Below are 41,160 nucleotides of genomic sequence, written 5' to 3'. Positions count from 1 at the left end.
CGCCCGCCGCCTCGTATCGATGGCATGCGCCCAATCCCAATGCCAGGCCACCGATCATCAACAGCTTCAACGCGTGCTTCATGATTTTTCCAAGGTATGGCCGGCAAGGGCGGCCTTCTCGGATATATACACGCGAGCTGCCATATTCTTCATTTTCCGTCGGCGAATGTTTTTCCATGTCGAAAAAGGCTGGCCCTGGATGGCCGCAAGATGGCATGGTTCGTCCTTATGACTGATCAAGCTCCAGCCTACGTACGCCGCCTGGGCATCTGGGATGCCGCCGCCATCGTGATCGGTGGCGTCATCGGTGCCGGCATTTTCCGCTCCGCCTCCACCGTGGCCGAGCGCACCGGCTCGGGTTGGCAGCTATTGCTGCTATGGGCCATCGGTGGCCTGCTGACCCTGACCGGCGTGCTGTGTTACGCCGAGCTGGGCGCACGGCGCCCCCAGGCTGGCGGTGTCTATATCTACCTGCGCGAGGCATTTGGGCAGCTGCCTGCCTTCCTGTTCGGCTGGACGATGGCGCTGATCAACTACCCCGGCAGTGTCGCGGCGGTCGCGACCACGTTCGCCGATTACTTCTGCGTGGCGCTGGGCGTGTCGCATGACTGGGTCAAGCCGATCGCAGGCGGTGCTATCGCGTTCATCGTCGGTGTGAACATCTTCGGCATCCGTGCCGGTGCACGTATGCAGAACCTGTTCACGGTGCTGAAACTCGGAGCCATCGTGCTGGTGGTCGTAGCCGGGCTCGCACTGGCACGCACGCATCTGGGTACAGCGCTGGGCGACGACATCGCGCATCCGGTAAGCCCATGGAGCTTCCTGGGCGCGCTGTTGCCGGTGCTGTTCACCTACGGCGGCTTTCACTATCTCAACGACCTGGCCGGCGAAGTGCGCGAACCGCAACGCACCTTGCCGCGTGCACTGGCCTTGGGCATGGGAACGGTGGTGATCTGCTATGTGCTGGTCAACCTGGCTTACCTGACCGGGCTTGGTCATGCCGGGTTGGCAGCCAGCCACGCGCCGGCGGCCGACCTGGTCAGGCAGTGGCTGGGTGATCGCGGTGCCACGCTGATCGCCATCGGCATTGCCTGCTCGACGTTCGGGTATTGCAGTATCGCCATCGCCGGTGGCGCGCGTGTGTTGCAGACGATGGGCGCCGACGGCATGTTCTTTCGTGGCGTTGGTCGCATCGATCCGCGCACGCGTGCACCGCAGGTGGCGCTGCTGGTGCTGGGAACGTGGGCAATCCTGCTTGCCGCATCCGGCCGGTTTGACCAGTTGCTCAACTACACCACGGTCGGCGAGTGGTTGTCGCACGCCTTCGGTATTGCCACGCTGTTCTGGTATCGCCGTCGTTTCGCGCAGGAACCGTCACCGTATCGCGTGCCGCTCTATCCATTTACGCCGCTGTTGTTCGTCAGCATGGTGTTGGGTGTGATCATTGCCACCACGGTGAGCTCGTTCCGGGACGCAGGCTTGAGCCTGCTGCTGATCATCGTGGGCGTGCCGGTTTACTACACGTGGCGTGCCATGGCCAACCCCGCCCGTTAAACGGGAAGCGCCGGCAAGCGGGGCTTCATGCAGGCTGGGCATACTCGTGGTTTTCATAGTGGCGCGGCCTCGATGAAGACTTTCGCAACATGGGGTCTGTTTCTCGTTTTGACGGCCTGCCAGGCCGCGCCAGAGACTGCGGGTCGGTTGCCCGACCTGTCAGCCGATAAACTCGATGGCAATGTCACGCTGCAGCAGGTGCAGCGTGGCGATGCGGCCGAGACCAATGCTCAGGGCGGCAGGCAACGTCGGTATACCTTCGCGCCTTCCCCCCAGCCGCAGATCATCGTCACGGCACCCTCGCGAGGCTGGGATTGGTCCACGAGGGGTGAGTTGCGTGTCGCGGTGCAAAACGCCATGGCCTGGGATGTCACGCTGGTAGTCGACATCGATGGCGTGAACGCCGGGCAGCATCTGCATGCAGTGCTGGCCCTGCCCGCGGGGCCGGCACAGACCGTGGTGGTGCCCCTGAAGGCCTGGACACCGCGAGCGGAAGGCATGCAGGCCGGACCGCCCATGCCGATGGAGATCGACGGTCGCCGCGTGCTGCTGGCTACCACGGTAGAAGGGCAGCTCGATACGCATGCCGTGCGCGCCGTGCGCCTGAGCATGCCTGCGCCGCAGGCAGCGCAGACCTTGTTGCTAGGTGAAATGAGTGTCCGGCCGGGCGACGCCGTAGCCCAGGCCGCTTACACAGGCATCGTGGACCGCTGGGGGCAGTACACGCGCGGCCAGTGGCCGGAGAAGATCGATTCCGACCAGGCTCTGCGTGTAGCGCAAGCCAAGGCGAAACGTGCCCTGGATGTGGCAAACGGGCAGGCGGCGCAGGTCGATATCTATGGTGGCCGTACCGATATGGCTTCATTCAAGGCCACCGGCTGGTTTCGCAGCGAGAAGCGCGATGGCCGCTGGTGGCTGGTGACGCCTGAGGGCCATGCCTTCTTCTCGCTGGGCATGAATGCAGTGGTGAACGACGGCGGTCGCAGCTATGTGCAAGGGCGCGAGTTCATGTTTCGTGACCTGCCACCGGCAAGCGGCGACTGGGCGGCGTTTCATGGCAGCAGCGATACACGGCAGGCCGATGCGACATCGCGCAAGGGGCTGGGTTTCGATCATGGTGGCTGGTTCGATTTCTATGCCGCCAACCTCTATCGCCTGGATGGTGCGTCCTGGCGTAGTGCGTGGCAGGCGCGCACGCTCGATCGACTCAAGAGGTGGGGATTCAACACGATCGGCAACTGGAGCGACGATGCCCTGACCAAGGCGCATCGGATGGCGTATACGCGTTCGATCAACATCGACGGTGTCTTCGGTAATGTATCGAGTGGCTACGATTACTGGGGGCGGATGCCCGATCCGTATGACCCGCGCTTTGCCGCCGCCGCCGAGAAAGCCGCCGCCAGGGCGACCCAGGATGTGGCCAACGACCCCTGGTTGCTTGGCTATTTTGCCGACAATGAACTTGCCTGGGCCGGGCAGGGGGGCGAGGGCCGCTGGGGCCTGGCCATCGGCACGCTCAAAGGCGAGGCACGCAGTCCGGCCAAGCAGGCCTTCATCGCGAAACTCAAAGCGCAGTATGGCGATGCCATCAAGCTCGCCAACGCCTGGGGTATCCAACTCACCTCATGGGATGTCATGGCTGCCGATGGCTTCGAGCCGCCCTTGCCCAGCGAGCGCTATCCGGCGATCGCCGCCGACTACAGTGCCTGGCTGCGCGACTATGCGCAGACGTATTTCCGTGTGGTGAGCGAGGCCCTGCATCGGCACGATTCGCACCACCTTTTCCTCGGTGGCCGTTTTGCCGTACATACGCCGGAAGCCGTCGATGCCTGCGCGCGTTACTGCGACGTGGTCAGTTTCAACACGTACACCGATGTGCCACAGCATGGCTTCGACGAAAACCTGCTGACAACGGACAAACCCATACTGATTACCGAATTCCACTTCGGCTCGAAGGATCGTGGCCCATTCGGCAACGGTGTCGCATCGGTCTACACCGAGCAACAGCGTGGCGAGGCCTATGCGCGCTTTGTCGCCGCGGCAGCCAGCGACCCGCACATCGTCGGTGCGCACTGGTTCCAGTACGCCGACGAGCCGGTAACCGGTCGCCTGCTCGATGGCGAAAACATGCATATCGGCCTGGTAGGTATCACCGACATTCCCTTTGCGGGTTTTGTGGAGGCAGTGCGGGAGGCCAATGCCAAGGCCTCGCGCTGAAGCGGGAGCTGAGAGGCGCGTCGCGGGGCGCACAGGGGGATCGCAAGCCTTGTGCGCACGAGGTGCTATCGCAGTTTTGAAGTTGGGACCAGGCACGCGGACTTGCGCCCCCCGTCTCGCATCCCCAGGGGCGGCGCGCCACTCACCCCGTCAACGAGGTTGCGATGCCAAACGCCACGGCCGTCACCACCGCCACGGCCATGCAGGCACTGGTGGGGCGGATGCGGTGGGCGTCGGTACGAGGAATCAGCCGCCACAGCAGCAGCGCACCGATGAACATGTTCGCCACGAGTACAAAGCGCAGGGCGTTGGAGGCCAGCAGGGCGCCATAGGGTGGGCGCAGATGGCCTTCGTGCATCGCGACACCTGCGATCAGCAATATGCCGGCGAGGTTCCATAGCAGGCAGGCCAGGTAGGTGCGGTTGAACACTACCGGGCAGCGTTCGGTCCAGCGCAGTACCAGCCAGGCAATGATGGCCGGCACGATGGCACCGATGCTGCTATAGAGCACCCACCAGAACAGCATGCTCAGCAGGGTGAGGAACTGGGGCATCAGGACATCCCTAGGCGTCGCAACAGGCCGTCGAGCAGCCAGGCAGGACCGATGAAGAATGTGGCCAGCATGCTGCGCAGGCTGGGGCGTGGATATTCGAGCAGGCGCCCGGCGAACAGGCCCGCCCAGGCCAGCACCAAAACCACCAGCCCGGTTTGGCGCAGCATCGGGGGTTCCATCGCCAGCGCCATGAAATGTGTTGCGACGGAAAGCCCGATCAGCACGCCGAGCATGCCGATGCCAAGTCGCTGCGAGTGTTTCCAGTACCAGGCGAATACCGCGATCTGCAACATCACCGACCAGAAACCCGGTTGCCCCAGCGAGGGCGGCACCGGAATGGTCCAGATCACGGCGATGGCGCTCCACAGCACCAGCGGCACGCATAGGGCAGCGAGCACCCGATGCGCCTGGCGGCGGTGCTCAAGGCTGTATTGCTCGAGCAGGTATGCCAGGCGCCGGGCATGTTCTTCCCGTGCCGACATCAGTCCACGCGAATATCGGCCAGTCGCTGGAGCGCTTCGGCGTACTTGGCGGCTGTGGCGGCAATGACGTCGGCGGGTACGTGCGGACCGGGCGCCTGTTTGTTCCAGTTCAGCGTGAGCAGGTAATCGCGGACGAACTGCTTGTCGTAGCTGGGCGGGCTGATACCGACCTGGTACTGGTCGGCTGGCCAGAAACGCGAGGAATCGGGCGTCAGCATCTCATCCATGACATAGAGCTTGCCGTCTTCGTCGGTGCCGAATTCGAGCTTGGTATCGGCGATGATGATGCCGCGTTCGGCCGCATAAGCGGCTGCCCACTTATAGATGCGTAGTGTCGCATCGCGTACCTGTTCGGCCAGGTCGGCACCGACGGCGGCCACGACCGCGTCGAAGCTGACGTTCTCGTCGTGGTCACCCACGGCGGCCTTGGTCGAGGGTGTGAAGATCGGCTCGGGCAGTTGTTCGGCTTGACGCAGGCCTGTCGGCAGCGCGATGCCGCATACGCCCCCCGATTGCTGGTAATCCTTCCAGCCCGAGCCGATCAGGTAGCCGCGTGCGATTGCCTCCACCGGTACCGGCGTCAGGCGGCGAGTGACAACACTGCGCTTCTCGTAAAGCGCCAGGTCCGTACCTTGGGGCAGTTCGTCGCGCAGCGATTGGTCGACCAGATGATTGGGCACCAGGTGCGCGGTCTTGCTGAACCAGAAATTGGAGATCTGCGTGAGCATCTCGCCCTTGCCGGGAATCGGGTCGGGTAGCACCACGTCGAACGCGGACAGGCGGTCGCTGGCGACGATCAACAGGCGATTGTCTGGCAAGGCATAGACATCGCGAACCTTGCCGCGATAGACCAGGTTCAGGCCGGGCAGGTTCGATTGCAGCAAAGTGGTAGGCACGGGGCGCTCCGGGACTAGCGTGGAGCCCCCTATTGTAGCCGTCCAGTCAGGCAAAGCGCGCCCGCGCTGGTAGAATCGGGTCTTTTAGCCCCTTGCGTCACTACATGCGAACCGTTCTGACTGCGGCGTTCCTGCTGACCGCTCTTCCCGCCATGGCCGCGACGCCGCCCAAGCCAGCGCGGCTGGGCCTGTGCGCGGCATGTCATGGCGAGACGGGCATGGCGCAAATTCCGGGCGCACCGAATCTGGCCGGTCAGAAGCTGGATTATCTACGCGAGGCCCTGCGGCAATATCGCGATGGCCGCCGAACGGCGCCGTTGATGAAGGCCGCCATCGGCCCGGTCAGTGATGCCGATCTCGATGCGCTGGCGCAATGGTACAGCGCGCAGACTCCGGGGCAGCCCACGCCATGAATCTCGTCTGGACTCTCATCCTGGCCTTCGCCGGCCTGATCTTCGGGCACGGCCTGCCTGGTATGGTTGTCGGAGCCCTCACCGGCTTCATCATCGACGGCGTCCGGCAAAAGCGCCGCTATGCCACGCCGGAAGTAGGAGGTTTCATCGGGCCACTGTTTGCCTTACTGGGCGCGGTGGCCAAGTCGGACGGCCGTGTCTCGGAGGCGGAAATTGCCATCGCCGAACGCCTGATGTCACGCATGGGGCTGGATGCCGAACAGCGCAAGCAGGCCGTGGCCAGTTTCAACGCGGGCAAGCAGCCGGAGTTCAATGTCACGCCGGCCATCGACGGCTTGCGCCAGTGGGTCGGCCTGCGGCGTGACCACGCTTTCCCGGTGCTGGACGTGGTGATCGAGACCGTGCTTGCCGAGGGCAACCCGCCACCGGAAAAGCTTGCCATCCTGCGCCAGTTGGCGTTCGCGCTACGCGTGAGCGACATGGAGTTGATGGCGCTGATGGCGATGAAGGGCTACGCCTGGAACGCCTCGGCCAGCGGGCAGCGCGGCCAGGGAGGCGGTTATGTACCGCCCCAGCGCAATACTCAGGGCCCGGATCCGTATACCGTGCTGGGTATCGAGCGCAGCGCAGACGCCCGGGCGATCAAGCGCGCCTATCGCAAGCTGATTTCCGAGCACCATCCCGATCGTCTGGGCGACCTGCCTGAGGACATGCGCCGCCAGGCCGAAGCCCGTGCCAGCGAGATCAATGCGGCCTACGAGCGCATCAAGGCCGAGCGCGGTTTCAAGTAGGGCGACCAGGGTAGGGCGGGCACATTGCCGTTATCCTGTCTGCACGCGCTTTTAGGGCGTGATCCCGCACTCTTTCCGTCACGCGCCTTGTCGCGCCACGCCAGCCATTTTCGAGAGCCATGAGCAAACAGTCTCCTGTCATCGCCCCCTCCATCCTTTCGGCCGATTTTGCCCGTCTTGGCGAAGACACCGCCAAGGCACTCGCTGCCGGTGCGCAGTGGGTGCATTTCGACGTGATGGACAATCACTACGTGCCCAATCTGACCATCGGGCCGATGGTGTTGCAATCGCTGCGCAAGTACGGCATCGAGGCGCCGATCGATGTGCACCTGATGGTCAGGCCGGTCGATCGCATCGCGCCGGATTTCGCCAAGGCCGGTGCCACTTCGATCAGCTTTCATCCGGAAGCCAGCGAACACGTGGACCGCACCATCGGCGTCATTCGTGACGCCGGGTGCCAGGTCGGCTTGGTATTCAATCCGGCCACACCACTGAACTGGCTCGACTACACCCTGGACAAGATCGACCTGGTGCTGATCATGTCGGTCAACCCGGGTTTTGGTGGCCAGAAATTCATCCCCGAGGCCCTTGAGAAGATCCGCCAGGTTCGCCGCCGTATTGACGAAAGTGGCCGTGCCATCCGCCTGGAAGTGGACGGCGGCGTCACCGCAGACAATATCGGACGCATCGCCGAGGCCGGCGCGGATACCTTCGTCGCTGGATCGGCCATTTTCAATGCACCCGATTACGCCCACGTCATCGCGCAGATGCATAGGGAGGTCGGCAGCTCTTTTCCGGGGTAGCCGGCCACGGCGTAGCCTGTGAGGTCGCTCGCTGCGCGAGCTGCAAAGCCGGCCTGCGGCCTGTAACGGGAGAGAGCCAGGGAGTCCGCCTCAAGATACGGCGTGACTTTTTCTGTTTACCCTTTACAGCCCGCGCAGCGAGCGGCTTTACAAGCCACGGGCGGGCTTTTTCACAAGTCGCAATCGCCCAGGCTAAGCGGCCCGCTGGTGCTGAACTGCACGGTGCACACCGCGCTGAACACCTGGCCCTGCTGTAAGGTCCTGGCCTTGGATGCGGAAAGCTGGTCGATCGAAGCCTCACCCTTGAACTGGGCGGCCTTGTCGGTCAGTGACACCAGGATCTGGTTGCCGACACGCTTGGCGGCATTGACCACGATGGCGCTGATGGTGACACGGCGGTCAAGATAGCCATCCGGAATGACGTGTCCGGAATTCACGTAAACCTCGCCAAGCTGTGCCAGGCTGACCGCAGGGGCCGTCTCTTGTGCTGATGCGACGGTGGTGGTGGACAGCATCGCCAGGGCGAGCACGATCGAACGGAGTGCGCGCATGACTGATACCTTTGTCCCATAAGGGACAGGTGGAAAGTTGTGCCTATAGTGGAGACGGCCGACAGCCTTTCAATGCATCCGCCCGGTGCGTCAGATCAACGCACTGTTTCCCCGGAGGCACGAATGGCCGGTTACGCCATGACCTGGTCGCCAACCAGCACGATATCGGCCGGGCGGCGGGCGAACAGGCCGACCGACACGATGCCGGGAAGTTGGTTGAGGTCCCTCTCCAGGGCAACCGGATCGGCGATCTGCCAGCCGTGGACGTCAATGATCCAATTGCCGTTATCGGTGACTACGCCGTCGCGCCACACCGGCTGACCGCCCCGCCTGGCGATCTCCCGCCCGATCAGGCTGCGCGCCATGGGAATCACCTCGATCGGCAGCGGGAACTTGCCCAGTATGTCCACGCGCTTGCTCGAATCGATGATGCAGACGAACTGGGCACTGGCCTCGGCGACGATCTTCTCGCGCGTCAGCGCCGCGCCGCCGCCCTTGATCAGCCGGCGCAGGGGATCGCATTCGTCCGCGCCATCCACGTACAGCGTCAGGGCGCCGGTGGCGTTGAGATCGAGCACCGGAATACCGAGTTTCTTCAGGTGTGCCGTGGACTGCTCGGAACTGGATACCGCGCCCTGGATCTGGTCACGCAGGTCCGCCAGGGCATCGATGAAGAACGCCACGGTCGAACCGGTGCCGACGCCGATGATGGCGTCCTTTTCGACATAGCGGATGGCGGCTTCGCCAGCGAGGCGCTTTTCATTGTTGCTCATGGCACGGCTCAGGGTTCAAGGAATGACTATGATCGGCGATTTTCGTCGTCGGTTACACCACGCGTACGTGGTGCGGATTGCGGCCGGACTGATTCCAGAAGGCATCCTGCTCGAAGCGCGCCCAGACTTCCGGCGGCAGGATCGTCTGCCGTAGCTGCGGCTCCACCTTGGAGCGCACCGCGTGCAGTCCGGGGGTGCCGCTGCGACGATCAAAGGCTTCGGCGTCGAAGCTCACGTTATCGAAATCATGCGCGAATGCCGGTTCGCCGATGAAATCGTAGACGGCCGCCAGCGCGCGTGCAGGTTCGGCCGCCAGGGTCTCGTAACGCAGCAGCATCAGGCTCCGGGCGTGCTGGCCATAGAAGGCTTCGCGCAAGGCGTCATAGGCATAGCCGACCATGCCGTCGCTTGAGGCCAGGCCGTTCACGCGGGAATAGACCGTGCCGCCGGTGCCGAAGTTGAAGATTGACGAAGGACTGAACATGTTGCGCCGGATGATGCGTTCGATGCTGTCGATGATCCATGGCATGTCGCGCACACAGGCGATGACGCGGCTTTCCGCGAATAGCTCCTGGATGGCTGGCATGCGCGCGCACCAGCCGCGGCTGGTATCGAATACGACGTCAGCGGCCGTATCGGCGTAGAAGTTGTCGAACAAACCGCGCAGCACGCGCTGGCGAGCGGCATCGTCGATGAACACGGAGAACTCGTTGCGCGCGCTCATCTCTCCCAGCATGCTGGCGAACATGCCGCCCACCGGGCTGGACATGTTGGCGTGGAATCGTGGGTTCTGGCGCAGCAGCGCGCTCAACAGCGTGGAGCCGGAGCGGGGCAGACCGGAAATGAAATGGAAACGGGGCATGGCGTTCCTGGGGTATCGGCTGCCTCGGCTTGTGTCGCACCGAGCGGTGAAGGCTACTTTTCCAGAGCCAGGATATGCTTCCAGTCGGCATCTTCCACCGGCATCACCGAGAGGCGGTTGCCCTTGCGCACCAGGGCCATATCGGCCAACGCCGGTTGGCGCTTGAGTTCATCCAGTGTGATGGTGCGCTTGAGTTTACGCACGAACTTCACCTCGACCAGCAGCCAGCGCGGATTGTCGCGCGTGCTGGCACCGTCGAAGTAATCGCTTTTCGGGTCGAACTGGCTGGGGTCCGCATAGGCATCGGTGGCTATTTCGGCCACGCCCACGATGCCCGGTTCGGCACAATTGGAATGATAGAAAAACACTTTGTCACCCACGCGCATGCCGTCGCGCATGAAGTTGCGCGCCTGGTAATTGCGCACGCCATCCCAGGGCTCCTGGCCCTTGCGCGCCAGGTCATCGATGGAGAATGTGTCCGGTTCGGATTTCATCAGCCAGTGGCTGATTCGCTTCGTGCTCATGCGGGCGTTCCATCTGCTTCGGTAGCGTGGCAATCGATCAATTCGCTGTCGGTGGCGATGAAATCCAGCGGTACATCCCAGGGCTGGTGATCCAGCACAGGCAATTCCTGGAAGTCATAGGCCACGCCGACCAGCAAGGGTTCGGTGGGACGCCCTTGCTCGCGCAGGAAGGCGAAGCTGCGATCGTAGTATCCCCCGCCATAACCGAGCCGGTTGCCACGGCGGTCGAAGCCGAGCAGCGGCACCAGCACTAGGTCCAACTGGAAAGGCGCCAGCCATTCCTTCGGGGCTATCGGCTCGGGAATGCCGTAGCGATTGGGCTGTATCTCGTCGCCGTGGTTCCAGGGTGCGAAACGCAGCGTGCCATCGTCGCCGATCAGGGGCAGCAGGAACTGCTGACCGCGTGAGGCCAGTGGCGCAATCGCCAGGTTCAGCGGCAGTTCGCCGTCGCAAGCCCAGTAGCCGGCAACGCGGACGTCGGTCATGTATTCGGGCAATTGTTCCAGGCTGCGGCGCAACCCCTGTGCGGAGGCGATGCGTTCAGCCGGGGTAAGGGCGCGGCGGCGTTCGGCCAGCTGCTTGCGTAGCTCGCGTCGCTGAACGTCCACGTCGCGTCTCCTGGTTCTGCCTTGGGGAGGGGGCTCCCGCCCCGTCCTGGGCCGTCGCATCATCGCAGGCGACCTGGGCGGAGGGGTGACAAAGAGGGTGGCGTAAACCGCGATGCCGCTGCTCACCAAACGACCTTGATCCACGATGGATCAGGTGGGAGGGCATGCATCGCCTCGAGGCTTTCCGCACGAGGGCGGACATGCACAACAGCGATGACAAAACCGACCCGGGGCCGTATTTAGGAACAAGGCAAATGTAAGAGTGCGCTGGCGCACACCGCAGAAAACGCCGAGGTCTATTTTAAGTGCGCGTGGAGCTGTGCGTCCAGCGCGGCGTCAATCTTACGGCGTAGTGCGACAAGCTCGTCGCCCAGGTCATGGCCCGGTGCGCTGTTCTGCTTGCGCAGGGCCAGGAATTCATGGGTGATGCTGATGGCCGCCAGCACGGTCAAGCGATCGAAGCCGGGGGCCTTGGAGGCGGCGCGTAGCTCACGCATCTTGCGATCGAGGTAGGTCGCGGCTTCCAGCAGGCCCTCGCGCTCTTCCGGCGCGCAAGCGATGAGGAATTCGCGGTCGATCAGTCGCAGCGCGACCGGTTCACTCGTACTCATGTAGACAGTCTCTGGCCCATCGTCGTCGGTGTCGCCTCACGCATCCAGCGAGAAGGAGATCAACCGCTGTGTTCGAGCGCCTTGAGGCGCTGGATCATCGCCTCGACGCGACTGCGTGCCTGCTCGTTGCGCGCCATCAGTCCCGCGCGTTCGTTGGCCAGTTGTTCCTGGCTCTGGCGCAGGCTGCGGTTCTCTTCCTGCAGACGATGCACGAGATCCAGCAGGCGATCGACACGCTCGCCGAGCACGGACACCTGTTCCCGGATCGGATCGGACCGGAATGCGTCGGATTGAAGGGGCTCGGGCGTGCTCATGCCGATCACTATAGCAGGACGCCGGTGTAAAACAGCAGGCGCCCCGGTCTCCTGAAGGGCTAAACTGGCGGCATTGTTTTTGCGATGGGAACACCACGCCATGAGCGTCAATGATTGGATCGGCCACGATGAGCTGAATGACTCCTGCGTGCGCATGCGCCTGGGCGCGGATGCGGCCGAATTGCACGGCTCGCTGTGCGGATTCCTGGCCGGTGGCGGCAAGATCGGGCGACAGTCGTTGTTGGCCGTACTGCAGCTCGATGGCGAGGGCGTTCAGCCTGGCGCACAGGATCAGGCCCTGCTTGAGCGGTTGGTCAAGCAATGCGAAGCGGAACTGGACGATCCAGAACTGGGCTTCGAGCCGCTGCTGCCAGCCGATGACCGACCGCTGCCTGAACGCGCTGAAGCGTTGGTCGATTGGTGCCGGGGTTTCCTGGGTGGTTTCGGCCTGGCGGGTACCGACGCGCATGCGAGCTTGTCCGACGAAGCCAAGGAGATCCTGCGCGATCTCGGCAGCATTGCTGGCGCCGAGCTGGATTTCGGCGAAGAGGGAGACGATGAGGATGCCCTGATCGAGGTGCACGAATTCGTGCGTGTCGGTGCCATGCTGCTGTTCGCCGAATGTGCCGGTGGACGCGGCAAGACCGGCAGCGATCGCATCCATTGAATATCCAGCGGGACGAATACGCTCGCCGCCGCCGACAGTTGATGCGGATGGCTGGCGAGGATGCGGTGTTGCTGGTGGCAGCCGCGCCTGAGCGCATCCGCAATGCCGATGCCACATGGCCGTACCGGCAGGATTCGGACATGCATTACCTGTGTGGCTTTCCCGAGCCAGACAGCGTGCTGGCGCTGTTGCCGGGGCGCAAGCATGGCGAGGTGGTGTTGTTCTGTCGTGAGCGCGACCCCGAGCATGAGCGCTGGCATGGTGAGTCGATCGGTACTGAACGTGCCGTTGAACTGCATGGGATGGATGATGCGTTCCCCATCGACGACATCGACGACATCCTGCCGGGCATGATCGAGGGCCGAGGCCGTGTGTATTGCCATTTCGGCAGCGAGCCGGAATTCGATGCCCGCCTGCTTGGCTGGATGCGCCGTTTGCGTCAGCTGCGCGGTGGTGGCGTGGTGCCCAAGGAATTCGTCGCGCTGGGACATTTGTTGCATGACCTGCGCCTGTACAAGTCGCGTGGCGAGCTAAAGCTCATGCATGCGTCGGCGAACATCGCAGCAGAAGCGCACCTGGCCGCCATGCGCATGGCCACCGTGGGTCGCCACGAATATGAGGTAGAGGCCGAACTGATGCGTACCATGCGCAGCCGTGGTGCGGTGGCCGCGTTCCCTCCGATCGTCGCCGGTGGCGTCAATGCCTGCACGATGCATTACCAGGCCAATCGCGCGCCATTGCGTGACGGTGACCTGCTGCTGGTCGATGCCGGCGCGGAACTGGATTGCTACGCATCCGATATCAGTCGCACCTTTCCCATCAATGGACGCTACAACCGCGAACAGCGCGCCCTGTATGAGCTGGTGCTTGAGGCACAACTGGCCGCCATCGATGAAGTGCGTCCGGGGCGCGCCTTCGATGCGGCCCATCAGATGGCGGTGCGCGTCATTGCCGAAGGTCTTTGCGCGCTGGGGCTGCTTGCAGGCACCGCCGACGATGTCATCGCTGACGGCAGCTACAAGCGCTTTTATCCGGTCAAGACGGGCCATTGGCTGGGCCTGGACGTGCATGACGTGGGCGACTATCGCGTCGATGGCGAGCCGCGCATGCTGGAGCCCGGCATGGTGGTCACGGTGGAGCCGGGTATCTATATCCCCCCGAACGACACCACCGTCGCCGAGCGCTGGCGTGGTATCGGCATCCGCATCGAAGACGATGTCGCCGTCACACGCTCAGGCAACGACGTACTCACGGCGAACGTGCCCAAGGATGCCGGTGAGATCGAGGCATGGCTTAAGCGAGGAATGAGTTGAGAGGAGTGAGGAGTGGGAGAGAAGCGAAGAGCCAGCTCTTGCTCCGGCTTTCTCTCACACTCCTCACTCCTGATCGCTCACTCCTCGCTCTTGCGTTTGTGCGCCTCATCCGTTGCGTGCACTTCGTACCACATGGCGTTGAGAATGCCGAAGGCACAAGCCAGGCCCAGGCCGAGAATCCACGAGAAATACCACATGTTCCTGGCTCCTGATCAGTAATGGTGAGTGGACTGGCGAACGTGTTCCAACGTGACGCGGCCACGCACGACACTGAACACCCAACTGGTGTAGGCAATGATGATCGGCAGGAACACCACGGTCGCGCCGAGCATCAGTGCCAGCGTGCCCTTGCTTGACGAGGCATCCCAGATGGTCAGGCTCGACTTCGGATCGAGGCTGGAGGGCAGCAGGAACGGAAACAGGGCGAAACCCGCCGAGAGAATGGTGCCGGCGACCATCAGGCTGCTGCACAGGAACGCACCCAGGCCGCGTCGGGCCACGGTCAGTTGCACACCGATCGCGCCGAGGATCGCCACCGCCGGCGCCAGCCAAAACCATGGATACCGCATGTAGCTGGCGAACCAACTGCTGCCATGTGCCACTTCCTTGAACAGCGGATTGGAAGGGCCGTCGGTGACCGCCGGGCCGACGATACTGAAGCCGGGCACGCCATAAGCCAGCCAGATACCTGCCAGCACGTACAACACGATATAGGTGAGCGTGAACAGGCGCGCCATGCGCACGGCACGATCATTGACGGCACCGTCGGTCTTGAGCACGGCCCAGCAGGCGCCGTGGGCGAGCAGCATGGTCAGCGAGACCAGGCCGGCGACAAGGGCGAATGGGTGCAGCAACTCGAAGAAGCTGCCGCTCCAGGTCATGCGCAGGTCGCCATCGAACTTGAACGGCACGCCCAGGAATAGATTGCCGAACGCCACGCCGGTGATCAGCATCACCACGATGCCCGAGCCGACCAGTACCCAGTCCCACAGGTTCGCCCAGCGCGAGTCATGCACCTTGCCACGGAAGTTGAATCCGACCGGGCGCAGGATGAAGGCCAGCAGCACCAGGGCAATGGCCAGGTACATGCCCGAGAACGACACAGCGTAAAGCATCGGCCACGCCGCGAACGCCGCGCCACCGCCGAGCACGAACCAGACCTGGTTGCCTTCCCACACCGGCTCGATCGTTTCCAGCACCACCAGCCGTTCATCGTTGCTGCGGCCCAGTACGCGCAGTAGCGCGGCGATGCCGAAATCGAAGCCATCCATGATGGCGAAGGCGATCAGCAGGATGCCAAGCAGGGCCCACCAAATGACCCGCAGGCTTTCATAGTCGAACATGAAGATTCTCCTCTCAGGCCTTGGCGGGGTGGGCTGCGACATCGGGCTCGGCGGCTGGCCAGATACCCAGGCCGTCCGGCCCCTTGCGAGCAAATTTCACCATCAGCGTGGCGTCGATCACGGCCAGGGCGGTGTAGAACAGCACGAATCCGCCGAGTGAGGTCCATACCTGTCCGGCGGTCACGCTCGATACGCCCAGCGCGGTCGGCAGGATGCCCTCGATGGCCCACGGCTGACGCCCGTACTCGGCGACGATCCAGCCCAGTTCGGCGGCAACCCACGGTAGCGGCAGACTCCACAGCGCCATCTTCAGGTACCAGCGCTTGCTGTCGATCCTGCGCTTGCTTGCCAGCCAGAACGAGAGCGCGAACAGGAAGATAAAGTAGAAGCCGCAGGCCACCATGATGCGGAAGGACCAGAACAGCACCGGCACATTGGGTATCGTGCTATCGGCTGCTTTCTGGATATCCTCGGGCGTGGCCTTGCGCGGATCGTCGACGTATTTCTTCAACAGCAGCGCGTAGCCCAGGTCCTTGTCGTGTTCGGCCAGGATCGAGCGGGCGCCGGCGTCGTGCTTGTCCTGGCGTAGCGCCAGCATGGCGTCATAGGCCTGTATGCCGTTGCCGATCTTGCCCTTGGTCTCGTCCACCAACTGCGCGATGCCAGGGATCGGCTGGTCCAGCGAGCGCGTGCCGATCAGGCCCATGACCCAGGGTATGTGTACGCCAAAGTGCGTGGTGCGGTGCTCCACGTCGGGAATGCCGAAGACGGTGAACGATGCCGGTGCCGGCTCGGTCTCCCACATGGCCTCGATCGCGGCCATTTTCATCTTCTGGTTCTCCGACACCGCATAACCGGATTCGTCGCCCAGTACTACCACGCTGAGTGCGGCGGCCAGCCCAAAGCTCGCAGCCACGGTCATCGACCGCTTGGCGAAGTCCACGTTGCGTCCGCGCAACAGGTACCAGGCGCTGATCGACAACACGAACATCGAGCCCAGGACATAACCTGCGCTCACGGTATGCACGAACTTCGATTGGGCCACCGGGTTGAACATCACCGCCGCGAACGAGGTGGTTTCCATGCGCATGGTGTCGGCGTTGAAGGCCGAGCCGACCGGGTTCTGCATCCATCCGTTGGCGATCAATATCCATAGCGCTGACAGGTTCGTGCCCAGCGCCAGGAACCAGGTGACCAGCAGGTGCTTGATCCGTGACAGGCGTTGCCAGCCCAGGAAAAACAAGCCGACCAGGGTGCCTTCCAGGAAGAACGCCATCAGGCCTTCGATTGCCAGCGGCGTACCGAATACGTCGCCGACATAGTGTGCGTAATACGCCCAGTTCATGCCGAACTGGAATTCCATGGTGATGCCGGTCGCCACGCCCATGGCGAAATTGATACCGAAAAGTACGCCCCAGAATTGGACCATGCGCCGCCAGACTTCACGTCCGGTCATGACGTAGACGCTCTCCATGATGGCGAGAATCCAGACCAGCCCCAGGGTCAGGGGGACAAACAGGAAGTGGTACAGCGCTGTCAGTGCAAATTGCAGGCGTGACAGGTTGACCACGTCGGCTTCGAGCATCATGGATGGGCTCCGTGCGACGAGGATGGTGAGGAGGGAGCGAGCAGGTGCTCGATGGCTTGGGGGCTGGCATCGGGGCGGGGATGCGGTGCGATCGCCACCCACCAGATCAGGGTAAGCACTAGGATTTTCGCAACGACGAGCAGCACCAGCTTGATACCGAGCCGACGCAACGGTCTACGAGGTGTGTTATCGATGGCGACGACTGGCGTGGTCATGCAGCGGTTCCCGGGGCTTCGCCTTCAAAAAAAGGATAGGTCCGAACGAGAGAAGCTGTCGCTGTGGGGCAATGTCGCAGACGCTTGATTACTGTCAAGCAGCATAGGCCTGCATCTGGCCATTTACCAGCGGCCATGAGTTTGCCGCAGAACGCGGGCGAAAAATGCGACGGCGCTGGCAGAGGAGCGAGGGAGGCGAGAGACGAGTAGCGAGAGCGCAAGTCAGCCGCGAGCTTGCATATGGCAAAGCGCTTTCGCGCTTTGCGGGTTACGGGCGAGCAAGGCCAGTATGCTCTCGCTGCTTGCTACCCGTCTCTCACTCCTCCCCGCTCCTTCCAGAACATCCGAGACTTACACGTTCGCAAACGCATCCCGCGTGAGGTTTTCCGGAGTGTCTTGGGTGCACACCACGTCGTCCTCGATGCGGATGCCTCCATAGGGGCGGAAGGCGTCGACCTGGGCCCAGTCCACGTGCGCGGCTTCAGGGCGGGCGCGCAGTTCTTCCAGCAGCATGTCGATGAAGTACAGCCCTGGCTCGATGGTCACGACCATGCCCGGTTCCAGAACACGCGTCATGCGCAGGTAGGGATGGCCAGCCGGGCGGGCGATCGTGCCGCCGCGTTCGTTTTGCTGGAAACCCGCCACGTCGTGTACTTGCAGGCCGATCGGGTGGCCCAGGCCATGCGGGAAGAACGTGGACGTCACGCCGCTCGCCACGGCGCTTTCGGCACTCATGCGCACGATGCCGTGCTCGCGCAGCACGTCGGCCAGTACGTGATGGGCATGGATGTGCAGTTCCGGATAGCTCTGGCCTGCACGTACCTTGGCGGCAAAGCCTTGCTGGGCCGTATCGACGCTGTCGATCAGTGCCTGGAAGGCACTGCTGCGATCGGCGGCATACGTACGGGTGATGTCACTGGCATAACCTGCCGCGCTGGCGCCAGCATCGATCAGGAACGAGCGGCTCTGCGCCGGTGGGCTCCGGTCGAAGTTCGTGTAATGCAGCACGGCGCCGTGCTCGTTCAGGCCGACGATGTTGGCATAAGGCAGCTCTGCATCGATGGCGCCGGCTGCCTTGAGGTAGGCCTGGTGAATATCCAGTTCACTGCCGCCGTCGCGAAAAGCCTGTTCGGCGGCGCGGTGGGCGCGCGTACCGATGCGGCTGGCTTCGCGCATCAGTTCCAGCTCATAGGGTGTCTTGTACGAGCGGTGCCAGTGCAGATAATCAAGTACGGCCTGCGGGTTGTTGACCTGCACGCCCTCGATGGCGGGCGTCGGCGCGATGACGGCGGCACGCGTCTGCGGCAGATGCTGGGCCGCTTCGGCGGCACTGCGTACGGTGACGATGTCGAAGTGCTCGACCCAGTAGCCGGTGGGTGCGGCGGGCACCACATGCCAATAGTCGCGCGGCTGCACGAACACCAGTTTGGGCTTGCTGCCTGGACTGTAGACCACCCAGCTTCCCGGGGTGTCGGTCAGTGGCAACCAGTGGACGAAATGCGGATTGGCCACGAACGGGAAGTCCTGGTCGTCCAGGAATTTGCGCAGCGGCGCGCCCGCGCCGATCACCAGATGATCGAAACCCCCCACACCAAGTGCCGCTTCGGCGCGCTCGCGCACGGTGGCCAGATGGGCGGGATAAAGCGAGGCGAGCTGGGTCATGGGGCGATCCTGGAGCGGCGATTAGCTGCCTATGATCGCGCTGCGCGGCGGTAGACGCCAGTTGGTGGAGGGTTTCTCCCGGCGAAGACCATGCTGTTCATGGATGCTGCGCCTTGCATGAGTCGCGCGCCTCGGGATCGGAGAGGGGGCTGGGGGCGCAAGTCCGGGCGCTGGCGGCAAGCGCATTACGCTCGTGTCGCTACACCCATGCTGTACACCCCGGTGGCAGGTCTTCGCGCCTCGCCATCGACCTCCAACCCCCGGCCGTCAGCCTGCCGCGCCCGCGCTATCGACCCAGGCCGCCAATCGCGCCGCGTCGCGATCGCTGATGGCTACGATGCGAAAGCCCGCCCAGACCTGGCCGGCTCGTGGGGTAGGTTCGTGCCATTGCTCCTGGATGCCCAGCTCGACGGGTTCGGCACGCAAGGGGCCGGGCAGCGACAGGCTGACCTGGTAGACGGCGTCGCTGCGCGGTGCGCGCTCGGCGATCAATAGCATGCCCGTGGAGGATAGGTTGCCCAGTTGGCCGATGGGCTGACCACTGATGACATCGGTGACGACCGTGGTGAAATCGGCCGCGCGCCGACGGGCGCGCCGCTGGTCCATCGCAGTGACGTTCGTGTTCATGGCTCCTCCTGGGCGGAGGCCCGGCGCAGGCTTCTGGTCAAGGCATGCCAGGCACGTTCGAGCAAGTTCTCGTGGACCTGCGCCAGTTCGCGCACCTGGCCCTGAGCCATGGCGCGCGCCAGCGCCTGTAGCGTCATGTCGTCGACGCGCTGACCACGCCGTGTAACGAACAGGCAGTGGCCGGAAATGGGCGAGAACCAGGCAAGTTTGCGTGGACTCACTTTGCCTGACACCGTGTCGACGAATTCGAACCAGCTACCGAAAGGCAATTGGCGCAGGCGTTCGTAGATGCGCTGCTCGCGTGCGTCAACCGCCGCGATGCGCGGCGTGGCCGACGGCTCTGGCTTCGACGCGACTGAAACGCGCGAAGGGAGTTGCGCAGGCGGCGTCGAGCTGGGCATGGCCGGCAGGTTGATCGCCGGCGTAACGGGTTCGACGAAGGCCTGAGCTGGCTGCATCGAGGGTTCTGCGGTCGGCGGGACGCCGGTCTGCTCGCCCAGGCGCTGGTGCTGCTTCAGCCTCAGGGCCAGCTCGGTGGCGCTGGGACCTTGCTCGGCGGCCTGGTTATCGGGCAGGGTGCCAAGCAATCGCTGTGCGACCTGTTCGGCTTCATCGGCGTGCATGCCGATCTGTTGCAGGCCGTTCTCGACATCGGCTTGCAGCTGGCTGCGATCATCCGCTGGCAGGCGGCCAAGCAACTGGTCGGTAATGCGCAGCCGATCGGTAAATGCCTCGCTATCCTCGCCATGCCGAAGCAGGGTCAATGCCAGCACGTCCGTCCAGGCACGCTCCAGCAGCGTGCGCAGCAGGCCACGCGGCGGGCTTGCGCGAAACCGCTCGGCCATCAGTTGCGTAGCGCGGCGGCGAGCCTGCTCCAGTCGCTCGCGACCTTGCATGGCCTCGACATGGCGGCGCTCGGCGATCTGTGCCTTGCGCGCCAGTTGCGCCAGGTGGTGTTCGATATCGGCGAGCAATGAGGTGTACAGGCCGGTGCTGGGTGCCTCGCGTTGCGTGCGCGCCACCAGCTGATCTAGCTTGGCGGCAACCGCGCGATCGGCTTCGGTGTCGCCGGTGTCCATCCATTCGTTGGCCGCTTCGGCGACCGCGCCCAGTAGACGACGTGCTGGGTGCTCGCGTTGCTCAAAGAACTCGCGGTCGGCGATGGCCATGCGCAGCATGGGAACTTGCAGGTGACTGAGCATGCCCTGGGCATGCGAGCCCTGGCGCATCTGGCGATGCATCTGCTCGAACAGCATGGCCATCAATTCCACCGTGTCGCCCTGCTCGGGCGACAGGTGCGTGCGCGGCACGCCAGCCGGCTTGTTCGCATTGAGCTGCGCGAGCAGTTCCTCGCGCAAGCGTTGCGCGCTGCGCAGTTCGCGGCTGGCATGGTCGGTGATGTCGCTGACGTGCCCTTGCAGGGCATCGAGCGCCTGTTGCAGCTCATCGCCGGTGGCTGCGCGCGTGCCGGCGCCACTGGCATGCGCCTCGTAGCCTGCACGTTGTTGCGCCAGCAGTTGTCGCAGGTTTTCCAGCACGGCGATGTGATCGCCCTGTGCGGTCACGGGAGGGGCGTGGGCCTGCGTCGGCGTTGCGTGGTCCGTGGGTGGCGACACCGCCGCTTGGCGCGATACCTGGCGTGGCATGGGATAAGCGCGCAAGTGCACCAGGATGCCGTCGCCGCGGAGCAGGTCGTTGGCGGTGTCGTAGAGTGCCCCCAAGCCTTGGATCACGGCGTGATCAAAGGCTTGCAGCAACGCCAGACGGTGCTCGATAGGAAGCTCCAGCGTTGCCGTGGCGCCGTGGAATGCCTGGACCAGCGCATGGGGTCCCAGTGGCAGGTCTTCGCCTTCCAGCGGGGGGGCCGCGACCAGCGCAGCCATGCGGTAGCCCAGTTCGAACAGGGCCGCGCTGTTGCGTGATTCGCCACGTGCGATCAGCTTTTCCAGTGCAGCGCTTTGTTCGTGTTCGTTGCGGTCGAGCAGCGATAGCGCCAGGGGGGCGCTTGCTTCGTCGTGCGATGCGGTGTCGCCGGTGCGATGGAAACGCTCGCCAAGCAGCGTGGAAAAGCGCTCCTGCACCGTGGTTCGTTCACGCTGCAAGGCGTGCCGGCTTTCGAAATACCGTTGCTGGTCGACGTGGTTGCGTGCCCGGTCGGCATGCGCGTAGAACTGCTGCTCGGCGTCCGTGACGGCCTGGCGCAAGGCCGGTTCGAGGTATTGCCGGACCAGCGCATGGAGCTCGCCCATCAGCCGGCGTGCGCGCACAGGCCAGCTACCGTTTTCCGGCGTCGCTGCACGCTCATGCCCAAACGGTGTCGACCGTTCGTGCGATTCGGATTCCATGGCCCCATCCCCTGACGTTCCCGTGGGTGGCGCAAGTCTAAGCCGGTCCGCAGCCGACCGCCATCGGCCCCAGGCTGATCGGCCGCTTGCGTCAATCCAGGAAACAGGTGATCACGTCGTTCAGGAAACGCTGCCCGAGCGGTGTGGTTTTCAACAGATCAGGCCGATCTTCCAGCCAGCCTCGTTGCCGTGCCTGCTGCCGTGCACCGGCGATGACCTCGGCGGGGAGGCCGGTTCGCTTGGCGAACTGAGCGGCGGGCACGCCGTCGATCAGGCGCAGGGCGTTGAGCATGTATTCGAACGGCAATTCGTCGGCGCCTGCCGTTGAATCCCCACCGATGCGGCCAGGTCCGCCCGTGGCCTCCAGGTAGGCTCGGGGGTGGCGGGTCTTCCAGCGTCGCCTGACCTGCTGGCTTGCAGCGTCGCTGATCTTGCCGTGCGCCCCGGCGCCGATGCCCAGGTAGTCGCCGAATTGCCAGTAATTGAGGTTGTGCGCGCAACGCCTGCCAGGGCGTGCATAGGCGGAAATTTCGTATTGGCCGTAGCCGGCATCGGCAAGGCGCGCCTCGCAGGCTTCCTGCATCGCCCAGGCGTGGTCGTCATCCGGCAGCGGAGGCGGATTGGCCGCGAATGCGGTATTCGGTTCGAGCGTGAGCTGGTAGTGGGAAATATGTGTCGGCGCCAGCGCGATGGCACGCTCGACATCCGTCAGCGCCCCGTCGAGCACTTGCTCGGGCAGGGCATACATGAGGTCGAGATTGATATTGCTATAGCCCGCATCCTGGGCCGACCTGACGGCGGCCTCGGCTTCGGTGGCCGAATGGATACGGCCCAGTCGCTTGAGCCGGGCATCGTCGAAGCTCTGGATGCCGAAGGAGAGGCGATTCACCCCGGCAGCCAGGTAACCGTCAAAGCGCCCATGCTCGACCGTGCCAGGATTGGTTTCCAGGGTGATTTCCGCATCGTGCTCCATGGGCATGCGCTGGCGCACGCCATCGAGCAGGCGTGCGATGCATTCCGGTGCGAACAGGCTCGGCGTGCCGCCACCGAAGAACACGCTGACGATGGATCGCCCCTGCAGTGCCTGACCGAAATCGCGCAGGTCGCCCTCGAGATCGGCCAGCAGGTGATCGATATAGGCCTCGTACGGCGGCGGTTCACCACGCAGGCCATGCGAATTGAAATCGCAATACGGGCACTTCTTCACGCACCAGGGCATGTGTACGTAAAGCGATAGCGGAGGCGGGACGAGGGACATGGGGTTGAGCGTTGGCCTTGGGGTCAGTGACGAAGCGTGGTGAGCGAGGGCGCCGTGATGTGCACTTTCAAGACCATGTGATCATCCGGAGCAAACTCGCTGTGCGGCGGTCGCGTCTCGCGTTCGGGCCTCGCGCCCTCGCTACTTGTCACTGATCCATGGTGCCGGGCCGCCCGGTATTCCAGGTCTCCCGTCAAAGCCCGCGCGCGCGAATCTGCTCGCGCAGCAACGCCAGCGCCTGGCCGCGATGGCTGAGCCGGTTCTTCAGGTCGTCGTCCATCTCGGCCACACTTTGTTCGTAGCCGTCCGGGAGAAAGACCGGGTTATAGCCGAAGCCGCCGGTGCCACGCCCTTCGGTCAGGATGCGGCCGTGCCAGCGGCCTTCGGCGATGAAAGGCGCCGGGTCTTCCGGATGGCGCAGCAGCACCAGTACGCCTATGAAGAATGCGCCGCGCCGGGCCTCGGGCACGCCCTCCATGGCACGCAGCAACTTGGCATTGTTGGCCTGCGCGTCACCATGGTTGCCGCTGTAGCGCGCCGAGTAAAGGCCTGGCGCGCCGTGCAGATGATCCACGCACAGGCCGGAATCGTCGGCAAGCGCGGGCAGGCCGCTGGCCTGCGCCGCGTGGCGCGCCTTCAGCAAGGCGTTCTCGACGAAGGTAAGCCCGGTTTCGTCGGCGTCCTCGATGCCCAGGCTGCCCTGGGTGACGATTTCAAACCCGCTGTCAGCGAGCAACGCGCCGAACTCCCTGAGCTTGCCTGGGTTACTACTGGCCAGAACGATACGTGGCATGGGGCGAGATCCCGTGTGTCAGGTCAGCTATCAGCTCTGGCTCAGTGCGGCGCGCTGGGCGGCGACCAGTTCGGTGATGCCTTGTTCGGCCAGGCCGAGGAGGCTGTCCATTTCATCGCGCCGGAAAGCATGGCCTTCGGCCGTGCCCTGGATTTCGATGAAGCCGCCACCGTCGTTCATCACCACGTTCATGTCGGTATCGCAGTTGGAATCCTCGGCGTAGTCCAGGTCCAACACGGGCACGCCCTGGTAGATGCCGACCGATACCGCGGCGACCGCGCCGAAGATCGGATTGCGGCGCAGGTTTTCGCGCTTCATCAGGTGTTGCACGGCATCGACCAGGGCGACGTACGCGCCGGTAATGGCCGCGGTCCGGGTACCGCCATCGGCCTGGATGACGTCGCAGTCGAGCGTGACCAGGCGTTCGCCCAGGGCCTGGCGATCGACGCAGGCGCGCAGGCTGCGGCCGATCAGGCGCTGGATTTCCATGGTGCGTCCACCCTGACCACCGCGAGCGGCCTCGCGTTGGGTGCGCGTGGCGGTGGCGCGCGGCAGCATGCCGTATTCGGCCGTTACCCAGCCTTCGCCCTTGCCGCGCAGCCACGGTGGCACGCGGTCCTCGATGCTGGCGGTGCACAGCACCCGGGTCTGGCCGAAGCTGACCAGGACGGAGCCTTCCGCATGGCTGGTGTAGTGACGTTCGATGGTGACGGTGCGCAACTGGTCGTTGGCGCGGCCGCTCGGGCGGCTGGGGGCATTCATGGATGAAAAAGGCCTGGGATTGGGCAAGTCAGGCTTGAGAGTTTAACATTGCTGACTTTTCCGCCGCTCGTTACAAGGCTCTCCATGACCCGCAGCATGACTGCTTACGCCTCCGCCGAGACCGCCGGTCCCACGGGCACACTCAGTTGCGAACTGCGCACGGTCAACCACCGCTACCTGGAACTGAGCCCGCGCCTGCCTGATGACCTGCGCAATAGCGAATCGGCGCTGCGCGAGCGTGTCGCGGCGAAACTATCGCGTGGCAAAGTGGATCTGACAGTGCGCCTGCGCGGTGAGACACGCAGCGAAACGCTGGATGTGGACGACGCCCTGCTGGGCCGTCTGGCCGAACTGGCCCGCACACTGGAAGGCCGTTTTCCCACTATGCAGGTGCAGTTCACCGAACTGCTGCGGTTTCCGGGAGTCATGCGCCAGGCTGACGTGGACCCGGAAGCCGTACAGGCTGCCTTGTTCGAGGCGCTCGACCATGCGCTCGATGCACTGACCGCCACCCGCGAACGTGAGGGTGCCAAGCTCGCCCAGTTGTTGCGTGAGCGGCTGGATGCGATCGAACGCATTGTTGCCGACGTGCGTGGCTGGATGCCGCAGATCCGCGAAGGACTGCGCGCCCGCCTGGAGACGCGCCTGGCCGACCTCAAGCAGCCGGTCGAGCCCGGGCGGCTGGAACAGGAACTGGTGCTACAGGTCACCCGCATCGACGTGGATGAAGAGCTCGATCGCCTGGCCACGCACATCGCCGAGGCACGACGCGTGCTGGGCCTGAAGGAGCCGATCGGTCGCCGTCTGGACTTCCTCATGCAGGAATTCAATCGCGAGGCCAATACGCTCGGCTCCAAGTCGATCGATTCGCGCAGTACCAATGCCGCCGTCGAGCTCAAGGTGCTGATCGAGCAGATGCGCGAACAAGTCCAGAACATCGAGTGATGGAAGGCGAATGATGGAAGGCACCCTGTTCATCGTCGCGGCCCCCTCGGGGGCGGGCAAATCTACCCTGGTCAACGCGCTGCTGGAACGCGAACCGACGATTTCGTTGTCGATCTCGCACACCACGCGGCCCCCTCGGGCGGGCGAACAGTACGGGCGTCACTACTATTTCGTCGAACGCGGCGATTTCGAGCGTGAGATTGCCGATGGCATCTTCCTCGAACATGCCGAGGTGCACGGCAATCTCTACGGAACCTCGCGCCATACGGTGTCCGAACTGCTGAACAAAGGCTGCGACGTCCTGCTGGAGATCGACTGGCAGGGGGCGCGACAGATTCGCCGCTCCAAACCCGATTGCGTGAGCGTGTTCATCCTGCCGCCGTCACGCAAGGAGCTGGAGCGACGCTTGCGCGGGCGCGGTTCGGACAGCCCCGAGGTCATCGAACGCCGCCTGCACAACTCGCGCGAGGAAATCGCGCACGCCCACGAGTTTGACTACATCATCGTCAACGACCGTTTCGAAGACGCCCTGGGCGACCTGCAATCGATCGTGCATGCCGTGCGTCAGCGCGCGGGCTTGCAGTGGCAGCGCCATGAACGCCTGATCGAGGAATTGCTGGCGCTGGGGAGCTGAAGCGCCCCGGCCGGGGTCAATAGCCTTCGCTGCCTTCTTCGGCTACTTTGCCATGGATACCTGGACCCGATGACCGCCATGACCGATCCCGCCAGCACTTCGCCTGATGCCGACGCCCTAGTGCGTGTGCGCGGCCTGACCACAGTGCTCAATGGCAAGACCATCTTCGATGGGATGGACCTGGATATCCCGCGTGGCAAGGTCACGGCCATCATGGGCCCCAGCGGTACCGGCAAAACCACCCTGCTCAAGCACATCACCGGCCAGATGTTCGGCCAGTCGGGCGACGTGTGGGTGGATGGCCAGAGCGTGCCCCGGCTGTCGCGCGAAAAATTGTTCGAGCTACGCGAGCGCATCGGCTACCTGTTCCAGAATTCGGCGCTACTGACCGATTTCGACGTATTCGAGAACGTCGCTTTTCCGCTGCGCCAGCACACGGCTTTGCCGGAGGAACTGATCCGCAACATCGTGCTGACCAAATTGCAGGCGGTCGGCCTGCGCGGCGCGGCTGGGCTGATGCCGACCGAATTGTCCGGTGGTATGGCGCGGCGCGTGGCGTTGGCGCGGGCGATCGTGTTCGACCCGATGCTGATCCTCTACGACGAACCCTTCGTCGGGCTGGATCCGATCGCGCTGAACCAGGTGCTCAAGCTGATTCGTACGCTCAACGACGTGCTGGGCATTACCAGCGTGCTGGTGGCCCATGAACTGGAAGCCATCAAGCAGGTTGCCGATCACATCTACCTGATCGCCAATGGCAAGGTCGTGGCGCAGGGCGATCCCAGGACGATTGCCAACGATGGCTCGCCATGGACGCGCCAGTTCTTCGGCGGTGAAGCGGACGGTCCGGTACCGTTCCAGTACCCGGCAGGCGACTACGCGACCTCGTTGGGATTTTCGGAGGTGAGTAAGTGACTTATTCAGTGCGGGACTGGGGTTTATTGCGGGACTCGGCAGAGCTGGCCCAGGCAAGGTCGGCGGGCAGCGCGCTACCGGGCTTGTCGAATCGATCGCGTGTCACTTATGGCCTCCTCTTACGGGCTTTTTCCGAGTCCCGAGTCCCGAATCCCGAGTTCCGCACCAAACCCGAGTCCCGCCGATGAACCAGAACATCGTCCTGCGTTCGTTGGCCCAGATCGGCAACTGCGGCCTGTTCCTGTTGCAGATCCTGGCGGCGTTGCCGCGCAGCCTCAAGCATGGCCGCGAGACGGTACGGCAACTATGGTTCGTCGGCGCGATGAGCCTGACGATCATCATGGTCTGCGGTCTGTTCGTGGGCATGGTGCTCGCGTTGCAGCTGTACTACGTGCTGTCGATCTTTGGCGGTACGGCCGCCAGCGGTACGGTCGTGGCCCTGGCCATTTACCGCGAGCTCGGTCCGGTGGTGACGGCTCTGCTGTTTGCCGGCCGCGCCGGCACGTCGGTCACCGCCGAGATCGGCCTGATGCGTGCGACCGACCAGATTGCCGCCATGGAGATGATGGCTGTCGATCCGATTGCCTATGTGGCCGCGCCGCGCTTTCTCGCCGGCCTGATCGCCATGCCTTTGCTGTGCTGCGTGTTCTGCGCCATGGGCATCTTTGGCGGGCACTTGATCGGCGTGACCTGGCTGGGCATCGACAACGGCACATTCTGGTCGAACATGACCGCCACGGTAGAGCTGGGCAAAGACGTGGTCAATGGGGTGCTGTGGAAGAGTGCCGTGTTCGGTGCGGTCGTGTCGCTGATCGCCGTCTTCCAGGGCTATACCACGCCGCCGACCAGCGAGGGTGTGGCCTATGCGACCACGCGCACCGTGGTGGCGTCATCGATCGCCATCCTGGCGTTGGACTTCGTACTCACCGCCTTTCTGATGTGACTGCCATGATTACTTCCATTTTTTTCGTCCCGAGGAACATGCCGTGAGCCAGAGACCTTCGTTTGCCATTGGCACCGGCCTGTTCATCGTGCTCGGTTTTGCCGCGCTGGCCTATCTGGCCACGCAGACCACGTCGGTAGCCAATTCGCACCAGGGCAGCAGCTACACCGTCGAGGCGCACTTCGCCAACATCGGCCAGCTCAAGGAGCGCGCTCCGGTGAAGATCGCTGGCGTGCGTGTGGGCCAGGTGCAGTCGATCGCGCTCGATCCGGCCAAGGAAGAAGCTGACGTAAAGCTGTCCATCGACAAGCGCTACGACAAGATTCCCGACGACTCGATCGCCACGATCTTCACCAGCGGCCTGCTCGGTGACCAATATGTGGGCATCCAGTATGGCGAGTCGAAGAAGCCCGTGGCCGATGGGGGCACGCTGGCGTTGACCAAGCCCGCGCAGCAGCTCGAAGAAATGCTCGGCAAGTTCTTCGGTGCCGGTGGCGTGGCCGACAAGCTCGGCGGCACTTACACCGTCAAGGCGCGTTTCACCAACGTCGGCTCATTGTCGGTGGGGGCCCCGGTCAAGATGGCTGGCGTGGCGATCGGTACCGTACAGGCCGTGCAGGCCGATCCGGTCAAGCTCGATGCCTATGTGACCCTGGCCATCGACAACCGCTACAACCAGATTCCGGACGACTCGGCCGCCGCCGTATTCACCAGTGGCCTGATCGGTACCCAGTTCGTGGCCATCCAGCCGGGCGGTTCGCCGGACATGCTCAAGAACGGTGATTCGCTCGTGCTCACGCAATCGGCGCTGCAACTGGAAGACTTGATCGGCAAGTTCCTGGTCAACGGCTCGCCTGGCGACAAGAAGGATGACAACGGCGGTCAGCCGGCTGCTTCATCGTCCGCCGCCGGCAAGTCGTCTGGCAGCAAGCATTGAGTCAGGGGCCGCTCGGCACCATATCGGCACGTTGACCCCAACCCTTTCAGGAGCTTTCCATGTTGCGCAGAATGGCCCTCGCTACCGCCATCACGTTTGCCGGGCTGACCGGCGTGCCGGCCTTCGCCCAGAATGCTCCTGCCGCGGCATCAGCCCAGCAGAGCCCGGTGCAGGTTGTCCAAAGCATCAGCGACCAGCTGGGCTCGGCCATCGATGGCCACCAGAAGGAGCTGGCACAGGACAAGAACAAGCTCATTGCCGTGATCAATGAGGTGTTCCTGCCGCACTTCGACGTTGATTACGCGGCGATCCTGGTGCTGGGCGTGCATGCCCGCGCGGCATCGCCCGAGCAGCGCAGCCGCTTCGCCCGTGCCTTCTACGAGTCGATCACCCATCGCTACGCCGAGGGCCTGCTCAACTACACCCGTGGCCGCGTGAAGGTGCTGCCGTTCTCCGGCGACCTCGATCCCAAGCGTACGGTCGTGCGTACCCAGGTAATGATGGACGACGGCAAGACCGTGGCGGTCGATTACGCCTTCCGCAAGACTTCCGATGGCAACTGGAAGGCCTACGACGTGATCATCGAAGGCATCTCGTACATCACCAACTATCGCAACCAGGTTGATGCCGAGATCAAGAAGAACGGCCTGGATGGCTTGATCAAGACGCTGGAAACCCAGGGTGCCAACGCCTTGCAGACGCTGGAAAAGGACAGCAAGCAGGGCAAGTAATGAGCACAGTTGCCTTCCAGGTCTCGCAAGCCGCGCCGGACACAGTGCATGTGTCCGGCGCGTTGACCTTTGCTACCGCCGCTGCTGCGCTACAGGCCATTCGCGCCGCATTGCCGGGCCGTCAGGTGCTGGACCTGGCGGGCGTCGAGCGCAGCGACAGCGCCGGCCTGGCCTGTGTCCTTGCCGCCCTGGCCCCCAGCGGCGGCAAGGTCCACGTGCGTAACCTGCCGGGTAACATGCGGCGCCTGGCGCAGGTGTGTGAGGTGGAAGCGTTGTTGGGGTAGACGGCGGGCGTGTGAAGCCGGGCCCATGGCGCTATGAAAAGTGAACAGAGAAGGGCAAAAAAGCCGGCGATCCTTGGGATGCCGGCTTTTCCTGTTGCCGATTTACTGTTTACAGCTCGCGTAGCGAGCGGCTTTACCACCCATCAGTTATTAGTCGGCGTTGACGAGTCGTTTTTCCTCTCCCAGTCATGCTGCTCCTTGAGCAGTTGATCGGGGTCGAAGTTCTGGTCGCCACCGTTGCCCTGCATCTGCTCGATCACGTCGTTCGGCGGGTTGCCGTCGTAGAGCTGGTACAGGCGCTGCTGGCGATAAGCGTCACGCAGGAAGGCGTACGGGTCGTAAGCCGATTGCAGGAAGCTTTCCGCATCGATGGCGCGCGCGCGCAAGCTGACCAGGTAGATCACCTGAGGCAGATAATACTGGCCAGCCTTGAAACTATGGTTACGCGAGTAGTAGCTCAGCGGGTCAAAGAAATAGCTGTCCACCGGCAGGCGCCAGACGTCACGCACCGTGGTAGGGCCCACGAAGGGCAACATCAGGAAGTCGCCTTCCGGTACGCCCCAGCGTGCCAGCGTGATGCCGAAGTCGGTCTCGTTGAGCGGAATGCCGATCTGGCTGGCCGGGTCGAAGAAGCCGCCGATGCCCAGCGTCAGATTGACCAGGAAGCGCCCGGTGCCCTGGACCGCACGTATCGGCCGCGCCTGCAACAGGTCATTGGCGATGGTGATCGGCATGCGGATATTGGTGTAGAAGTCGCTGACCGAACGGCGCACCGGCGGATTGGTGACCTTGCGGTAGCCGACCGCCACCGGGCGAATGATCGCCTGGTCGAGCTGGTCGTTGAAGTGGTAGACCTTGCGGTTGAAGTGCTCCATCGGGTCATCCGTGCGCGGCTTGGCGATGGTGCAGCCGGCTAGAAGCATGATGGCGGCCAGCGCGGCGCCTCGTTTGAGCAAGTTGAAATGCGTGCGTAATGACATGGGTATCGGGGTCCGCGGCGTTCGATGGTGCCGCATAAGTGTACTGTTTAGTTTTTTATTATACATGGGCCTTCGATCTCCTTTCGCCCCCCGGAAGCGCGAAGCCCATTTTCCCTGAGAACCAGGCATGATAAGGGCTGGCGCATTGCCAGCCAAGCGGTGGCTCGCTACACTGCACAACGACTTAAGTAGCTTTTTTAATTCAGGATTTCATAATGGCCCGCATTACCGTGGAAGACTGCCTCGAGGTGGTCGACAACCGTTTCGAGCTGGTATTGATGGCGACCAAGCGCGCCCGCCAGCTGGCCAAGGGCGCCGAGCCCGCGGTCAACCCTGACCATGACAAGCCGACCGTGCTGGCGCTGCGCGAAATCGCCGACCGTCGCATCGACCAGGCCACCATCGACGAGATCGACCGTGCCGAGCGTGAGCGCGCCGAGCGCGAAGCCCTGGAATGGGCTGCCCAGGAAGTGGACGACGACCTCTCCAAGGGTGGGGACGACTGATCATGGAAGGCGGCGCCTGTAGCCGACTTACCCAGCGCGCCGGCTTGGCCGGTGCGACATGGTGTCGCTCACAGTTCGCTGCCTTGCTGACCTCTTCCCGGGAGGCGGCCGCCTGAGTGGGCGCCGGTTGCCTTTCATGACGGCGGCTACGTCAGAATCTGCATCGACGCTGCCGCCTTATGTGCTTGCACTGAAGGATCGTGTCGCTTACCTGCCGCAAGAGCAGGTCGAGCGCGTTATTCGTGCCTATGAGGTGGGGGCCGCCGCCCATGAAGGGCAGACGCGCAAGAGCGGCGAGCCGTACATCACCCATCCCGTGGCCGTCGCGGGCATCCTCGCCGAACTCGGACTCGACGCTGAAACCATCATTGCGGCCATACTGCACGACACGCTCGAAGACACTCAGCTCAGTCGCACCGAGCTGACGGCCGAGTTTGGCGAGACGGTGACCGAACTGGTCGATGGCGTCACCAAGCTCGACAAGATGCGCTTCTCCAGCCGCCAGGAGGCCGATGCGGAGAGTTTCCGCAAGATGCTGCTGGCCATGGCGCGCGATATCCGCGTCATCCTGATCAAGTTGTCCGACCGGCTGCACAACATGCGCACGCTCGGTGCCAAAGATCCTTCTTCGCGTCGCCGCATCGCGCGCGAAACCTTGGAAATCTACGCGCCGATCGCCCAGCGGCTGGGCATGAACAAGTTCAAGGCCGAGTTGCAGGACCTGGGTTTTCGCGCCCTGCATCCTGATCGCTATCGTGTGATCAGCGAGCGTATCCGCGCAGCCCTGGGCAACCGGCGCGAGGCGATGGGCAAGATCGAAACGGCCTTGTCCTCGCGTCTGGCATCCGATCAACTGGCTGCGCGCGTGGTGGGGCGGATCAAATCCGCCTGGAGCATCTATTCGAAGATGCGCAACGAGCACAAGAGCTTTGCGCAGTTGATGGACGTCTACGGCTTTCGCGTGGTCGTCGATAGCGCGATGAGCTGCTACATGGCGCTGGGTGCGGTGCATTCGCTGTACAAGCCGGTCGACCGCCGCTTCAAGGATTTCATCGCCATCCCCAAGGCCAACGGTTACCAGTCGCTGCATACCGTACTGCTAGGGCCGTTCGGCGCGCCGATCGAGGTGCAGATCCGTACGGCGGAAATGGATTCGGTGGCCGAGCGTGGCGTGGCCGCCCACTGGGCCTACAAGACCGATTCCGGTCCTGCCAACAGCGCGCAGGCGCGTGCGCGCGAATGGTTGTCCTCGCTGGCCGACAGCCAGGCCAACACGGCCTCGTCTGCCGAGTTTATCGAGAACGTCAAGATCGACCTGTTCCCGGATGAGGTCTATCTGTTCACGCCGCGCGGGGACATCCTCTCCCTGCCGCGCAATGCGACCGCGCTCGATTTCGCCTATGCCGTGCATACCGACGTGGGTGACCACGCGGTGGCCGCGCGCGTGGACAAGAAACTGGTGCCCTTGCGCACCCGTCTTGAATCGGGTCAGTTGGTGGAAATCATCACTGCGCCGTCAGCCGTGCCCAATCCTGCATGGCTGGAGTCGGTCGTCACCGGCAAGGCACGCACGGCCATTCGGCAATACCTCAAGCACCTGCAACACGAAGATGCGGTCGACTTCGGTCATCGCATGCTCGATCGCGCGCTCGACGCCTTGGGCAGCAGCCTGGATGCCATTCCGCCAGCGGTGCTGGAGAGCTTCCTGGAAGCATCCAAGTTCAAGCGCCTGGAAGAACTGTTGTCGGATATCGCGCTTGGTAACCGCATGCCGCATATTGTGGCCAACCAGTTGATGGAAGCGCGCGGACGGCAATCGGGCGAAGCACCGCTCACCTCGCATGCTGCCGAGAAGATTCGCATTACCGGTGCCGAGCGCGGCGTGCTCAGTTTCGGCAATTGCTGCCATCCGCTTCCCGGCGACGAGATCATCGGTTACCTGTCTTCGGGCAAGGGTATCGTGGTCCATCGCGTGGAATGTCCGAACGTGGTTGAGCTGCGCAAGTCGCCTGAGCGCTGCGTGGCGATCGAATGGGATCGCGATGTCCACGGCGACTATCGCGCGGAGTTGCGCATCGAAGTCATCAACCGTCCTGGTGTGCTGGCTACCGTGGCTGCGGCCATCGCCGCGGCAGACTCGAACATCGAGAATGTCGAATACGTCGAGCGCGATGCCGCTGCTGCCACGCTGCTGTTCACCATCGAGGTGAAAAACCGCAAGCACCTGGCCGATGTGATCCGCCGCGTGCGGCGCACCGGGGTGGTGAGCGGGGCGTACAGGTATCCGCTTTAGCAGGGTGAGGCCGGCCGCGAAGCGGCCTGTAAAGCCGCGCGTTCGGCGCTGTAAACGGTAAACAGGCAAGAGCAGACATCCAGTCTTGCCGATTCCCGCTTTCCTGTTAACCCTTTACCATTTGCAGCTCGCGCAGCGAGCAGCTTTACCCATCGCCTTGCTGTTCAAAGCGAACCTCCCCATCAAGGACCTTGCCCATGCCCCGCATCATCGTTTCCACCGACGCAGCGCCCGCCGCCATTGGCCCTTATTCGCAGGCCGTGCGTGCCGGGGATACCGTGTACTTCTCCGGGCAGATTCCGCTTGATCCGGCCACGGGCAATCTGGTCGAGGGCGATATCGCCGTGCAGACGCGTCGCGTCTTCGACAACCTGACCGCGGTTGCCGAAGCGGCCGGTGGTTCGTTGGCGAAGATCGCGCGCGTGGGTATCTATGTGACCGACCTGGCCAACTTCGCCACGGTCAATCAGATCATGGCCGAATACTTCCAGGCGCCTTTTCCCGCGCGCTCCACCATCGAAGTGTCGGGCCTGCCCAAGGGGGCCCAGATCGAGGTCGATGCGGTCATGGTGTTGGACTGAGGCATGCTTGCGCGTCAGGGGTGGGGTGCAGGAGGCAAGGCCGACTGTCCGCGGTGTTGCTCGGCGACGCGAAGCTCGATCGACTTTCTAAGGTCTGTGCTGGCTCCCGAGCTGGCGCCCTGGTTACTCGTCCGCCGTCCCTGATGGACTACACATATTGAAGTCGCCGCACGGGCTACGTCCGCGCGGTCGCCTGGGTTAGTCTTGTCTGCCATGCCCGTCCGCAACGCTCCCATTGCTGCCCTATCCGAGCCCGGAGCCGCCCCGGTTTCGACGCTGCCGGGTGTCGGGCCCGCACTGGTGCAGACACTGGCAAAGCTGGGATTGGAGCGCGTACAGGATCTATGGTTCCACCTGCCGTTACGCTACGAAGATCGCACGCGAATCACCCCCATCGCGGATCTGCTCATCGGCGAGCGCGCGCAAACGATTGGTTTTGTCGATCTGGTCGAGCATACCTATCGTGGACGCCCGCAATTGAAAGTCACGTTGCGCAACGAGGCCGACGATGTGCTGGTGCTGCGCTTCTTTCATTTTCATCGCGGCCAGGTCGAGCAGCTCAAGCGCGGCACGCGCCTGCTTTGCTACGGTGAAGTGCGTCGTGTGGGGCACGCTCTGGAAATGGTCCATCCGCAATACACGCGCATCGATGGGGATGATCCACCGTTGTTGGATGACCGTCTGGCGCCGATCTATCCCACGACCGAAGGCCTGGGGCCCAAGCGTCTGGCGGGCGTGATCGACAAGTCGCTCGCGTTGCTGCCGCCCACGCAACAGCTCGAACTGATTCCCGCCGATCTGTGCGCCCGGTATGGGCTGGGTTCCTTGCGCGATGCCTTGCTCTTCGTTCATCGTCCACCGCCGGATGTCGCAGTGGCCGAACTCACCGCCGGTCGCCACCCGGCGCAGCAGCGTCTGGCCTTCGAGGAACTGCTCACCCAGCACCTGAGCCTCAAGCGCATGCGTGCGGCGGTGCGCAGCCGACGTGCGCCAAGATTGGCCGGCAAGAGTGAACTGCATGCTCGGCTGGTCGCGTCGCTGCCGTTCCGGCTGACGCGGGCACAGGCGCGCGTGGAAAGTGAAGTGGCCGCCGATCTTGCGCATGCCAAACCCATGTTGCGGCTGGTGCAGGGCGATGTCGGCTCGGGCAAGACAGTGGTCGCGGCGCTCGCCGCGGTGACGGCCGTACAGGCTGGTTACCAGGTTGCCCTGATGGCGCCGACCGAATTGCTGGCTGAGCAGCATTTACGCCTGTTTCGTCAGTGGCTGGAGCCGCTCGGCGTCACTGTCGAGTGGCTTGCCGGCAAGGTACAGGGGACGGCGCGCAAGAAAGCCTTGCAGCGCGTGGCTGACGGCGCTTCGGTGGTCGTGGGTACGCATGCGCTGATGCAGGAGGGCGTGGTGTTTTCGCGCCTTGGCCTGGTCATCGTCGACGAGCAGCACCGCTTCGGAGTACATCAGCGGCTCGCCTTGCGTGACAAGGGCATGGAGGGCGATCAGGTGCCCCATCAGCTGGTGCTCACCGCCACGCCAATCCCGCGCACGTTGGCCATGAGCGCCTATGCGGACCTGGACGTTTCATCCATCGATGAATTGCCGCCTGGTCGCACGCCGGTGCAGACCATCGCCATTTCCAATGCGCGCCGGTATGACGTCATCGAACGCATCCATGCTGCCTGCGGAGAGGGGCGCCAGGTCTACTGGGTCTGCACGCTTATCGAGGAGTCCGAGCAGATGCGCGCACAGGCGGCCGAAGTCGCCCATGCCGAGCTGACCGCGGCCCTGGAGGGGTTCCATGTTGGCCTGATTCATGGCCGTATGAAGCCCAAGGAAAAGCAGGCCGTCATGGATGCCTTCAAGGCCGGTGAACTGGCAGTGCTGGTCGCCACGACGGTGATCGAGGTGGGAGTGGACGTACCCAACGCCAGCCTGATGGTGATCGAGAACAGCGAGCGCCTGGGGCTGGCTCAACTGCATCAGTTGCGGGGGCGGGTAGGGCGCGGTGCGGTCGCTTCCAACTGCGTATTGCTTTACCAGCCGCCGCTTGGGCAGTTGGCGAAAGAGCGCTTGCAGGTGATGCGCGATACCAACGATGGTTTCCGTATCGCCGAGAAGGACCTGCAACTGCGCGGCCCGGGTGAAGTGCTTGGCACACGCCAGACCGGGCAGCTGAGCTTGCGCATCGCCGACCTGGCCCGTGACGGCCACCTGCTGCCGGCGGTCCAGGCCATCGGCGAGCACCTGTTGAAGGAGCACCCGCAGCGAGCCGAGCAGTTGATCGAGCGCTGGGTGGGCGGCGCGGCGCGGTATGCGCACGCGTGATGGCCAGGCCGGCTGCTTGGCAGTCTATGGCGTTGTAGATGGAAAGCAGGAAGAGTCTTAAGGCCTCCGTTTTTCCTCTTTGCCGCCGACTTGACAGCCCGCATCGCGGGCGGCTTGACCTGTACGTCGATCTTTTGCTTTGCGCCGTTACTCTTTACCCTTTCCTGTTTCCCAGCCAGGCAAGTCGCATGACCAAGCCGCAACTACTGATCGACACCGACCCGGGCGTGGATGACGCCCTCGCCATCCTGATGGCGCACGCCCATGCCGATATCCTGGGCCTGAGCGTGGCCGCGGGCAATGTGGGGCTGGGGCACACCGTGCGCAACGCGCGCACCCTGGTCGATCTGGTGGGCGGCCGTTTCCCTGTGTTTGCCGGTTGCCCGACGCCGCTGGTGCGGATGCCGCAAGAGGATGCCGCTTTTGTGCACGGACAGGACGGCTTCGGGGACGTAGGCTTTGGCGAGCCTGGAGCACAGGCGACCGGCGAGACGGCTGCGCTTGCGTTGATCCGACTGACTCATGAGCATCCCGACCTCACCTTGATTGCGCTGGCGCCGCTGACCAACCTGGCCCTGGCCGTGCGCATCGATCCAACCTTGCCACAGCGCGTGAGGCGTCTGGTCGTCATGGGCGGTGCCGTTACCGGTCACGGCAATACGAACATCGTGCCGGCGGAATTCAATATCGGCTTCGATCCGGAAGCCGCGCACGTGGTCTTCGAGGCATTCCCGTTCTTCGAGCTGGTCGACTGGGAGGCCACCTTGCGACATGCCTTCGACGAGGCTGAGTTCGATGGCTGGCTGGCCATGGGTGACAAGCGGGCGCAATTTTTCGGGCAGGTTTTCCAGACCGCCCGCGAATTCAATCGCAAGAAAGAGCGCAGTGGCATCATCGCCGCCGACGCGCTGGCGATGGCCGTTGCTATCGATCCGTCCATCGTCACCCGTGCCGAAGAACGCCATGTCGCCGTCGAGCTCGATGGCCGCCTTACCCGTGGAGCCACCGTGGTCGACTGGTCCCGTCGCCTGGGCAAGCCGGCCAATGCACGCATCGTGCTGGAGGTCGACCATGCGCGGTTTGGTGAAATGGTGCGCAAGGCGCTGGGTGTCAGTTCGTGAGGTCGGCCCCAGGGGCCTGTCTGGCCGGCGACCACGTCGCCTGTGAGGAGTGAGCGGCAGGGGCGCCGCGCATGGAATTTTCGCTCCTGACTCCTGAGGCCTGACAGCACCGCAGGCGCGGCCTCGCGGTCGTTCTCCGGGCAAACCTTGCGCAAATTTTCGCCACTGGCTACACTACCGCTCTTTTCACCCACCGCTTTCTAGAGTTCTAGCCATGAAGCCCGATATCCATCCGAATTACCGGCAGGTGGTGTTCCAGGATCTGTCGTCCGATTTTGCGTTCCTGACGCGCTCGACGATGGCTGCGAAGGAAACCATCAAGTGGGAAGACGGTAACGAGTACCCGCTGATCAAGGTGGATATCTCGAGCCACTCCCATCCGTTCTACACCGGCAAGCAGAAGACCCTCGATGTGGGTGGTCGCGTGGACAAGTTCCGCCGCCGCTACGCAGGCAGCGCGAAGTAATCTGCTGTCAGCTCCGGCTGCCTCAAGGCGCCGGTAGCTTGCTGATTCAAGGACTTGGGGCGAGCGCAAGCTCGCCCCAGGTTTTTTCGTGCCCGTTCCACGGCCATTGTTGAACCATCCGGTATCGAATGTTCTTTGCTGTGGTGCGATAATGGAAAAGTTGTATCGCCGCCATCCCCAAGCGGTGATGCCTTTTCCCCCGTTGGTGGCCGCCTCGCGGCTATCACCGGCGACTTTCGTGTTAGGAGGTTTTCGTGTCCGATTCCAAGATCGTCAAGCTGGTCGATGAGTCCAACCAGCGCAGCAGCGAGCTGCCCTTGCTGAGCGGTACGCTCGGTCCCGCATGCATTGACATCGGTACGCTCTACAAGGACACGGGCCACTTCACCTACGACCCGGGCTACGGCAGCACCGCCAGCACCAAGAGTGCCATTACCTACATCGACGGCGATGAGGGTGTGTTGCTGTATCGCGGCTACCCGATCGAGCAACTGGCCGAGAAGTCCAGCTTCCTCGAAGTGGCCTACCTGCTGCTCAATGGCGAACTGCCCGGCAAGGCGGAATTTGCCAGCTTCGAGAACGACATCACGCATCACACGATGATGCACGAGTCGTTGAAGGACTTCTTCAAGGGCTTTCACCACGATGCGCACCCGATGGCCATGTTGGCCGCCTCGATCGCCTCGCTGTCGGCCTTCTACCACGATGATCTGAACGTCGATGATCCGGCGGACCGCAAGCTTGCCGCCGTGCGCCTGATTGCCAAGATGCCGACCATCGCCGCCGCCTGCTACCGTTATTCGATCGGCTGGCCGATGCGCTATCCGCGCAACAACCTCGAGTACGTCGATCGCTTCCTGCACATGATGTTCGAAGTGCCCAGCGAGCCGCTCAAGCTCAGCCCGGTGGCCGCCAAGGCGCTGGACTTGCTATTCATCCTGCATGCCGACCATGAGCAGAACGCGTCGACCTCGACGGTTCGCCTGGTGGGTTCGACGGGCGCCAACCCGTACGCATCGATCGCCGCCGGCATCACCGCGCTCTGGGGTCCGGCGCATGGCGGTGCCAACGAAGCCGTGCTCAAGATGCTCGAAGAAATCGGCACCGCGGACAAGGTGGAAACGGCAGTCAAGCGCGCCAAGGACAAGAACGACAACTTCCGCCTGATGGGCTTCGGCCATCGCGTGTACAAGAACTTCGATCCGCGCGCGAAGATCATCCGTGAAATGTGCCATAAGGTGCTGGACGAACTGGGCGTCAACGACCCGTTGCTCGACGTGGCGAGGAAGCTGGAAGAGGCTGCGCTGAAGGACGACTATTTCGTCGAGCGCAAGCTGTACCCGAACGTCGATTTCTACTCGGGCATCATCTACAAGGCCCTGGGCATCCCGACCGAGATGTTCACCGTCATGTTCGCCATCGCCCGCACCGCCGGCTGGATCGCCCACTGGATCGAACAGCACGAAACCCCCGGTTCGCGCATCGGCCGCCCGCGCCAGATCTACACCGGCGCGGACGTGCGTGATTACGTGGCAGCGGATAAGCGTTGATTGGTCGATAAGTACCAACAAAAAGCCCGGCGAAAGCCGGGCTTTTTGTTGGGCGTTGCAGGGTGTCGCCTTGCGGTCGACCTCACCGCAGCACAGCTGCCAGTTTGCTCTCAAAATCATCATCGTCATTGTCGGCAACCAGCAACTCCTCGGCCATGGCCAGGGAGGCGCGACGCATCGGTTTTTCATCCACGCGATCCAGCGGTGGCTGGCGTAGCGAATCGCGAGGTAGCACGGTCAGGTCGAAGGGCAGGCCGTCGGCGGAGAACAGCAGCACCGTGTATTCGGCCTGCTCGTCTCGGGTGATGCGCAGGCGGCGTGTCTGCACCTCGACCGGTACGCCGCGTTCTTGCAGGAACAGCGTGACTTCTTCGGGAGTATCGCTGAATACGTGCAGGCATACCGCTGAATGCGTATCGGCCGTGCCTTCCAGGACGGCGCCGACCAGGCGGGGTTCGAAGTCGGCCAGGAAACGCATGGCCTCCACGGCAGCCTCCCGGCGTTCGCGCAGGAGTTGGGGATGGCTTTTGGCGTGAAAGATGCGCTGATGTTCTCGCAGGGCCTGCTCGATCTCGTGGTTGCGCGGCAGGGCTTGTGCGTCATGGATGCCGAGTCGTTCGGCCGCCTTGAGCTTGGCGTGGTGGAAGTCGCGGATGCCGTGTTCGCTCATCAGGCGGGCCGCTTCCTGGGCGACTCGCAGACGATTGCGCTGTACACGGTCCTGGGCATGCATGCGATGGTGTTCGCCTCGCGCCATGTTTTGTTCCCTCCTCAATCAAGTCACCGTGGGGGGATTGGCCATTCGATACGATGGCCTTGACGGTCGCGATGGGGAGGCCGGCGCTGCCATCGCTCTCGGCAGGCCGGCCGTCTCGGACCGTCAGAAAATATCGTACGCGTGCTGCTGGTCCGGGTCCTCCTTCTGCTGCTGGGCCTGCTGGCGCAGGCGGTCAACATCTTCCACTTTGAATATTTCGGACATGCTGTTGGGATCGCCCGGGTCCGACGGCAGGCCGCTGGAGCGGTCGATTTGTACCGTACTGATGCCTGGGGGCATCGGCAAGGCATGGGACGGCTGGTCTTTCAGGGCCGCGCCCATGTAGCTGATCCAGATGGGCAGGGCAGCCTTGGCACCGAATTCTCCGCGACCGAGCGAGGAGAAGTCGTCAAAACCCACCCAGACGGATGTGACGAGGTCGCCGTTGAAACCCACGAACCAGGCATCGCGATGGTCGTTGGTGGAGCCCGTCTTGCCGGCCAGGTCGTCGCGGCCAAGCACGCGCACGGCTGCGCCTGTACCGCGGATCACCACATCTTTCATCAGCGAGGTGATGAGGTAGTCGTTGCGTACGTCGATCACCTGCGGTGCCAGCGCCGGCGGCTTGTTGCCCTCATGGGCGTCAGCTGGCAATACGGTGCCGCTGCTG

At 63.4% G+C, this 41,160-nt stretch carries 43 protein-coding genes, 1 other RNA gene and 1 pseudogene; 21 read left to right on the top strand and 24 right to left on the bottom strand.

Annotation, left to right across the window (positions count from 1 at the left end; all coding sequences use genetic code 11):
- Positions 1 to 228: 228 nt before the first annotated feature.
- Together VF436_RS07395 and VF436_RS07390 are read left to right on the top strand one after the other, a co-directional pair.
- Positions 229 to 1,554 (top strand): APC family permease, encoded by a 1,326-nt coding sequence (locus VF436_RS07395; RefSeq protein WP_330903363.1) that lies wholly within the window; start codon positions 229 to 231, stop codon positions 1,552 to 1,554.
- A gap of 72 nt (positions 1,555 to 1,626) precedes the next feature.
- Positions 1,627 to 3,771 (top strand): beta-agarase, encoded by a 2,145-nt coding sequence (locus VF436_RS07390; protein ID WP_330903362.1) that lies wholly within the window; start codon positions 1,627 to 1,629, stop codon positions 3,769 to 3,771.
- A gap of 142 nt (positions 3,772 to 3,913) precedes the next feature.
- Here the strand turns inward: VF436_RS07390 and VF436_RS07385 are convergent, their stop codons facing one another.
- Genes VF436_RS07385 through VF436_RS07375 form a run of 3 tightly spaced genes read right to left on the bottom strand, consistent with a single transcriptional unit; the run spans position 3,914 to position 5,702 of the window.
- On the bottom strand, positions 3,914 to 4,324 hold the full coding sequence (locus VF436_RS07385; RefSeq protein WP_330903361.1) for a hypothetical protein: 411 nt from the start codon (positions 4,322 to 4,324) through the stop codon (positions 3,914 to 3,916).
- Positions 4,324 to 4,806 carry an Mpo1-like protein gene (locus VF436_RS07380; RefSeq protein ID WP_330903360.1) on the bottom strand — a complete coding sequence of 161 codons (483 nt, stop codon included), beginning with the start codon at positions 4,804 to 4,806 and terminating at the stop codon, positions 4,324 to 4,326. The genes VF436_RS07385 and VF436_RS07380 overlap by 1 nt, the downstream gene beginning before the upstream one ends.
- A complete protein-coding gene (locus VF436_RS07375; protein ID WP_330903359.1) occupies positions 4,806 to 5,702 on the bottom strand; it encodes a phosphoribosylaminoimidazolesuccinocarboxamide synthase in 897 nt (298 codons plus the stop codon). Before VF436_RS07375 ends, VF436_RS07380 begins: the two co-directional genes overlap by 1 nt.
- Positions 5,703 to 5,806: 104 nt before the next feature.
- Between VF436_RS07375 and VF436_RS07370 the strand changes: the two genes are divergently transcribed.
- The 3 genes from VF436_RS07370 to rpe all read left to right on the top strand — a co-directional run bounded on the left by VF436_RS07370 (position 5,807) and on the right by rpe (position 7,709).
- Positions 5,807 to 6,115: a c-type cytochrome gene (locus tag VF436_RS07370; protein WP_330903358.1), complete on the top strand. Its 309-nt coding sequence runs from the start codon at positions 5,807 to 5,809 to the stop codon at positions 6,113 to 6,115.
- Positions 6,112 to 6,906, top strand: a complete 795-nt coding sequence (gene djlA / locus VF436_RS07365) for a co-chaperone DjlA (protein ID WP_330903356.1) — start codon at positions 6,112 to 6,114, stop codon at positions 6,904 to 6,906. The genes VF436_RS07370 and djlA overlap by 4 nt, the downstream gene beginning before the upstream one ends.
- A gap of 119 nt (positions 6,907 to 7,025) precedes the next feature.
- Entirely contained in the window at positions 7,026 to 7,709 is a 684-nt protein-coding gene (rpe, locus tag VF436_RS07360) for a ribulose-phosphate 3-epimerase (protein WP_330903355.1), read from the top strand.
- A gap of 170 nt (positions 7,710 to 7,879) precedes the next feature.
- On the opposite strand, the gene VF436_RS07355 is transcribed toward rpe, so the two are convergent.
- From VF436_RS07355 to VF436_RS07320, 8 genes are all read right to left on the bottom strand, one after another.
- Positions 7,880 to 8,260, bottom strand: coding sequence for a hypothetical protein (locus VF436_RS07355; RefSeq protein ID WP_330903354.1), 381 nt, complete (start codon positions 8,258 to 8,260; stop codon positions 7,880 to 7,882).
- Between the two features lie 131 nt (positions 8,261 to 8,391).
- The gene (gene rpiA, locus VF436_RS07350; protein ID WP_330903353.1) at positions 8,392 to 9,033 is read right to left on the bottom strand and encodes a ribose-5-phosphate isomerase RpiA; all 642 of its coding nucleotides are present in this window, start codon (positions 9,031 to 9,033) and stop codon (positions 8,392 to 8,394) included.
- A 52-nt stretch (positions 9,034 to 9,085) separates the two neighbouring features.
- Positions 9,086 to 9,895, bottom strand: a complete 810-nt coding sequence (locus tag VF436_RS07345; RefSeq protein WP_330903352.1) for a sulfotransferase — start codon at positions 9,893 to 9,895, stop codon at positions 9,086 to 9,088.
- 53 nt (positions 9,896 to 9,948) lie between these two features.
- Positions 9,949 to 10,419: an EVE domain-containing protein gene (locus VF436_RS07340; protein ID WP_330903351.1), complete on the bottom strand. Its 471-nt coding sequence runs from the start codon at positions 10,417 to 10,419 to the stop codon at positions 9,949 to 9,951.
- Positions 10,416 to 11,087 carry a 5-formyltetrahydrofolate cyclo-ligase gene (locus tag VF436_RS07335; RefSeq protein WP_414649823.1) on the bottom strand — a complete coding sequence of 224 codons (672 nt, stop codon included), beginning with the start codon at positions 11,085 to 11,087 and terminating at the stop codon, positions 10,416 to 10,418. Before VF436_RS07335 ends, VF436_RS07340 begins: the two co-directional genes overlap by 4 nt.
- Before the next feature lie 40 nt (positions 11,088 to 11,127).
- Positions 11,128 to 11,316: non-coding RNA, 6S RNA (gene ssrS, locus VF436_RS07330), on the bottom strand.
- 7 nt (positions 11,317 to 11,323) lie between these two features.
- Positions 11,324 to 11,638: a cell division protein ZapA gene (locus VF436_RS07325; RefSeq protein WP_330903349.1), complete on the bottom strand. Its 315-nt coding sequence runs from the start codon at positions 11,636 to 11,638 to the stop codon at positions 11,324 to 11,326.
- 59 nt (positions 11,639 to 11,697) lie between these two features.
- Entirely contained in the window at positions 11,698 to 11,952 is a 255-nt protein-coding gene (locus tag VF436_RS07320) for a TIGR02449 family protein (RefSeq protein WP_330903348.1), read from the bottom strand.
- Positions 11,953 to 12,052: 100 nt separating this feature from the next.
- Between VF436_RS07320 and VF436_RS07315 the strand changes: the two genes are divergently transcribed.
- Complete coding sequence (locus VF436_RS07315) at positions 12,053 to 12,619, top strand: UPF0149 family protein (RefSeq protein WP_330903347.1); 567 nt, start codon at positions 12,053 to 12,055, stop codon at positions 12,617 to 12,619.
- Positions 12,574 to 13,932 carry an aminopeptidase P N-terminal domain-containing protein gene (locus tag VF436_RS07310; protein ID WP_414649822.1) on the top strand — a complete coding sequence of 453 codons (1,359 nt, stop codon included), beginning with the start codon at positions 12,574 to 12,576 and terminating at the stop codon, positions 13,930 to 13,932. Before VF436_RS07315 ends, VF436_RS07310 begins: the two co-directional genes overlap by 46 nt.
- A 77-nt stretch (positions 13,933 to 14,009) precedes the next feature.
- Here VF436_RS07310 and cydX read toward each other — a convergent pair whose 3' ends face one another.
- The 10 genes from cydX to rph all read right to left on the bottom strand — a co-directional run bounded on the left by cydX (position 14,010) and on the right by rph (position 24,525).
- Entirely contained in the window at positions 14,010 to 14,129 is a 120-nt protein-coding gene (cydX, locus tag VF436_RS07305; RefSeq protein WP_330903345.1) for a cytochrome bd-I oxidase subunit CydX, read from the bottom strand.
- Positions 14,130 to 14,144: 15 nt separating this feature from the next.
- Positions 14,145 to 15,275, bottom strand: a complete 1,131-nt coding sequence (gene cydB / locus VF436_RS07300; protein ID WP_330903344.1) for a cytochrome d ubiquinol oxidase subunit II — start codon at positions 15,273 to 15,275, stop codon at positions 14,145 to 14,147.
- A 13-nt stretch (positions 15,276 to 15,288) separates the two neighbouring features.
- Entirely contained in the window at positions 15,289 to 16,860 is a 1,572-nt protein-coding gene (locus VF436_RS07295) for a cytochrome ubiquinol oxidase subunit I (protein ID WP_330903366.1), read from the bottom strand.
- Positions 16,860 to 17,078 carry a cytochrome oxidase putative small subunit CydP gene (gene cydP / locus VF436_RS07290; protein ID WP_330903343.1) on the bottom strand — a complete coding sequence of 73 codons (219 nt, stop codon included), beginning with the start codon at positions 17,076 to 17,078 and terminating at the stop codon, positions 16,860 to 16,862. Before cydP ends, VF436_RS07295 begins: the two co-directional genes overlap by 1 nt.
- A gap of 351 nt (positions 17,079 to 17,429) precedes the next feature.
- Positions 17,430 to 18,740 (bottom strand): Xaa-Pro dipeptidase, encoded by a 1,311-nt coding sequence (pepQ, locus tag VF436_RS07285; protein ID WP_330903342.1) that lies wholly within the window; start codon positions 18,738 to 18,740, stop codon positions 17,430 to 17,432.
- Between the two features lie 267 nt (positions 18,741 to 19,007).
- A complete protein-coding gene (locus VF436_RS07280) occupies positions 19,008 to 19,367 on the bottom strand; it encodes a PilZ domain-containing protein (protein ID WP_330903341.1) in 360 nt (119 codons plus the stop codon).
- Positions 19,364 to 21,712 (bottom strand): DUF1631 family protein, encoded by a 2,349-nt coding sequence (locus tag VF436_RS07275; RefSeq protein WP_330903340.1) that lies wholly within the window; start codon positions 21,710 to 21,712, stop codon positions 19,364 to 19,366. The genes VF436_RS07280 and VF436_RS07275 overlap by 4 nt, the downstream gene beginning before the upstream one ends.
- A 91-nt stretch (positions 21,713 to 21,803) precedes the next feature.
- Positions 21,804 to 22,970, bottom strand: a complete 1,167-nt coding sequence (gene hemW / locus VF436_RS07270; protein WP_330903339.1) for a radical SAM family heme chaperone HemW — start codon at positions 22,968 to 22,970, stop codon at positions 21,804 to 21,806.
- A 193-nt stretch (positions 22,971 to 23,163) separates the two neighbouring features.
- A complete protein-coding gene (rdgB, locus tag VF436_RS07265; protein WP_330903338.1) occupies positions 23,164 to 23,763 on the bottom strand; it encodes an RdgB/HAM1 family non-canonical purine NTP pyrophosphatase in 600 nt (199 codons plus the stop codon).
- 30 nt (positions 23,764 to 23,793) lie between these two features.
- Positions 23,794 to 24,525: a ribonuclease PH gene (rph, locus tag VF436_RS07260; RefSeq protein ID WP_330903337.1), complete on the bottom strand. Its 732-nt coding sequence runs from the start codon at positions 24,523 to 24,525 to the stop codon at positions 23,794 to 23,796.
- An 84-nt stretch (positions 24,526 to 24,609) separates the two neighbouring features.
- Here rph and VF436_RS07255 point away from each other — a divergent pair, with 84 nt between their 5' ends.
- The 7 genes from VF436_RS07255 (at position 24,610) to VF436_RS07225 (ending at position 29,914) form a co-directional block, all read left to right on the top strand.
- On the top strand, positions 24,610 to 25,470 hold the full coding sequence (locus tag VF436_RS07255; RefSeq protein WP_330903336.1) for a YicC/YloC family endoribonuclease: 861 nt from the start codon (positions 24,610 to 24,612) through the stop codon (positions 25,468 to 25,470).
- A 13-nt stretch (positions 25,471 to 25,483) separates the two neighbouring features.
- On the top strand, positions 25,484 to 26,104 hold the full coding sequence (gmk, locus tag VF436_RS07250; protein ID WP_330903364.1) for a guanylate kinase: 621 nt from the start codon (positions 25,484 to 25,486) through the stop codon (positions 26,102 to 26,104).
- A 78-nt stretch (positions 26,105 to 26,182) separates the two neighbouring features.
- Positions 26,183 to 27,019 carry an ABC transporter ATP-binding protein gene (locus tag VF436_RS07245; protein WP_330903335.1) on the top strand — a complete coding sequence of 279 codons (837 nt, stop codon included), beginning with the start codon at positions 26,183 to 26,185 and terminating at the stop codon, positions 27,017 to 27,019.
- Between the two features lie 184 nt (positions 27,020 to 27,203).
- Entirely contained in the window at positions 27,204 to 27,962 is a 759-nt protein-coding gene (gene mlaE, locus VF436_RS07240; RefSeq protein ID WP_330903334.1) for a lipid asymmetry maintenance ABC transporter permease subunit MlaE, read from the top strand.
- Positions 27,963 to 28,005: 43 nt separating this feature from the next.
- Positions 28,006 to 28,899 carry an outer membrane lipid asymmetry maintenance protein MlaD gene (mlaD, locus tag VF436_RS07235; protein ID WP_330903333.1) on the top strand — a complete coding sequence of 298 codons (894 nt, stop codon included), beginning with the start codon at positions 28,006 to 28,008 and terminating at the stop codon, positions 28,897 to 28,899.
- A 59-nt stretch (positions 28,900 to 28,958) separates the two neighbouring features.
- Positions 28,959 to 29,630, top strand: coding sequence for an ABC transporter substrate-binding protein (locus tag VF436_RS07230; RefSeq protein WP_330903332.1), 672 nt, complete (start codon positions 28,959 to 28,961; stop codon positions 29,628 to 29,630).
- On the top strand, positions 29,630 to 29,914 hold the full coding sequence (locus tag VF436_RS07225) for an STAS domain-containing protein (RefSeq protein ID WP_330903331.1): 285 nt from the start codon (positions 29,630 to 29,632) through the stop codon (positions 29,912 to 29,914). The genes VF436_RS07230 and VF436_RS07225 overlap by 1 nt, the downstream gene beginning before the upstream one ends.
- A 143-nt stretch (positions 29,915 to 30,057) precedes the next feature.
- Here VF436_RS07225 and VF436_RS07220 read toward each other — a convergent pair whose 3' ends face one another.
- The gene (locus VF436_RS07220; RefSeq protein ID WP_330903330.1) at positions 30,058 to 30,894 is read right to left on the bottom strand and encodes a VacJ family lipoprotein; all 837 of its coding nucleotides are present in this window, start codon (positions 30,892 to 30,894) and stop codon (positions 30,058 to 30,060) included.
- Between the two features lie 215 nt (positions 30,895 to 31,109).
- Between VF436_RS07220 and rpoZ the strand changes: the two genes are divergently transcribed.
- From rpoZ to VF436_RS07185, 7 genes are all read left to right on the top strand, one after another.
- A complete protein-coding gene (gene rpoZ, locus VF436_RS07215; protein WP_330903329.1) occupies positions 31,110 to 31,400 on the top strand; it encodes a DNA-directed RNA polymerase subunit omega in 291 nt (96 codons plus the stop codon).
- A 136-nt stretch (positions 31,401 to 31,536) separates the two neighbouring features.
- Complete coding sequence (locus VF436_RS07210) at positions 31,537 to 33,693, top strand: bifunctional (p)ppGpp synthetase/guanosine-3',5'-bis(diphosphate) 3'-pyrophosphohydrolase (RefSeq protein WP_330903328.1); 2,157 nt, start codon at positions 31,537 to 31,539, stop codon at positions 33,691 to 33,693.
- Between the two features lie 197 nt (positions 33,694 to 33,890).
- Complete coding sequence (locus VF436_RS07205; RefSeq protein WP_330903327.1) at positions 33,891 to 34,274, top strand: RidA family protein; 384 nt, start codon at positions 33,891 to 33,893, stop codon at positions 34,272 to 34,274.
- Between the two features lie 213 nt (positions 34,275 to 34,487).
- Entirely contained in the window at positions 34,488 to 36,596 is a 2,109-nt protein-coding gene (gene recG / locus VF436_RS07200; RefSeq protein ID WP_330903326.1) for an ATP-dependent DNA helicase RecG, read from the top strand.
- Positions 36,597 to 36,784: 188 nt separating this feature from the next.
- Positions 36,785 to 37,717: a nucleoside hydrolase gene (locus VF436_RS07195; RefSeq protein WP_330903325.1), complete on the top strand. Its 933-nt coding sequence runs from the start codon at positions 36,785 to 36,787 to the stop codon at positions 37,715 to 37,717.
- Between the two features lie 214 nt (positions 37,718 to 37,931).
- On the top strand, positions 37,932 to 38,183 hold the full coding sequence (locus VF436_RS07190) for a type B 50S ribosomal protein L31 (RefSeq protein ID WP_330903324.1): 252 nt from the start codon (positions 37,932 to 37,934) through the stop codon (positions 38,181 to 38,183).
- Between the two features lie 254 nt (positions 38,184 to 38,437).
- Entirely contained in the window at positions 38,438 to 39,733 is a 1,296-nt protein-coding gene (locus tag VF436_RS07185; protein WP_330903323.1) for a citrate synthase, read from the top strand.
- Between the two features lie 82 nt (positions 39,734 to 39,815).
- On the opposite strand, the gene VF436_RS07180 is transcribed toward VF436_RS07185, so the two are convergent.
- Positions 39,816 to 40,490: a hypothetical protein gene (locus VF436_RS07180; protein ID WP_330903322.1), complete on the bottom strand. Its 675-nt coding sequence runs from the start codon at positions 40,488 to 40,490 to the stop codon at positions 39,816 to 39,818.
- A gap of 123 nt (positions 40,491 to 40,613) precedes the next feature.
- Positions 40,614 to 41,160 (bottom strand): annotated as a pseudogene (locus VF436_RS07175) (penicillin-binding protein 1A); the annotation flags it as partial.

This window comes from Dyella sp., from assembly GCF_036384435.1.
Lineage (GTDB): Bacteria > Pseudomonadota > Gammaproteobacteria > Xanthomonadales > Rhodanobacteraceae > GSA-30.
This window is presented reverse-complemented; position numbering and strand designations above follow the sequence as displayed.

Coding starts and splice junctions, on each gene's coding strand:
- VF436_RS07335 (WP_414649823.1), bottom strand. CDS start 11,087: ATGCGACGGCCCAGGACGGGGCGGGAGCCCCCTCCCCAAGGCAGAACC.
- VF436_RS07280 (WP_330903341.1), bottom strand. CDS start 19,367: ATGAACACGAACGTCACTGCGATGGACCAGCGGCGCGCCCGTCGGCGC.
- VF436_RS07195 (WP_330903325.1), top strand. CDS start 36,785: ATGACCAAGCCGCAACTACTGATCGACACCGACCCGGGCGTGGATGAC.
- VF436_RS07355 (WP_330903354.1), bottom strand. CDS start 8,260: ATGCGCGCACTCCGTTCGATCGTGCTCGCCCTGGCGATGCTGTCCACC.
- VF436_RS07370 (WP_330903358.1), top strand. CDS start 5,807: ATGCGAACCGTTCTGACTGCGGCGTTCCTGCTGACCGCTCTTCCCGCC.
- hemW (WP_330903339.1), bottom strand. CDS start 22,970: ATGTCCCTCGTCCCGCCTCCGCTATCGCTTTACGTACACATGCCCTGG.
- VF436_RS07385 (WP_330903361.1), bottom strand. CDS start 4,324: ATGCCCCAGTTCCTCACCCTGCTGAGCATGCTGTTCTGGTGGGTGCTC.
- VF436_RS07220 (WP_330903330.1), bottom strand. CDS start 30,894: ATGTCATTACGCACGCATTTCAACTTGCTCAAACGAGGCGCCGCGCTG.
- rpe (WP_330903355.1), top strand. CDS start 7,026: ATGAGCAAACAGTCTCCTGTCATCGCCCCCTCCATCCTTTCGGCCGAT.
- VF436_RS07245 (WP_330903335.1), top strand. CDS start 26,183: ATGACCGATCCCGCCAGCACTTCGCCTGATGCCGACGCCCTAGTGCGT.
- VF436_RS07225 (WP_330903331.1), top strand. CDS start 29,630: ATGAGCACAGTTGCCTTCCAGGTCTCGCAAGCCGCGCCGGACACAGTG.
- cydB (WP_330903344.1), bottom strand. CDS start 15,275: ATGTTCGACTATGAAAGCCTGCGGGTCATTTGGTGGGCCCTGCTTGGC.
- rdgB (WP_330903338.1), bottom strand. CDS start 23,763: ATGCCACGTATCGTTCTGGCCAGTAGTAACCCAGGCAAGCTCAGGGAG.
- VF436_RS07275 (WP_330903340.1), bottom strand. CDS start 21,712: ATGGAATCCGAATCGCACGAACGGTCGACACCGTTTGGGCATGAGCGT.
- VF436_RS07180 (WP_330903322.1), bottom strand. CDS start 40,490: ATGGCGCGAGGCGAACACCATCGCATGCATGCCCAGGACCGTGTACAG.
- VF436_RS07230 (WP_330903332.1), top strand. CDS start 28,959: ATGTTGCGCAGAATGGCCCTCGCTACCGCCATCACGTTTGCCGGGCTG.
- VF436_RS07205 (WP_330903327.1), top strand. CDS start 33,891: ATGCCCCGCATCATCGTTTCCACCGACGCAGCGCCCGCCGCCATTGGC.
- VF436_RS07255 (WP_330903336.1), top strand. CDS start 24,610: ATGACCCGCAGCATGACTGCTTACGCCTCCGCCGAGACCGCCGGTCCC.
- mlaE (WP_330903334.1), top strand. CDS start 27,204: ATGAACCAGAACATCGTCCTGCGTTCGTTGGCCCAGATCGGCAACTGC.
- VF436_RS07380 (WP_330903360.1), bottom strand. CDS start 4,806: ATGTCGGCACGGGAAGAACATGCCCGGCGCCTGGCATACCTGCTCGAG.
- VF436_RS07295 (WP_330903366.1), bottom strand. CDS start 16,860: ATGCTCGAAGCCGACGTGGTCAACCTGTCACGCCTGCAATTTGCACTG.
- VF436_RS07345 (WP_330903352.1), bottom strand. CDS start 9,895: ATGCCCCGTTTCCATTTCATTTCCGGTCTGCCCCGCTCCGGCTCCACG.
- recG (WP_330903326.1), top strand. CDS start 34,488: ATGCCCGTCCGCAACGCTCCCATTGCTGCCCTATCCGAGCCCGGAGCC.
- cydX (WP_330903345.1), bottom strand. CDS start 14,129: ATGTGGTATTTCTCGTGGATTCTCGGCCTGGGCCTGGCTTGTGCCTTC.
- djlA (WP_330903356.1), top strand. CDS start 6,112: ATGAATCTCGTCTGGACTCTCATCCTGGCCTTCGCCGGCCTGATCTTC.
- VF436_RS07315 (WP_330903347.1), top strand. CDS start 12,053: ATGAGCGTCAATGATTGGATCGGCCACGATGAGCTGAATGACTCCTGC.
- VF436_RS07340 (WP_330903351.1), bottom strand. CDS start 10,419: ATGAGCACGAAGCGAATCAGCCACTGGCTGATGAAATCCGAACCGGAC.
- VF436_RS07210 (WP_330903328.1), top strand. CDS start 31,537: ATGACGGCGGCTACGTCAGAATCTGCATCGACGCTGCCGCCTTATGTG.
- VF436_RS07310 (WP_414649822.1), top strand. CDS start 12,574: ATGTGCCGGTGGACGCGGCAAGACCGGCAGCGATCGCATCCATTGAAT.
- gmk (WP_330903364.1), top strand. CDS start 25,484: ATGGAAGGCACCCTGTTCATCGTCGCGGCCCCCTCGGGGGCGGGCAAA.
- VF436_RS07325 (WP_330903349.1), bottom strand. CDS start 11,638: ATGAGTACGAGTGAACCGGTCGCGCTGCGACTGATCGACCGCGAATTC.
- rpoZ (WP_330903329.1), top strand. CDS start 31,110: ATGGCCCGCATTACCGTGGAAGACTGCCTCGAGGTGGTCGACAACCGT.
- rpiA (WP_330903353.1), bottom strand. CDS start 9,033: ATGAGCAACAATGAAAAGCGCCTCGCTGGCGAAGCCGCCATCCGCTAT.
- VF436_RS07320 (WP_330903348.1), bottom strand. CDS start 11,952: ATGAGCACGCCCGAGCCCCTTCAATCCGACGCATTCCGGTCCGATCCG.
- VF436_RS07190 (WP_330903324.1), top strand. CDS start 37,932: ATGAAGCCCGATATCCATCCGAATTACCGGCAGGTGGTGTTCCAGGAT.
- pepQ (WP_330903342.1), bottom strand. CDS start 18,740: ATGACCCAGCTCGCCTCGCTTTATCCCGCCCATCTGGCCACCGTGCGC.
- cydP (WP_330903343.1), bottom strand. CDS start 17,078: ATGACCACGCCAGTCGTCGCCATCGATAACACACCTCGTAGACCGTTG.
- VF436_RS07390 (WP_330903362.1), top strand. CDS start 1,627: ATGAAGACTTTCGCAACATGGGGTCTGTTTCTCGTTTTGACGGCCTGC.
- rph (WP_330903337.1), bottom strand. CDS start 24,525: ATGAATGCCCCCAGCCGCCCGAGCGGCCGCGCCAACGACCAGTTGCGC.
- VF436_RS07395 (WP_330903363.1), top strand. CDS start 229: ATGACTGATCAAGCTCCAGCCTACGTACGCCGCCTGGGCATCTGGGAT.